Source organism: Paractinoplanes tereljensis (assembly GCF_016862435.1).
In the GTDB taxonomy this organism is placed as follows: Bacteria; Actinomycetota; Actinomycetes; order Mycobacteriales; family Micromonosporaceae; genus Actinoplanes; species Actinoplanes tereljensis.
Map to the genome: position 1 here is coordinate 1 of NZ_BOMY01000005.1, position 42,458 is coordinate 42,458.

Here is a 42,458-nt window from a genome sequence, read left to right on the forward strand (position 1 = left end):
CAGAGCGGGCCGGCGCGGGTTTCGCCGATCTTGTTGAGTTGGTGCGGGCGGTCGCCAGCGGGCCCGTTGTCGTCTCGCGCGGGGCGGCGGGGCTGCTAGCGATCGCGGAGGACGAGGTCTGGGAGTGCGTTCCACCGGTTGCGCTCGACGGCAATCCGACCGGGGCGGGTGACGCCTGCGTTGCGGCGCTGGCCCGCGGGCTGCGCGACCGCACCGCCTGGCCGGAGCTTCTCGCCGACGCCGTCGCCCTCTCGGCCGCGGCCGTCGCGACCCCGGAAGCCGGCGCCTTCAACCACGACGTCTACCGCCAGACGTTCGCCACCGCCACCCCGCTCCCCCACCGCGTCGGCCCGGCCGAAATCTCAGGAGGCTCCCGTGCTCGCACCCACCGGTGAACTCGTTGCTGCCGCGCTGGCCGGCGGGGGTGCGGTTGGCGCCTTCAACGTCATCACCATCGAGCATGCCGAGGCCATCGTGGCGGGGGCCGAAGAGGCTCGGTTGCCGGTGATTCTGCAGATCAGTGAGAACGCGGTGCGTTTTCATCATGGGCGGCTCGCGCCGATCGCGGCCGCCACCCGGGCCATCGCGGCCGCCTCGAGCGTGTCGGTAGCCCTGCATCTGGACCACGTCGAGTCGGACGAGCTCCTCGCGCAGGCGGCCGCCAACGGGTTCGGGTCGGTCATGTACGACGCCTCTCGGCTGGCCTACGCCGAGAACGTGGCCGCCACCTCGGCGGCGGTTCGGAACTGCCGGGCGCAAGGGCTCTGGGTGGAGAGTGAGCTCGGGGAGATCGGCGGGAAAGGCGGTGCGCACGCGAAAGGGGCCCGCACCGACCCGGGTGAGGCCGCCGCGTTCGTCGCCGCTACCGGGGTGGACGCGCTGGCCGTGGCGGTCGGGTCGTCGCACGCCATGGTCACCCGCAGCGCTCGCCTCGACCACGAGCTGATTGCCCGGCTGGCCGCTGTCGTGCCCGTTCCGCTGGTGTTGCACGGCTCCTCGGGGGTGCCCGACGACGAGCTGACCCGGGCCGTGCGCGGGGGGATGGCGAAGATCAACATTGGGACCGCCCTGAATACCGCGTTCACCGGGACGGTTCGGGCTACGCTCGGGGACGAGCCCGATCTCATCGATCCGCGTCGTTATCTGGCGTCCGCGCGAGTGGCGATGGCGGTGACCGTTTCGACCGCGTTACGGGTGCTCAAATCCGGCGTAATACCCGCGTAATCTCAGCATAGATCTACAGCCGCCTCACAGGTTGCTCCTAGAGTCCACGTAGCACCTCCGGCAAAAGTGGCAACCATGACGTTGACCCTCGAACCACCTCCGGCCGTCGAGAGCGCGGAGCCGTCGCCCCGGCGGCGCTCTTGGCTCGGAGATCCCGCCTGGGCCCGGCCCGCGCTGTGGGTTCTGCTCGCCGGCACCGCCGTGCTCTACCTGTGGGACCTGTCCGCCTCCGGCTTCGCGAACGAGTTCTACGCGGCCTCCGCGCAGGCCGGCTCGCAGTCGTGGAAGGCGTGGCTGTTCGCCTCGCTGGACGCCGGCAACGCCATCACCGTCGACAAGCCGCCCGCCGCGATGTGGGTGATGGGCCTGTCGATGCGGATCTTCGGGGTGAACAGCTGGGCGCTGCTGGTGCCGGAAGCGCTGATGGGCGTGGCCAGCGTGGCGCTGCTCTACTCGGCGGTGCGCCGCTGGTTCGGGCCGGTGGCGGGGCTGCTGGCCGGGGCCACCCTCGCGCTCACGCCGGTCGCGGTGCTGATGTTCCGCTTCGACAACCCGGACGCACTGCTGGTGCTGCTGATGGTCGGGGCCGCCTACGCCACCGTCCGGGCGGTCGAGACCGCGTCCTGGAAATGGCTGGCGCTGGTCGGCGTACTCCTCGGCTTCGGTTTTCTCACCAAGATGCTGCAGGCCTTCCTGGTGCTGCCCGGGTTCGCGCTGGTCTACCTGATCGCGGCGCCCACCAGCATCCTCAAGCGACTGCGGGACCTGCTGATCGGCGGTCTCGCGCTGATCGTCTCGGGCGGCTGGTTCGTGCTGCTGGTGTCGCTGTGGCCGGCCGACTCGCGGCCGTACATCGCCGGCTCCACCAACAACACGCTCTGGCAGCTGGCGATCGGCTACAACGGCCTCGGCCGGATCTTCGGCGGGGACGGCAACCGCGGTGGTGGCGGCGGTGGCGGTGGCGGTGGTGGCGGCAGCATGTTCGGCGGCTCGACCGGCATCACCCGGATGTTCGGCGACAGCTTCGGGATGGAGATCTCCTGGTTGCTGCCGGCCGCTTTGGTCGCGCTTGTCGCGCTTCTGATCGGTACGGCGAAAGCACCGCGCACCGACCGCACCCGGGCCGCGGCCGTGCTCTGGGGTGGCTGGACCGTGGTCACCGGGCTGACCTTCAGCTTCATGAGCGGGACCGTGCACCCGTACTACGCGATCGCGCTGGCTCCCGGCATCGCGGCCCTGGTCGCCATCGGTGCCCGGGTGCTGTGGGGATGGAAGGACAACATCCTGGCCCGGGTCGGTCTGGCCGCGATGGTCGTGGTGACCGGGGTCTGGGACTTCGAGCTGCTCGGCCGGGTCTCGTGGGCACCGGCACTGCGGTGGATCGTGCTGGTCGCCGGGATCCTGGCCGGTGCGGCGCTGCTCATCCCGGGCAGGCTGCTGCGCCGGGGTGGGGTCGTGCTGGTGGCGGCCGTCGCGGTCGGCGCCACCGGGGCGGCGAGCGCGGCCTGGGGCGTCGGCACCGCGGGTGCCTCGCACACCGGATCGACGCCGACGTCCGGGCCGTCCGGGGTGTCGTCCGGCGGCGGCTTCGGGCGGGGCGGTGGCGGGTTCGGCGGCGGACGTACCGGCGGCGGATTCCCCGGCGGCGGCGAAATGCCCGGCGGCGGCACGCAGGGTGGCTTCCCCGGCGGCGGATTCCCCGGCGGCGAGCAGGGCGACGGCAACGGCACCGGCCAAGGGAGTGGGAACGGGCCGGGCAACGCGCCGAGCGGTGGCGGCCGGACCGGTGGCGGCTTCGGCGGCGGAGGCAGCGGGCAGGCCAACTCCGAGCTGGTCGCGCTGCTCAAGGCCACCGACAACCGCTGGGCGGCGGCCACCAACGGCTCGATGCAGGCGGCCCCGCTGCAACTGACCAGCGGCAAGCCGGTCATGGCGATCGGCGGCTTCACCGGCAGCGACCCGTCCCCGACACTCGCCGAGTTCCAGGCCTACGTGAAGGCCGGCGACATCCACTACTACATCAGTGGTGGCGGCATGGGCGGTGGCGGCGGCCGGGGTGGCGGCAGCTCGTCGATCAGCCAGTGGGTCGAGGACAACTACACGGCCACGACCGTGGGCGGAAGCACCGTCTACGACCTGACCCAGGCGAAGTAACCCGCGCCGGCCGGATGACCTCCCGTGGTCATCCGGCCAGGCGCTGGACCTGGTCGAGGCGGCAGGTGAGCTTGTCGCCGACGGCGACCTTGGTGGAGGCGGCGGTCTCGCCGGTGGTGACGGTGTAGGTGCCGGACTTGGTGACCGTGGCACCGGCGTCGACGCCCTTGACGGTGGCCACGCCGGTCGCCACCGCGGTGCGGCTCGCGTCGGCCAGCGACCAGTGCAGGTAGTAGGTGACCTTCTCGGTGGCCGGGTTGGCCAGCGTGAAGCTCAGCTTCCAGGCCGTTCCGGCCGGGTGGCCGTAGGAACTGGCCTGCGCGCAGGAGAACGCCCGGGCCTCGCCGAACACCGTGACCGGGGCCTGGGTGCCGGCCGTCGCGGCGGGCTCGGTCGACCACGGGTGCGTGGTGACGACCACCGCCACGGCCGCGGCGGCACCCGAGATCGCGTACCTCTTGAGGTTGTTGGTCTTCCGGGCATGCCGGGGTTTGAAGCCCGGCGGGCGCGGCAGCGCGAGGTACGTCACGCACGTCCATCGGCAGCGCCCCGCCGCACTTCAGGATTAGGACACGACGGCCAGGCCGTGGTCGGTGTTGTTGAGGCGGTGGCCGCCGGCCGTGGTCACCGTGACGATGTCCTCGATCCGGACGCCGAAGCGGCCGGGCAGGTAGATGCCCGGTTCGATGGAGAAGCACATGCCCGGGACCAGGGGCTGCTTCTCCCCCGCCACCATGTACGGCGGCTCGTGGGTGGTGACGCCGATGCCGTGGCCGGTGCGGTGGATGAAGTACTCCCCGTAGCCGGCGTCCCGGATCACCTGCCGGGCCACCCAGTCGATCTCCTCGCACGGCACGCCCGGTTTGACCGCCGCGAACGCGGCCTGCTGGGCCCGCCGGACGATCGCGTGCACCTCGCGGACCTCGTCGTCCGGTTCGCCCACGGTGACCGTGCGGGTGGTGTCCGAGCCGTAGCCGTCGAGCAGGCCGCCGAAGTCGAGCACCACCGCGTCGCCGGGCCGGATCTCCCGGTCGCCCGCCTCGTGGTGCGGGTTCGCGCCGTTCGGGCCGGAGCCGACCACGGTGAAGTCGACCTGTTCGTGACCGAACTTGCGCAGCAGGGCGGCCAGGTCGGCGGCCACCTCGGTCTCCCGGCGGCCGGCGAAGCGTACGCCCAGGATCTCGCCGTAGGCCGCATCGGCGGCCGCGCCCGCCGCGGTCAGCCGGGCCAGTTCGTGCTGGTCCTTGATCGCCCGCAGCATCGGCTGGCACACCGACAGCGCGTGGTAGCTGGTTCCGGGCAGCGCCTCCTGCAGGCCGATCAGGTGCATCGCCCAGGTGGAGTCGGAGATGCCGTAGCGGCCGCCGGGGCGCAGCAGCGGCGCGACCACGTGATAGGGGTCGGCGGCGTCGTACCAGTCGAGCAACTCCAGGGCCGGCGCGCCGGGCGCGGCGGCCGCGTCGGGTCGTTCCAGGGCCGGCACCACCAGGGTCGGCGGCCGGTCGGGGGTGAGCAGCAGCAGGGTGAGCCGCTCGGTCACCGCGGTCGGCTTGTAACCGGTGAGCCAGGCCAGGTCGGGCCCGATGCCGACCAGCACCCCGGCCAGCCCGGCGGTGGTCGCGGACTCGACCGCCCGCTGCATGCGATGGGCGTAGTCGTCGGCGGTGAACTGCGCAGTCATACATACAGAATCCGGGCCGGTGGCGCCTCGCGCATCCCCCTCGGGGGATGAGGCACCACCGGCCCGGATTATCGAAAAGGTCAGGCGATAAGCGAGCGGACCAGCACGATCGCGAAGAACACGATGATGAAGGCCAGGTCGATCGACATGCCGCCGACCCGCAGCGGCGGGATGATCCGGCGGACCGGGGCGAGAATCGGTTCGGTGACCGCGGTCACGCCGGAGGTCAAACGGTGCCGGAACGAGCCGGCCGTGGTCGGGCCGGCCAGCACGACGGACCAGTCGAGCACCGCGCGAACCACCAGGAGCAGTTGCAGCAACAGCAGTACCAGGCTGACGAGGGCGAGCATCTTTCCTCCAGTTACCGAACGGGGTAGCTGCTATTACTGTGCGTCGGTTTTCTGTGAGGTGGCTGAGCAGCCCCTGTGCCGGGGTAACTACTTACAGCGCCATAGCACCGCCTGGATGACATCCTTCGCGTCGTCCGACTGACCCCCGATGGTCCGGCCGTCGTCGCTGATGCTGTTCGGGATGTTGGTGAGGTTGCCCGGCTTGTGGTCGGCCAGCATGGGCAGCTTCATGGTGGGACCGTCGACGGCCAGGATCGCGTACCCCGACTTGTTGATGCCGACCATCCAGCCCTGCGCGTTGACCGCGTCCGGCCGCATGTCGAACTGATCGACGACCTCGACCTCGCCGGTGCGCACGTTCCACCGGGTCGCCCACATGACCCCGGACACCCCGAGCCGCTCCTCCTCCGATTTCTCGTCGGCCACGCCGATCGCGATCCCGTTGCGAATCGAGAACACCCGGGCGCTCGCCGCCTTCTTGCCCTGGTAGGACGGGAGCGGCAGGTCGTGGTGGGTGCCGTCGGGGAACCAGACGTACGGCGTCTTCAGGTCGAGGTCGCCGACCGTGGTGCCGTCCTCGTCGATGTCGGAGGCGGTGGACGACTTCGTCCCGGCCGGGACCGGGAGCTTGAACGGTTTCGCCGTGGCCGACGACCAGACCAGGGCACTCGACGCGGTGTCACCGGCCGGTGAGCCGGCGTCGACACCGACGATCGCGCCGGCGTCGTTGATCGCGGCCGCGTTGCCGGCTTTCACGCCGGGCAGTTGCACGACCTTGCCGTTCACGTACGCGAACGGCACCTGCTTGTCGTTGAGGTAGCTCCAGCCGATCGCGTCGCCGGACGAGTTGACGTCGGTCATCGACTCCTCCGAGTCGCCGGGGAGCATCACCTTCTTGACCGAGCCGTCGTGCCAGATGACGGCCTGGTAGCCGCCGCCCTTGGGATAGGTGCGGCCGACGTAGTAGGACCCGGTGGGGTCGCCGCCGCCGATCAGCGCCATCGGCTCGTGGTCGGGCGTCGGCAACTTCTCGATCGTGCAGCTCGTCGGGGCGGCCGCGACCGGAGCGGTCCACCCCGCCGTACCGGGAATGGTGTAAGCGGGTTTGGGTTTGGCGCTTGCCGTTGGCTTCTTCGTCGCCACGACGTTCGGCGTCGGCGTGGTGCGGGCGTTGACGACCGCGACGCCGGCGACCGCGACCACGGTGAGCGCCGCGACCCCGGCGTAACCCACGGCCCGGCGCCGGTTGCGGCGGCGCCCGACCGTGATGGCCTGATCGATGTCGACGGTGGACGGGGCGGGCGGTTCGTCGGTGAGGGACCGCAGCAGATCGATTTCGCTAGGCAATTGTCGGCTCCTCTTTCAGGGCGGCCTCGGGCGCACCGAGCAGCCGCCGCAGGGTGGCCAGTCCGCGGGCGGTCTGGCTCTTGACCGTGCCGGCGGAGCAGCCGAGCGCGCCGGCCACCTCCTCAACCGGTAGGTCGTAGAAGAACCGCAGCACCAGCACGGCCCGCTGCCGCCGGGGAACCTGCCCCAGCGCGGCGCGGACAACCTCTCGATCCTCGGCTCCGCCCTCCTCATAAGGGGGCGGTTCGGGCGTATCCCGGAACAGCCTTACCCGCGCCCACGCTCGGCGTTTCTCGTCCAGGAACGTGCGCACCAGCATGGTTCGCACGTACGCGTCGAGGTTGTCGGCGGTCTGCGCCCGCCGCCATTTCACGAACAGCGTGGTGATGGTCTGCTGAACCAGGTCGTCGGCACGATGGGGGTCGCCGGCCAGGACGTACGCGAGCCGCCGCAGCGCAGGAATCTTCGCCTTGACGTAATCCACGTAATCCTCGTCCGCACCAACCCGCATCGCCCCAGCCCTCCGTAGCTCCGTCACCTCTTGGACGGGGACGGCCTCCCGGCCGGTTGTCAGCCGGGCCGAACTATTTCAGAGCATCGATGAGGTCGGCCACCGGCGCCGACCGGGCCGCGGCGAAACCGGCGCCGGCCCAGAGGTTGAGCGCACTCGCGTCGCCGCGAGCGGCCGCCGCGGCGCGGATCGGCGCGGTCAGGTGGTGGATCGCCGGGTAGCCGATCGGGGCGGCGGCCGAATAGGCGTCGGTGAAGCGGTTGCGCAGGGCGCGGGCGGGCTGGCCGGTGAACGCCCGGGTCACCACGGTCTCGCGGTGCTCGCCATCCGCGCCGGCAAGCATGGCGGCGCGCTGGGCCGGGCGGGTGCCGGCCTCGTCGGCCAGCAGGAACGCGGTGCCGCACTGCACCGCGGCGGCCCCCACGCCGAGCAGGGCGTGCACGTCGGCGGCGGTCGCGGTGCCGCCGGCCGCGACGACCGGGACGTCGCTGACCGCCCGCACGGCGGCCAGGACCTCAACGGCGGTGGTGGTGCCGCGGTAGCGGTCCGGGCTGGTGGTGGCGGCGTGCCCGCCGGCCGAGCCGGCCTGGGCGATCAACGCCTGCGGCCGCGCGGCGAGGGCTGAGCGGGCCTCCTCGGCCGAGGTCACCGTGATGAGTACGGCGGTGCCGGCGTCGCGCAGCGCGGTCACCACGGCCCGATCCGGTACGCCGAAGGTGAAGCTGACCAGCGGCACCCGGTAGGTGACCGCAAGCTCGATCTTGGCCGCGTAATGGTCGTCGTCGGTCAGCCGCAGCGTGGGTAGCTCAACCTCGTAGCGGTCGGCCTCGACCCGCAGCAACTGCCGGTAACCCTCAAGGGGTGCGGGGTCGGCCGGAGCTGGGACCGGCACGAAGATGTTGAGACCGTGCGGCTGGCCGGCCACCGCCCGCAGCTCGGCCTCGACCGCCTCGGGCGTCTTGTAACCGGCCGCGAGAAACCCGGTCGCCCCGGCCCGGGCAGCGGCGAGCACCAGAGCCGCGGTCGTCGGCCCGCCGGCCATCGGCGCGACCACCAGCGGAGTCAGCATCAGCCGACCCTATCCCCGCCGAACCAGGCCATCGCCTGCCGCGTGAAACCATCCACGACGGGTGAGGAAAAGGCCGGTCGCCGTGTGTGACCGTGGCTCATGCCACGGATGAAGGAGAAGGACTACCAGCACGAACTGCGCCGCCTGCACGGCGAGCTGGTGGCCATGCAGGAATGGGTGAAGTCCACCGGCGCGAAGGTCTGCGTGGTCTTCGAGGGTCGCGACACCGCGGGCAAGGGCGGCACCATCAAGGCCGTCACCGAGCGGGTCAGCCCCCGCGTCTTCCGGGTGATCGCGCTGCCCGCCCCGAGCGAGCGGGAAAAGTCCCAGATGTATATGCAGCGCTACCTTCCGCACCTGCCGGCGGGCGGCGAGGTCGTCATCTTCGACCGCAGTTGGTACAACCGGGCCGGGGTGGAACCGGTGCTCGGGTTCTGCACGCCGGAGCAGTCGAAACAGTTCCTGCAGGCGGTCCCCGAGGCGGAGCGGGCGATCGTGGACTCCGGGGTGATCCTGCTCAAGTACTGGCTGGAGGTCAGCCCCGAGGAGCAGACCCGCCGGCTGCAGAACCGCATCGAGGACCCGCGCAAGGTCTGGAAGCTCTCGGCGCTGGATCTGAAGTCGTACTCGCGCTGGTATGACTACTCGCGGGCCCGGGACGAAATGTTCCGTTCGACGGACACGGCCTGGGCGCCGTGGTTCATCGCCCGGACCGACGACAAGAAGCGCGGCCGGCTGAACGTGCTCACCCACTTGCTGGCGAACGTCCCCTATCGACCGCTTTCGCCGGAGAAGGTGGTCCTGCCGAAGCGGCAGAAGCCGAACGGTTACCACGAACCGGTGCTGACGACCCGGCACATTCCCGAGCCATTTGGCGGATCGGACAACGGCCACCGGAAGCCTACGAAACCGGACAGTTCGGCGTCTTAACTATTCAGCGAGGCATTAAATGTCTTGTTGCAAGTGGCTTCGTGCGGCAATCGTCAGTGGGTCGAGCCGGCCACCGGGCCTACTCACTGTTGTGGCGGTTGAAAAACGGGGGATCGTCCCAGCCGTGGGCATGTGCGGCGGCGGCTCGGCTTTTTTGCTGCTCAGATCACCGAGCTAAGCTCCGGGCAGAACGATAAGCCCCGGGAGCCGACGTGCTGCGCATCATCTTCACGCCGGAGGACATCGGGCGAGTCCGGATCGCCAATGAGCCGGACCCGATGTGGGAGACGGTGTTCAGTGTCTTCCGCCTCCAGCGACCCGGCCCGGCCCCGATCTTCGGGCCGTGGCGCGAGCACGCGGTGCGCGCGGCCCGGCGGCCCGACCTCGACATCCTGATCCCGCTGATCCGGGGCCGCTACTACCCCGACTTCCTCACCCCGGCCGAGGGCCGGCAGGGCATGGCCGACGGCATCGAGGCGCTGCTGTCCACCCCGAAGACCCGGCTCATGCAGGACATGGTCGAGCTCAGCCGGCTGGGCGAGCCGACACCGTCGTGGATGCGCAAGCTCGCCGAGGGCGACCGGCCGGTGCTGCAACGCCTGGCCGCCGCGATGAAATCGCAGTATCAGGCGGTGGTGGCACCGTTCTGGGCCGAGGCGCAGGCGCACATCGAGGCCGACCGGTCCCGGCGCGCCCGGGCTCTGCTCGACGACGGTTACGAGGGGCTGCTCGACAGCTTCCGGCCGATCATGCGGTGGGACTCGCCGGTGCTCGAGGTGGAGACGCCGTTCGAGCAGACCGTGGAACTCGACGGGCGCGGGCTGTGGCTGGTCCCGTCGTACTTCTCCTGGGGCCAGCCCGACGTGCTGCGTGACCCGGCGCTGCCACCGGTGCTGGTCTACCCGGTGCCTCGGGACCCGGCGCTGATCGCCGGCCGGCCGACGTCCGGTGCCGCGGTGTCCGCGCTGATCGGGCAGACCCGCACCTCGGTGCTGGAGTCGATCGGGGACGGCAGCACCACCTCCGAACTGGCCCGCCGGGTCGGGGTGAGTGCGGCCTCGGTCAGCCAGCACACGGCGGTGCTGCGCGAGGCCCGGCTGATTCACACCAGCCGGGTCGGCAAGGCGGTGCTGCACACGATCACCCCGCTCGGCGCGGCGCTGCTCGGCGATCACCCCGGGCGGCTCTCCTAAGCTTCGCGGGCGGCCGGGTCGGCCACCGCGCCCGCCTTTCGCTCGACCAGCGCGGCCACCCGTTCCAGGGTCTCGTCGCCGGGGGCGGCCGCCACGTGGAAGTGCGACACCTTCGGCGGGGTCAGGTCGCCGCCCCAGATCACGGTGCCCTCCAGGTCGGCCAGGATGTCACGGACGATCGCCTCCTGGTGCGGCCACAGCTGCTCGCTGCCACCGAGCGGGTAGGCGTGCGGGTGCAGTGCGATGCCCGTACCGGAAAGGTAGGTTGTCTCGAATTTGGCGCCGACCGCCTGGTCGGTGCTGAAGGCGGCGATGCCGCCGCCCTCGCCGGTGTCCAGCGGGGCGATCTCGTAATGCCAGCGGCGGGCCACATGCAGGAGTACGGCGGCGGCCGCGCCCGTGTGCAGCTCCACCACCGCGCGTGACCCCTCGATCCGGTGCGCGGCGACCTGGGAAGGGTCGATCCGCCAGCCGTTCTGCGAGGTGGCGGCGGCCTGGGCCGTCCCGGGAGTCATAGCTATGACACCGGCGCCGGCGGTGGCGCCGATCAGTGCCCGGCGGGTGACCATCAGGCCTCCTGGATCTGGTCGAGAATGGACACACCGGGGTCGCTGCCGTCGCGCCACACGTCGTGGTCGAGGCTCCAGCCGGTCTGGAAGGCGTACTCCCGGATCTGGTTCAGCGACCAGTTCTCCGGCATCCGCACGCCCAGGTTGCCGGAGTAACCCCAGGACATCGCGGCGACCATCGACCAGGTCGCGCCGACCTCGCGGGAGATGCGGGTGCAGACGTTGCGGGAGCCGTAGACGCCGAACGTGTAACGGCTGCCGGCCGCGGCCAGGGCCGCCTTCACGCCCTCGAAGTACGGCTTGATGCTGGTGTCGACGTCGGCGTCCAGGGCGTCGTAGTCGACCGCGAAGTAGATGCACGTCCCGGCCGGCAGCCGGTGCTCGACCGACTTGGCGTGCGCGATGGTGCCCTGGTCGTAGCCCTTGTCGTAGGTGAAGTTGGCGAGGACCGTGCCGTTGTACTGGAAGAGCGGGAACAGCCGCAGCCCGGCGTCCAGGATCGCCTGCGGTTCGCCGGGCTTGAGCGCCTTGCCCAGGTAATAGGGGTCGGTGGGCGGCAGATGCTCGTCGAGATAGCGGCCGACGAGGCGGTAACCGGCCCCGAACAGCGCCTGGCCGCGGGCCGGGGTGATCTCGGTGATGCCGTCGGTCGCGGTGGCCGGCCGGGCCGAGTCACCGCTGGCGACCAGGAGTTCGGCCCAGGTGGTGAAGTCGTTGGTGGCCGTCACCGGGATCTGGGTGAACTGCTGGAACGCCCGCAGCCAGGCCAGATGGGTGTCGGTCTGGGCGTCGGTGTCGAGGTCGGAGCCCAGGTAGGCGACGTCCGGCGGGACCGGGGAGTTGACGTAGCAGGCGGCCCGGAACAGGTAGCGCAGGTCGGCCGGGAGCGGCACGACCGAGCCCTTGGTCTTCAGGCCGGCCTGGGTGCCCGCCCCGAAATAGCCGTTGATCGACGCCAGCGGGATGCCCACCTCGTACTGCATGGCCATCAGCAGGCCGTTCTGCAGGTCGCGGGAGGTGCGGCCGTCGCACGGCACCAGGGTCATCGCCGGGATGGCGAGGCCCACCACGTACCGGTTGTTGAGCCGCTGCTGGACCCGCTGCACGGTGAGGTCGCCGCCGGAGACCAGGCGGTACTGGTCCATCCGCAGCAGGCCCTTGCAGATGTGCGGCCAGCCCGGGTTGCCGTAGTCGACGCCGGCGTCGCGGAAGAGCCGCTCCAGAGAGTTCTGCGACTCGGCGGTCCAGGTGCCCTCGGTGCCGGCCGGGTAGCCCTTGCACCAGAGGCCCGCGTTGACGATCCGGACCAGGTTGGGGTTGAGCTCGGCGGCCGGCAGGGTGTTGCGGTTCTTGACCGCCGCGAAGGTGCCCGGCCCGAAATTTTGCACGGTCGGCGTGATGCCCAGCTCGAACTGCAGGCCCTGGGTCAGCGACAGCACGGTCTGCCAGCCGGTGCGGCCGTCCTCCAGGCAGCGCAGGTAACCCGGCGCGCTCGCGTAGGTGGCGTTGACCCAGCGCTGCGCGGCGAAGACGTTGAGGTCGGCCGGCCCGCTCCAGGGCGCGGCCGGGTCGATCGTCGAGCCCGGCTGGGCGTACACCAGGAGGTTGCCCGGGCAGTCGGTGGTGACCCCGAAGGAATGCGGCAGGATCCGGGTGCCGGTCTTGCGTGGAGCCTCGTCGCGCAGGTGCTGGACCAGGTCGCGCAGCGATCGCAGCATCAGCTCACTGGCGGCGTGGTTGGCCCGCATCAGCCCGGCGATCGAGTAGAAGCCGCCGTTGCGGTCGATCGTGTCGACCGCGCCGTCGCCGTTGGCCTCGCCGCGTTCGTAGCCGCGGCCCTGGTAGATCAGGCCGTGCCGGCAGACCAGGAAGTTGAACGAGATGTCCCCGCACGGCCCGGTGACGTCCTCGGCGTAGATCGCCGCGATGTCACGCAGGCAGTCGGTCTCCGACGCGTAGTTGGTGGCGGCCGCGTCGGCCGCCCCGCGATGGTGCAGAAACACGCCGCCGACCGGATCCCAGGGGCTCGCGCTCGGCCGGGGCGGCGCGGACGCGTGCCGCCGCTGCGGATGCGGCACGTACGCGGCCCAGTTCGAGCGCGGCCGGATGTCGACTGTCATCGTTCCCCCATGGCATCGATGTATATCAGCTACTGCCCTCGCACGGGGTAGCTAAGCTCAGGACGCCATGAAGATCAAACGGGTGGCCGTCGCGGCTGTCGCCGCGGTCCTTGCCGTCAGCTCACCCTGGGCGTGGACGTCACTGTCCGCACAAGGCCATGTGTACGCGGTGAGCAAGGCACCCGCCGCGGATGTCGCGATCGTCCTGGGCACCGAAGTGGTGAACGGCGAACCGTCGCCCCGGCTGCGCGGTCGCCTGGAAGCCGCCGCCGACCTGGTGAGCAGTGGGAAGGCCCGGGTGCTCCTGGTCTCCGGCGACGGCAACGGCGGGTCCGGCGACGAGCCGGCCGCGATGACCGCGTACCTGGTGTCACTGGGCGTGCCGGTTGACCGGATCGTCGGCGACCCGCACGGCCTGGACACCTACGACACGTGCATCCGGGCCCGCGATGTCTACGGGGTGAAGCGCGCGCTGGTGGTCACCCAGTCGTACCACGTCGACCGGGCCGTGACGCTCTGCCGCCACCTCGACATCGACGCCGACGGCGTGGTGGCCCCGTGCCACTGCTCGTGGACGCTGCGCACCAACAAGTCCATTCGCGACTACCTGGCCAGCGGAAAGGCAGCGTGGGACGCGGTGCGCAACCGCCCGCCGGCAGTCACCTCCCCACCCGACCCGGCGATCGAGAACGCGCTGCGGTCCTAGTCGCCGGTGCGGGTTTGGAAGAGGGTGCGGCCGTTCAGGGCGATGACCATGTTGCCGTCGGCGCGCAGGATCAGGACCGCGCCGGGGTTGTTCTCGGTGTGGCTGCTGAAGACGCCGGCGTTTGCCGCGTCGTAGAGGACCAGGTGGCCGTCGTTCTGCATGACCAGCTTTACGCCGGTGGTGGTGCCGGTCTGCCAGACCGTGCGGCCCTGGTCGGTCAGCACCAGGTTGCCGCCGGCGGTGACGGTGAGCGACAGCCGGTTGGTGGACCAGCTCTGGCCGGTGGTCAGGGTGCTGGTGCTGGCGATGACCTTCTCCTCCCAGACCGGGGGCGCCGCCTTGGACTTTGCGGCGGGCGACGGCGGCTGGGCAGTGCGCACCACTACCGGCGGGAATGAGGGGGACGGTGCGGGTGACGGAAGCAGGGAGACCGGGGCCGAGGGGTAGTCGCCCGGCACGGCCACCGACAGCGTGGGCAGGGTGACCGGGGTCGCCGGGGAGTCGTCGTCGGTGCGGAAGACGGCGAACACCAGCGCGCCGAGCCCGAGGATGATGGCCGCGCCCAGGGCGATGCCGATCCAGTTGATCGCGGGGGAATCGTCGTCCCGGCTGTGCCGGGGGCGCCAGAGGTACCGCATGGACATTTCGCCGACCCAGCCGGACCACGCCCGGCGATCTCTCACAGCCATGGGGTCCTTCCGCCTCTGGGCCGATCAAGAGGGTACGACGATCAACTTCCCACGGGCTCAACCGAACGGGCGTTAACGGTCGGCCGGGAGAACGTCGGCCAGCAGCGTCAGGGACGGCTGGCGGCCGCTCGCCACGTGCGCGAAGGCCAGCGAGGCGGCCAGGTCGACGTTGCCTGCTGCTGAACCGGGCCCGAGCCGAGGGAGTGGGCACCGTCATCGACCTTTCGGCCTGACCACGTCCGTCCATTGTCGACGTGACATTGATCGGCCGGCACGGAAAGATACGCTGCGATTGCCGAACACCGAGGAGGCCGTGTTGTCGAGAACCGAATTCCCGTTCGACACGACCGTTGCGCATCCGGCTCGGGTCTACAACTACTGGCTCGGGGGCAAGGACAACTTCGAGGCCGACCGGGTGGCCGGGGAGCGGGCGCTGGCCGGTGGGGCGAAGATCCTGCCCGGGGTGCGGGCCAACCGGGCGTTCCTGCGGCGGGCCGTGCGCTTCCTGGCGGCCGAGGCCGGTGTTCGGCAGTTCCTCGACATCGGCACCGGGCTGCCCAGCGCCGGCAACACCCACGAGATCGCGCAGGAGGTGGCGGCCGACAGCCGGGTCGTCTACGTCGACAACGATCCGATCGTGCTGGCTCACGCCCGGGCCCTGCTGACCAGCCAGACCGGCACGACCGCCTACATCGACGCGGACGCCCGCGACACCGGCCGCATCCTGCGCGAGGCGGCCGGGACGCTCGACTTCGGGCAGCCGGTGGCGGTCCTGTTCCTGATGATCCTGCAGTACATTCCGGACGAGGATCACCCCGGCCGGATCGTCCGGGAGATCCTCGACGCGCTGCCGGCCGGCAGTTACCTCGCCCACTCGGACACCGCCCTGGACATCAGCGCGGACGCCAACGTCGCCACCTCCGCGGCCGGCCTCAACAAGAGAATGCCGACCAACCAACATCTGCGTACGCCGGAGCAGCTGGCCACCTATTACACCGGTCTGGAACTGGTCGAGCCGGGCCAGGTCCAGCTGCCGAAATGGCGACCGGCGCCGGACGACCCGGACCCGAGCCTGATCCTCTCCGCTTACTGCGGGGTCGCCCGCAAGCCCTAACCGGTGATCTCTCGCGGGTCACGTTCGGCGACCACGTTGGGCAACGCGGTCCGTACCAGCTCGCCACCCGGGGTGACCGGCGCCCCGAACTGGGTCAACTGGGGCCGGCCCGGCGGCAGGACCGGGGCCAGCAGCTCGAACAGCCGGTTCGCCTGTTCCGGGCCGTACTCGTCCCAGGTGTCGGTGGCCACCAGCCAGGTGCCGCCGGCGGCCAGCGGTTCCACCTCCACGAACGCGCCGCTGGACCGGAGCCGGTGCAGGCCGCCGACCCGCTCGGTCATCTCGTCGCTCAGCACGGTCAGCCAGCCGTAGTTCCGCAGCCACGAACCGGCCTCAGCCCGGCCCTGGAAGCGGTTCAGGGCCCGTTCGAGCGGGGTCTCGATGCGCTTGAAGTTCGTCGCGACGGCCACCGCGACCGGGTTGGCGACCTCGGCCACCTCGCGGACCGCGGCCAGCACGCGTCGCTGGCCGGCCGGGTCGTTGGCCAGGGCGTCGTCGATGGTGCTGCCCAGTTCGACGAAGCCGTAGTCGATCCCCATGTCGACGGTGTACGAGGGTGGACCGTGCCAGCCACGAGCGCTCCACGTCGACGCCCCGAAGGCCGCCACCGACGGCAACTCACCGAGCTTGCGCAGCAACTCCTGCCAGGACGCCGCCGAGTACGGCGCGTCCCATTCGAGGGGCTCGCCCTCGTAGTCACCGGGCGGTTGGATCGTCGTCCCGACCGTGGCCCAGATGTCACCCGGACTCAACTGGGACAGGTGGATCCGGTCCGGCGGGGGCGGGTTGTCCCGCACCGTGGCGGCGAACTCGCCCCCCAGCCGGTCGGGACACCGCTCGAACCAGAGCCGGGCCGCCCGGACCGCACGCTCCCGGCCCGGCTCGGCCGGGAGCGTCAGCATCACACCAGAACGTTCGTGTGTCACTCGGTCTTCTTTCCGCTTCGCACCGACATCAGCCGCCGACACCCGCGCCGACGAGCTCGGGCACCGAAGCACCCGCGCCGGCTTCGGCAGCCGCTCCGCCGCCCGCACCAGTACCGGTAACTACAGTCGAAGTCGTGCCGCCGAAGCCGAGCCAGCCGGCCACGGTGGAACAGGCCCAGGTGCACAGCGCCCAGCCGCCGGCCGCGGTCGCCACCCCGATGCCGCCGGCAATCGCCCAGCCGCTGACCGGATCGTCCTTGACGCCGACCGTATCGGCGGCCTTGGTCACGTGCCGCTTGGTGTCCAGTTCTGCCTGGGTGTTGGCCATGACCGCCGCCTCCTTCTGCTGGTGGTAATGATGCCCGGCCGGCACCATCTCGTCGAAGTCGTCAGTCCGGTAGTACTCGATGCCGGTGGGATTCGAGACGGTCGCGTCCGGGTCGGAGTAGACCGTGACTATCTGGTTGTACTTCCCCTGGCTGACGGAGGCGCTCGGGGTGGGGAACGGTTGCCCCGGCCGGACCGGAAGAGCCGAGCCCTTGGCGAACACGTTGTAGAGAGTGTGACCGTACGCCCAGGTCATGCCCTTGTTCAGGCTGTCCAGGGCCTTGTCCTTCTGCTTTTCTGCCTTGATCTCCCAGACCCAGACCTCCGCCGGGCCGCCGGCCTTGGTGGAGCAGTTCCAGCACACCAGGTCGGCGCCGCCCTTCTGCCCCAGATTCACCGTGATCCAGGCGCCCTTGTAAAGACGCTGGAGGTCGAGCACGCGCAGCCCGATGGCGGTGTCGTGAGCCGCGGTGCTGCCGTCCGCCGGGGTGCTCGGGCCGAGTTCCCGGATCAGGTCCGACTGGGAGGTCGAGCTGCCGCCGACCGGCGGCCGGCCGGCCGGTGGGGCCGGGACGCCACAGTTGCCGCCGGGACCGGGGGTGCAACCGGGCTCGTCGGGGTCCATCCGGGTGCCGGTGGGGTCGCCGAAGGTGACCGGGCTGCTGTTGGAGTACGAGTAACCGTTCCACTGCTGCGGATCGGTCATGTCCCAGATCGGGTCGACTGAGATGAATCGGCCCAGAGCCGGGTCGTACTCCCGGGCGCCCAGGTGGGTCAGGCCGGTCGGGTCGGCATCGCCACCCACGAATCCCTTGTTGTTGGGCCAGGTGACGGCCGTGCCGCGGGGCGTACCGAACGGCGTCGTCCGCCGCACCTGAGCCACCTGGGTGTTCGGGTCGACCGCGACCTGGGCGGTGCCGCGGGCATCCGCGGTCAGCCAGGTGAAGCCGGTGGCAACCCGGGACGCGATGGTGTTGCCGCCGAAGGTGTAGAACCGGGTTCCGGTCCGCGCCGACGTGGCCGCGGTGAAGCGGATCTCCATGCCCGGCAGGTACAGCGTCTTGCCCTTGGCGTCCCGGCTGATCAGCCGGGTGCCGTCGGCGTTGTAGAGGTAGGTCGTCGTGCCGGAGGTGTCAGTGACGCTGGTGAGACGGCCTTCGCTGTCCCAGTCCATCGTCTGGGTGCCGTTGGCGCCCGGCCGCGACGTCATGTCACCGGTCGTGTTGTAGGCGTAGGCAGCCGTCGTGGCGGCGCCGGTGCCGACCGTGGTCGACGTCGATTGCAGGGCGTGCGGCTGACTGGCCTTGGCGGCCGGGTACTTGTAGTCGGTGGTGCGAGTCGTGGCGGTCGACCGGTCGGTCTCCTTGGTCCGGTTACCGACGCTGTCGAACTCCCAGGACAGCCAGTACTTCGCCGGCCCGCCGAGGCCGGCCGTGGTCGGAGCCGCGGCACAGTCGTTGGCGGCCGGGGTCCACGCCTGCGTCATCCGGCGCAGGTAGTCGTAGTTGTAGCACTGGGTGTCGGTGCCGCCCGACGCAGCCACGTCCTGTGCCTGGGTGACGTCACCGACCGCGTTGTAGGAGTACTTGACGTCGGAGACGGTGTACGGCGAGATCAGCTCCCGGTCGGTGCGGATCTCGGTGAGCCGGCCCGTCTCCAGTTCCCGGCTGTAGTTCTGGAACACGTGGCTGCCGGTCTTCGAGTACAAGCCGGTGTAGAGGTCGTACTGCTCGACCTCGGCGAGTGCGTTGTAGTCGGTGTCGGCGACGTAGCTGTACTCGCTGGTGCCGTAGACGGTCGTCATCCGGTTGCCGAGGCCGAGCGCCTCGTCGTACTTGTAGGTGACCGTCTCGGCGGACAGCCCACCCTTCTCCGGGAAGCTGGTCGACAGCAGGCTGCCATCGATGCCGTACGCCATGTCGAAGTGGTAGGTGTCGTTCAGCCCGGTCTCGGTCGCCGGGATGGTGATGTCCCGGCCGGTCGGCTGGTAGTTGTCGTTGTAGCCGGTGATCTTCTCGGTGTACGCGGCCGTCCCGACGTACCGGATGCTCTGGGTCAGCTGACCCTTCGCGACGGTGTCGTAGGTCCAGCGGGCGCGAGCGGTCGCGGACACCTTGTCGTCGAACTCGGCGATCTTCCGGCCGACCGCGTCGTACTGGAAGACGACCACCTTTCCGCGCTGGTCGGTGGTGCTGATCAGGTGGCCCGCGTTGTCGTACGCCTGGGTGGACGTGCCACGGTCCGGGTCACTCTTGGTCACCTCTCGCCCGAGCAGGTCGAACGTGGACCGCCACTCGTTCCCGGAGTAGTCGGTGATCAGGTCCTTCTGGTTCTTGGCGTTGTAGTGGATGGCGACCTGGTCGTACGCCCCGCCGATAGTGCCGCCCTTGTACTCCCGGACAATCCGGTCCCGGCCCTGGGCGTCGGTGATTGTCGAGTTGGGCGTGCCGCCGGCCGGCGGGAGAACGTCGGTGCGGTCACCGCCGTAGGTGACGGTGGTGCGCCAGCGCTCCTTGTCGTACGGCTGGAAGATGGTCGCAATCCCCCGCCCTGCGCCGTCGTAGACCAGGCGGGTCTGTTTCGGCACGAAGGTGCGATCGGTCGCGGTGACCAGGTCGGTGCCGGGTGAGGCGCTGTTGTAGTAGCGGTCGTACTCCTTCACCTTGCGGCCGGCGGTGTCGTAGAAGGTGTCGGTCAGCAACCGCCCACCGGACGGCGACGGCGCCTGGGTCTGCCGTGGGCGCATGAGTCCGTCGTACAGCGCATAGGTGGTGACGTAGTCGCCGTTGACGTTGAGCGTGGCGGTCGACACCACGGTCGCGGCGTCGTTGCGCATCTGGTAGGCGTACACGATCGACGGTGTCTTGGTCGCCTTGTCCCGGCCCGGCTGCCAGACCTTGACGGTCCGGCCCAGCCCGTCGTACTCGGACTCGGTCTTCTTGTCGTTCGGGTCGGTGATCGTCAGCGGCTTGCCCCAGGCCGGGTCGATGTCCGTCTTGACGGTCTGGCTCAACGGGTTGGTGACCACGGTGCCGGTGATCGGGCCGTCGGTGACCGGGGTGTAATCGGTGGTGGTCAGCTTGTCGAGCGCATCCCAGGAATGCCGGGGCCGGCCGTGCTCGTCGAAGTCCGCCCGTCCGGTCGTGAGGTAGGTCGGCGATCCACTGTTCCAGGCCGACATCGCTTCGGTCTTGGTGACCGCGCCGTAGGTGGGCGCCACCCCGTAGTCGTGCCCGTCGAAGCTGGACCGCACGTCCGAGATCACTTGGGCCTCGGTGAGGGTGGCCGGGTTGGTCGCCTGCGCGCACGGCACCGCGAAGTTCCGCGACCGGTGCACCTGGGCGAGCAGCCAGGCGTCGAGGTTGCGCGGCTCGTAGGTGTTCTGCGTGCAGGATTCGTCGCCGGTGACGCCGAGATCTCCGGCGTTGTCGATGGTGATCGCCATGCCGCGCGAGTCGAACGTGGATCGTGAACCGCTCACCCGGACCCCGCGCCCGCCGTCCAGGACCACCCGGTTGTAGGTCGCCTGGGTGTTCACATAGCGGGCGACCACGGTGTCCCCGTTGATGGTCCGGGTCGCTGTGGCAGCCGACTGCCACGGCTCCGACACGGTGCGGGAGACCTCGGCGCCGCCGGGGCCGTTGTTGACGATCGACTCGCGCACCATGCCGGCGTACGCGTCCTCGTCGTTGATCGTCGGCACCCCGGCCCCGGTGACGGTGACGGTGCGGGTGCCCGACGGCAGCTTGTCACCGTGCATGCCGAGGAAGTACCGGCTGGTCGTCGAGGTCTGCTCGCCCGGGTCACCGGCGGTGACGGTGACCGTGCGGTAGCCACGCCAGTCCGACCAGGTCTTGTCCTTGGCGTCGATCATCCCGTCGTCGTCGGTGTAGTGCCAGGCCGGGTCCTCGTACGTGTAGTTGTGCACGACCCGCGGGCTGCCGTTCGGCGGCACTCCACCGGTGTTGTCCTGCTCGTAGATGGTCTTCACGACGTACTTGTGGAAGTAGTCGGTGACCGGGTCCTTAAGGCCTTCCGGGGTCCAGCGCACCGGATAGCACCGCAGGGTGTTCGCCGAGGGCTCGGTCGGCACCTTGGTGCCGGCCACACACTCCGGATCGGAGTAGGTGACGTTGATGGTGCCGCCGGACTCGGTACGGATCTTGGTGAGGCGCATCCAGTTCATCGCCGGCGAGTGGTCGATGGTGTCCACCCGGTTGCTCAGCTGAACCCAGGTGAGCTCCACGTCGGGCAGCGTGCTGACGACACCGGCGGCCGACCAGCCCTGGTGTGCGATCTTGTCGAGCCACATGCCGGCCCGGGTGCCGTCGCCCGGGTCCGGGAACGAGTGGGTCAGCGTCCAGCGCTCGACGTCGCGGTAACCGCCGCCGGTCTTGCGGACCTGGGTGGTGACGGTGGCGAGCCGCTTGGTGCTCCAGAAGGTGGGCGAGTAATGGGTGCAGGGTGACTTCGTGCACTCCTGATCCCACGGTACGTCCGACCAGTGCGCGGCGTCATGGGTGGAGCACGAGGACAGGCACCGGTCGGCGACACCCAGGGTGATCTGCATCGGGGCGTCGGCGGTGAAGAGGTTGTCCTTGCCGCTGATCTGCCGGGTGCCGTACGCGACCCGGTTCAGGTAGCCGCCGCGCACGTACTCGGTGGCGTCGGCGTCGGTGATGTTCCGGGCGTACTGGTTGGTCTCCTTGGTGTACCAGTACGAGGCGGTGTTGCCGCGCAGGTCGACGATGTAGTCGAGGTTCCAGCGCCAGCCCTGCTGACACCAGGAGTCCTTGAACGCGTCGGCGTGGCACTTCTCGTCCGGGTGGTTGCCGTAGACCGGCTCGGTCCACGTCGACTGGGTGCGTTCGGTACCGGCGCCGGGCAGCTTGTTCAGGCCGAACCAGTACTGCATGCCGTCCGACGTGGTGACGACCCAGTACTCGCCGTCGTTGTCACCGTTGTCCGCGCCGGTCCGCCGCTCGACCTTGGTGCCGTCGTCGCTGCGCAGGTGCCAGTACTTGTCGGTGGCGTTGTAGAGCAGCTCACCGGAGTGCCCAGCCAGGTTCAGCGTGGCGTTGTCGGTGACCCAGCACTGGTCACCGGTCTCCTTGTCGTTGTTGTTGTCGTCGTCCATGTCCTCCGAGCAGGTGCGATAACGCCGCTCGATGAAGCCGGGCCAGGACTCGAAACCCTCACCGATCCAGGACGGCTGGTTGTTGCTGGCCGCGTGCCGCCCGTCCACCGACTGCGAGGAGTAGGACAGGCCCATGGCCGGGGCCGGGCCGCCCAGCGAGGGCACCACGTGCATCGGGTACGACCAGGAGAAGTTGCCCGCGTTGCCACCGGCCGACCAGGCCGACGACGCCTGCAGCGAGGTGGCCGAGAAACTGCCGGACGCACCCGACGCGGCCGCGTCCAGCGCGACCAGGGTGGTGGCCGCGCTCGCCTTCACGGTGGCGCTCACGGTGCCGGCCTGGGAGTCGTTCTTGCTGGCCAGCGGGGTGCCGGTGCAGCCGGCCGCACCCGGGGTGGTCAGCGCGCAGGCGGGCAGGCTGACCAGCCGGAGGCGGTTGGCCCAGTCCGCGCCGTAGGCGGTGCGGAACGACTGGTAGCCGACGCTCACGTCGACGTTACCGGCGGCAGTGACCCCGTCGGTGCGGTGCACGTCGAGCAGAACACCCCGGACGCCGGCCTTCTGGGTGGCGGCCCGGTCGTAGACCGAGACGCGGACCTTGCCGGCCCCCTTACCGGTCGATCGCACCTGGACCGGGAGGGTGTCCGCCTTCTTGGCGAGCGACGCGGTCCCGCTCAGGTCGAAGTCGGCGGCACCGGCGGCCGGCCACTTGGGCGCGGGCTGGTCGGACGCCGGCTTGCCGCCCTTGGGCGCGACGGCGGCGGCCGCCTTCGCCGCGGTCACCGGGACGCTGGCGATCGGCTTCGCCTTCGGCGGCTTCGGCTTCGCGGCGGGCGACGCCGAAGCCGGTTGCTGCGACATGGTCAGGACGAGGGTGGTGGCCAGGACCGCCGCGAGCGCGGCCCGCAGCCGGCCTGGTCGGCGCTTTTCGTACAGGTGTTCGAAGACCTCGTGGTCGTTCACCGGGATCTACCTCAGCTTCCGGGATCAGGCGGTGGGGGCGGTGAAGCGCAGGCCGAGGCCGGAGCGCAGGACGGGGGCGCGGTACGCGTACTGGATGGCGGTCGTGCCGTCCTCGTTCTCGATGCCGATGGTGGCGCCGCCACCCAGCTCGAGGAACGTGCCGTCGATGTCGGCGTAGGCGAATCGGTAGCCGCCCGCCTCGTCGATGATCAGCTGGAACGAGACCCGGGTATTCGGGTCCTCGTAGGACGCCACGTTCCGCCATTCGACGACGAACTGCCGGTTCGGGGCCGTGCCGCGGGTCGCGGTGCGGACGCTCGCCGAGGAGTCGACGACCCAGTCGTGCCAGAACGGGTAGACCGCGTTGTTCGGCTCCTCCGGGTTGCGCGGCGACGGGATCGGCCACGCGTCGGACGACGGCGTCTCCGGGTCCGTGTAGGCGACCAGGCCGTTGGTGTCCACCCACATCGACGTGTACGACTTGCCGTAGTGGGTGACCGGGAACGGCAGGGTCACCTTGGTGAGTGCCTCGTCGCCGGTCAGCGCCAGCACCGTGGTGTCGGCCGGGGTCCAGGTGACGGCTTCCTCGGTGACGGTGTAACCGCTGAAGGCCGGCGTGGCCGCGAGCCCGAAATCGGCCACCTGCTCGGTGTTGGTGCCGACCGTGGCCCGGCCGACCGACGAGCCCGCACAGGTGCCGGTCTGCGTCGCGATCACCGCGTAGTCACCGGCGGGCACGCTGTCCAGCCGGTAGGTGCCGTCGGCCCCGGTGGTGCCGGTGATGCCGCCCGCGCTCACCGAGACTCCGGTGGCCGGGTTGCCCTCGCAGGTCACCGTGCCCTTGATCGCACCGACGCCGGGCTGGCTCGGCACGAACGTCACGCCCTGGCCGGTGGCGAGCAACGCCTCCTTGTAGAGGTACTGGAAGCCGATGGTGCCGGCCCCGTTCTCGATACCGACCGTGGCACTGGAACCCTTGGCCAGCGCACTCGTGGCCGGGATCGACCCGTACGCGAAGCTGATCGTGCCGTTCTCCCCCATGATCGCCTCGAAGCTGGTGCGCAGGCTGGTGTCGGCGAAGTTGTAGACGTTGCGCCACTCCACCACCCACTTGCGGTTGGGGGCGGTGCCGGTCGTGGTGGTGGCGATGCTGGAGGCGGTGTCCAGACCCCAGTCGTCCCACAGCGGGTAGACCGAGGCGTCCGGCTGGCCCTCCGCGCCCGGCGTGGGCAGCTCGTTGTTGACCGAGCCGATCCAGCCGAAGTACATCGGGTCCTTGAACGCGAGCACACCGTTGGAGTTGATCCAGGCCGAGGTGTACGCCTCGCCGTACAGCTTGATCGGGAACGGCGGGTTCTTCTGCCAGGTGGTCTCGTCGCCGGTCCAGTCCTCGGTGGTGGTGCCCGGGATGAACGTCGTCGTGCCGGAGGTGCACTTGTAGCCGAACTCGTCGCCGTCGGTCATCACCGACAGGTCCACGTCGGTGGTGCCGCCGGGGGTGTCGACGATGCTACGGGCGTACCGTCCGGCGCACCGGCTGTCACCGGTCGCCACCTGCACGGTGTACTCGCCGACCGGCACCCCGCTGAACGAGTAGTTGCCGCTCGCGTCGGTGACCGTGGTGCGGCCGCCCGGGTTGAGGCTGACCGTCAGGCCCGCCGCCGGACCGCCGGTGACCGCCACCGTAGCGGTGCCGCTGACCGTGCCGGCCGCGTTCGGCGCGAAGGTGATCGTGCCGCCCGAGTTGATCCGCGCCTCCTGGTAGGAGAAGAGCGTGGCAACCGTGCCGGAGGCGTTCTCGATGCCGATCGTGGCCGCCGCGCCCTGCTGCAGCGAGGTGGTCAGGGTGCCGTAGTTGAACGCGATCTCGCCGGTGGTCTCGCTGAACACCGCCTCGAAGGTGATCCGGTCGGGGCCGCTCGGACGGAAGATCGCGTTACGCCATTCGATCACGAACTTGCGGTTGGGTGCGGTGCCGATGGTGTCGGTCCGCACGCTGGCCGAGGCGTCGATCTCCAGGTCGTCCCAGAACGGGGCGACCACGGCGTTCGGCGCGGCCAGCGTCGGCATCGTCGGGTTCGCGTAGGTGTTGGTGCCGAGCGCGGAGCCGAAGGTGAGGAAGCCGTTGGTGCTGACCGTGGCCGAGGTGTAGGTCTGGCCGTGGAACGGGAAGCTGAACGGGAAGGTGATCCCGGTCGTGGCCTCGTCGCCGGTCAGCGCGGTCACCACGTTGGCGGCCGCGGTGAAGGTGCCGGTGACCTGGGCGCATGCGTAACCCATGCCGCCGTAGTCGAGTGCCCGCTGCAGGTCCTTCACGGTGTTCGCGGTCAGGTCGACGATCGCCTGGGCGACCTGCGGGCACTTGGAGTTCTGCGCCGAGTAGACGGTGTAGGTGTCGGCGGTCAGTCCGTCGAACTTGTAGCTGCCGTCGGTCGCGGTGGTGGCGGTCAGCCCGACCGGGTCGAGCGTGACCTTGGCGCCGGAGACCGCGGTCCCGGTCATGCTCAGGACCTTGCCGGTCAGCGAGTAGGTGGCCGGGATGTCCATCTCGGCCGGCGTCGCGAAGGTCACCGTCTTGCCGGTGGCCAGCGCGACCTCGCTCGCCGCGTAGGTCAGGCCGTCCGCGCCGTCCGGTGCCTCGATGCCGACCACGGCCTTGGCGCCGCGCTCGTTGTCGGTGTCCAGCCCGGTGTAGTTGAACGTCACCTTGCCGTCCGGGGTGAGCACGGCCTCGAAGGACAACCGCTCGGTGGTGGTGCCCTTGCGCAGCACGTTGCGCCACTCGACGACGAACGTGGACGTCGTGCTGGTGGTGTTGACGCTGGACGAGGAGTCGACCACCAGGTCGTCCCAGAACGGCGCGATCAGGCCGTCCGGCGTGGTGGTGCCGGGCAGCGACTTGCCGTCGCCGGGGTGCGAGCCGCTCGGGTCGGCGAACGAGACCAGGCCGTTGGTGTCGACCCAGGCCGACCGGTAGCTCTGGCCGTAGAACGGGAAGGTGAACGGCAGCGCGACCGTGGTCACCGCGTCGTCACCGGTCAGCGTCAGGGCACTGGCCGCGGTGACGAACGTGCCGGTGGACTCGTCGCAGGTGTAGCCGAGGTCGTCGGTCGGGTCGGAGACAACCAGGTCCTGCCAGAAGTCACCGTCCAGCGGGACCGTGACGGTGAACCGCTTGCCGCAGCGCCCGCCGACCGTCGCCGTGATGGTGACCGACCCGTTCGGCACGTCGGTGAAGGTGTAGGTGCCGTCGTCGGCGGTCGTGGTGGTGCGCCCGCTCGGCGTGATCGTGACGGTCGCGCCCACCACCGGCAGGAAGTCGACGTCGTCGAGCACCATGCCGCTGAGCGTTCCGCCGCCGGTCACCTGCATCTCCGCGGTGCCGATCAGGCTGAGTGCGCCGTTCGCGCCGACCGACCGGGCGTACACCGTGGTGGTGCCGGCCGTGGTCGGGGTGACCGAACCGTCGGCGGTCGCGCCGGCCGTGGTCGGCGTGGCGGTCTTGTCGAGGATGGCCGACGGCGAGCTGTACTTGTACGACGTGACGTTGGTGTCGCCACCCGCGTTCAGTCGCACCGTGGCCGCCTTACCCAGGGCCGGCGGCGTGGTGTCCGGGAAGGTCACCGCCGGCGGCAGCGGTGCGGTCAGCAGCGCGAGGTCGGCGGCCGGCACCACGAACGAGTACACGGCCAGGTCGTCGAGCTGGCCGGTGAAGTACCCGTCGGCGGCCGCGTTGAGCTTGCGGCGGCCGATCGTGACGTCGGTGGCGGCGTTGAATCCGCCGGTCAGCGTCGCGGTGGTGGTCTGCGCGACACCGTTGACGAAGAGCGTCAGCTTCTTGGTGGACACGTCGAAGGTGCCGGCGATGTGCGTCCACTTACCGGCGGTCGGTGCGGCGTTGGACAGCGCCTGATACTGCGTGGCGCTGGCGACGTCCGAGCCGGCCATGGCGAAACGCCACTTGTTGTCCGTACCGGAATAGCCGAGTGAGTAGGCCGACTGCTGGGCGCCGTTCGCGGCGATCACCGTCCGCTGGACGGTGCCGCCGGTGGCAGCCAGCTTGACCCAGGCGGCCACGGTGAAGCTGGAGTTGGTGGCGACGTTGGTGGAGACGTCGGTGTCCGGGTGCGGGAAGTGCACGGCACCGGTCTGCGACGCGTACGCCGTGGTGCCGTTCAGCGACAGCGCCTGGCCCACCCCGGAGCGCCCGGCGATCCGGGTCGCGCTGCCGGCCAGGGTCTGCGTGTTGCCATGATCGGTGCCGTCGACGGCGTTGCCGCTGGCCTCGTCGAAGTCCCAGGACGCGGCCGGCCCGTTCCCGCTCTTCACCTTGAACTTGTAGGTGAACGGGGTGGCCGAGAAGCGACCGGACTTCTCCTTGCTCCACACCTGCAGCGTGTTGACGCCGTCCTTCTTCGGGATCAGGTTGGGGATCTCACCACTGAAGTCGGCCTTGGCCGCGACCAGCGGTGCCGCGCTGGCCTGCACGCCGGTGTCCAGGGTGTACGCGTACGCCACGATGTCGGACGGCCGGCTGGCCGGCGCCCCGATGGTGAACTTGCCGCCCAGCCCGACCCCACCGGAGCCGGGCACCGTCGGCGCGTCGACCGGATAGCTGGTCGAGGCGACCGAGGTCGGCGCGGCCGGTGCGGTCAGGTCGGCGGTGAACTCGCAGGTGCCGGACCAGTCGCTGTAGTCGGTGCCGTCCCAGGTGCGGGTCTTCCAGATGTAGGTGGTGTTGTCGGCGAGCTTGCCGGTCGGGATCGCCTTGGAGACGGCCGACGGGTTACCGGACGCCTGCGAGACCTTGTTGGTCTCGTTGGCGCTGCCGCCCGACGCCCACCAGTAGAAGTAGGTGGTCAGGTTCTGCTGACTGGTGTCGGTATCGGTCTGCTTGGCGGCCAGGATCGGCGTGCTGGTCAGCGCGTACGGCCGGGAAGCGCCGGTGGCGCAGGCCTTGCCGTCGGACTTGCGCTCACCGGGCGCGTTGGGCTTGGTGTTGTACGTGATCGCGAGCTTCGGCGACGAGTGGTTGAACCGCTTCCACTGGTTCTTGGTGCCCTCGTCGATCGCCTTGAGGCCGACCGTCATGGTGGTCGACGCGTTCGAGTGCGCCACCATCGAGGTCACCGGGAACTCGTCGGCCCCCGGCCCGGCGCAGCCGTGCACCGCGCCGACCTTGCGGTTGGCCGCGGTGGTCGCGGTGTACGCGCTGTACCAGGTCGGCTGGTTGTTCCAGGTGGTCTTGTCGCTGATCGCACCGGTCAGCCAGAGCTTCGCGTTGGACTTGGGGCTGCACGTCCAGGCGTGCCGCTGCTCGATGCGGAACTTCGCGTCGAGGATGTGCTTGCCCTTGACCGCCGAGATGTCCATCCGGAAGAACGACCGGACGATGTGGTCGCTGCACCCGGAGCAGTCCTCGGTGCGGCCCACACCGGCCGAGCCGAAGTTCTTGCCGTCGGTCAGCGCGGTCGAGTTCTTCCAGAACGAGCTGGTCTTGTACTTGCTCCAGACCGAGGTCCAGCTGCTGCCGGAGACGCTGCCGGTCCAGGCCGGGTCGATGTGGATCGGCAGGGTGGCGTCCGGGTCGGTCAGCAGCTGCTGGTCCGGGACGATGGTCATCGCGTTCTTGGCCAGCGAGACCTTCATCGGCGCGCGCCGCGCCCGCTCCTTGGCCGTCTTCTTGTCCGGCCCGTCCTTCTTCGGTACGAGCTTCGCGCCACCCTTCAGCTGCGGCGCCTCGGGAGCGGAGGCCGCGGCCTCGCCCTCGACCGAGGAGTCCCACATGAACGGGGCCGGCGAGGTGAACACATCCGCGCCCTTGGCGTCGACCGCGCTGAGTGCGCCGGCGGCATCCGCCGCCACCTTCAGACCCTTGGTCGCGAGGCCGAATTTCAGGGCGGCGAGCTTCGGGTTGCGGGTGGCTTCCCGGGTACGGACGACAAGCTCTTCGGTGAAGCCGACGGCCTCCGCGGTCACCTTGAGGTCGACGCCCGGGTACACGTCCCGGTAGGTCGCGGTGTCGCCGGTCAGCACCGGCTTCGGCAGCGTGCCCGGGAACGAGACGGCGAGTTCTTTCGCGCCGTCCTGCAGGGTCGCCAGCGGCCCGGCGCCGCCGCCCGAGAAGGTGAGCGGCAGCGCCGAGGCGCGCGGTGCGATCCCGGCCGAGGTGGCCTTGAGGTTGGTGTCGACCGGCACCCAGCCGGTGCCCTTGCGCACCCGGACCGGCTCGATGCCGACCTCGAGGGTCTGCGAGCCGTCGGCGTTCGCCCAGGTCTGCGAGACCTCGGTGCGGTCGGTCAGGATCTCCACCGGCTTACCGCAGAGGGCGGCCACGCGCTGCGCGGCCGCCTCGTCGGCGGCCTCGGCGGTGCAGGCTGGTTTCGGGGCCGCGACCGCGGCGTCCGGAGTAGGAACGAAGGTCCCGCCCACTACTACCAACCCGGTAGCTAGGGCAAATCGACCTAAAAATGGCAGCACAAAATGGCTGGATCGCCGCATGATGTTTCCCCCGTTATGCAACAAAACCTGAGAGGAACCTTAGGGTTGTCACATTCGGGTGATCAATCTATGTGAGATTATCGATTTACCTTGGCGAAACAGTGTCCGGTGTGGAATCCTGTAAAATCACCATTTGCTGGGTCGCCCGGGTCATGGCGACATAGCGGTCCACCGCGCCCCAGCCGGCCGGGTTGATCAGGACCACCAGGTCGAACTCCAGGCCCTTGGCCAGCTCCGGGGTCAGCCTGCGGATACGGTCCGTCTCCTCGATGACGGCGTCCCCGATGACGCAGGCGACACCCTCCCCCGGCCAACCGGCCAGGATCGCGCCCAGCTCGGCGACCGCGCCGTGCCGGACCGGGATGCCGCTGCTGCGGATCGAGGTGGGCACGTTGGCGTCCGGCAGCACCGCCCGGATGACCGGCTCGGCCTCGGTCATGATCTCGACCGGCGTCCGGTAGTTGATGGTCAGCGCGGACAGTTCGACCCGGCCCAGCCCGACCCGCTCGAGCCGTTCCCGCCACGACTCGGTGAACCCGTGCCGGGCCTGCGCACGGTCCCCCACGATGGTGAAACTGCGGGACGGGCAGCGCAGCAGCAGCATCTGCCACTCCGCGTCGGTGAGCTCCTGCGCCTCGTCCACCACGACGTGCGCGAACGGCCCGGCGAGCCGGTCGGCGTCGGCGCGCGGCAGCACGGCCTCGTCGACCAGGACGTCCCGCAGGTCCTGCTGCACCAGCATCTTCATCAGGCCCTCGCCGTCGTCGTGCACCGCCGAGGCGAGCAGGTCGTCGAGGACCAGGGCCATGCCCTGGCGTTGAACGGCGGTGGCGGCGTCCCGGCGGCGCTGGAGCCGGGCTGCCTCCGGGTCGCCGAGGCGCTGCCGGGCCGCGTCCAGCAGCGGCAGGTCGGACAGCGTCCACGCCTGGCCGTCCGGGCGCTGCAACTGGCGCACCTCCTCGATGCTGAGCCAGGGTGCGCATTTACGCAGGTAGGCGGGCACCGTCCACAGGTCGGCGACCAGGTCGGCCGCTTCCAGCAGGGGCCAGGCGCGGTTGACGGCCGTACGCAAGTCTTGGTCTGGATCTCCGATCGCGGCCAGCTCTTCCCAGACCTGCTCGCGGGCCTCGTTGTGCGGCACGCCCAGCCCGGCCGAGTCGAACGCCTCGGCCCAGTCCGCGGCACTCACCCCGGCGGTCGCCTTGGCCGGCGGTTCCTCGTAGAACTTCACGGCCGCCTCGATCACCTTGACCATTGCGGCCGACGACTTCAGCCGGGCCACCTCAGGGTCCTTCTCCGGCCCGGCCGCCGCGCCCTCCGGGACGAGGTCGCGCAGCGTGCAGGTCTGCACGTCCTGTTCGCCGAGGCTGGGCAGCACGTCGGCGATGTAGTTCAGGTAGGGCTGATGCGGGCCGACCACCAGCACGCCGCCGTGCCGCTGGCCGAGGCGCGGGTCGGAGTAGAGCAGGTAGGCGGTGCGGTGCAGGGCGACGACGGTCTTGCCGGTGCCCGGACCACCGTCGACCACCAGCGCGCCGTTCGAACTCGCCCGGATGATGGCGTCCTGGTCGGCCTGAATCGTGCCGAGCACGTCGCGCATCCGGGCCGAGCGATTGCTGCCCAGGCTGGCGATGAACGCGGACTGGTCGTCGAGCGCGGCGTGGCCCTCCAGCCCCTCCGGGGTGAACACCTCGTCCCAGTAGTCGGTGATCCGCCCCTGACTCCACCGGTAACGGCGACGGCTGATCAGCCCCATCGGATTGGCGTGGGTGGCGCCGAAGAACGGTTCGGCGGCCGGTGACCGCCAGTCCACAAGCAGCCGGCGCCCGGCGTCATCGGTGAGCCCGAGCCGTCCGATGTAGACGGGCTCATCCCCGTCGGCCCCGGCCATCCGGCCGAGACAAAGATCAAGACTGAAACGCCGAAGCGTACGCAGGCGGCCTTCCAGCCGGCGTACCTCCTGATCGCGGTCCACCGCCTGGCGGCCCTTGCCGGCCGGCGCCTTGCGGGCGACCTCGAGCCGCTCGCCGAGCTCGGCCATCGTCCGGTCCAGGCCGGCCGCCATCGCCGCGAAGTGCCGCTCGTCCACGGCGACCAGCGCCGGGTCCGCCTTGGCCGGATGTGCCCGAAGATCAAAAACACTGGCAGTAACCGGACTCACGTCATCAGCTCCCGTTTTGGGCAGATTTCAGGCATGACCCGACGATTCTCCGTCACCACCCGGGTCTTGCCGCAAGCCCCCCAGTGCGATATACGTTAAGAGTGGCGGGGGATGTTTCCTTCTCCCCTTCGGGTGTTGCCGTCCAGCAGGTAAGAAATGCGACACCCCTCGCGACCGGCCGTGCCGCATGCTGAACCGAGCGGTGTCGGGCCTGCCGGGGAGGTGGCGGCATGACAATCCCGGTGGAACTTTCGTCGACCGACCGCATCGTCGGGCGCGAGATGGTGCTCGGCCATTTCGACACCTTCCTGGAATCGGCACGGGCCGGCCACGGCGGCGGTGTCGTCCTGTTCGGCGAGTCCGGGATCGGCAAGACCACGGTGCTGCGGTCCGTGGCCGGCCGGGCCGACGGCATGATCGTGCTCGCCGCCACCGGCCTCAAGTCCGAGGCCACCCTCGCCTTCGCGACGCTCGGCGACCTGCTGCGGCCGCTGCTGCCCCATCTCGACGAGCTGCCCGCGCCACAGGCCGCCGCGCTGCGCACCGCGCTCGCCCTGGACGACGGCACCGCGTCGCTCGGCCGGTACGCGGTCTGCCTCGGCGTCCTGACGCTGCTGAGCGCGGCCGCCGAGACCCGGCCCGTGCTGGTCGTCGTGGACGACGCGCAGTGGATGGACACCGAGTCGGCGGCCGCCCTGATGTTCGCGGCCCGGCGGCTGGAGAACGACGCCGTCCTGGTGATCCTCGCGCACCGCGACGAACCGGGCCGGGACTTCGATCCGGCCGGCCTCACCGCGTTCCACCTCGCCGGCCTCGACCCGGCGGCGAGCGGCACCCTGCTCGCGTCGCTCAGCACCGAGCCGGTCGCGCCGGTCGTGGCCGACCGGCTGCATGCGGTCACCGGCGGGAATCCCCTGGCCCTGCGGGAGATCGGCCGCCGGCTGAGCGCCGCCGAACTCGCCGCCCGGCTCGCCATGCCGGACCCACTACCGATCGGGGCCGAGGTGCGCCGGATGTTCGCCGCCCGTCTCGATTCGCTGCCCGCCCCGACCCGGCTGGCCCTGCTCGTGCTGGCGCTCAGCTCCTCGGCCGCCGCCGACCGGCTGACCGGGCCGTTGCACGCCCTCGGGCTGGACAGCTCCACTCTGGAACCGGCCCGGACGGCCGGGCTGGTCACCGCCGACAGCACCCAGGTCTGCTTCGCGCATCCGCTGATCCGGTCGGTGGTCCAGGCCGACGCGACCGCGATCGCCCGGCACGACGCGTACGCCGCGCTGGCCTCGGCCACGACCGGCGACGAGGCCCTGCTCTACCGGGCGGCCGGAGCGACCGGGCCGGACGACACGCTCGCCGCCGAACTGGAGGCCGCCGCCGACCGCACCCACGACCGGCTCGGGTTCGCCGGTGCCACCCGCATGCTGCACCGCGCGGCCACCCTCACCACCGGCCCCGATCACCGGGCCCGCCGGCTGCTGGCCGGGGCCACCTCGGCCCTCATCGCGGGCCGCGCCGACGAGGCGGCCGGCTGGCTGGAGACCGCCCGGGAACTGACCGGCGACCCGGCGATGATCGCCCAGGTCGAGCTGACCCGGGGCCGGGCGCTCACCATGCGCGGCACCCCGGCGATCGCACGGGAGGTGCTGGTCGGCGCGGCCGACGCGGTGGCCGGCCACGATCCCCGCGGGGCCGCCCGGCTGCTCTCCGAGGCCGTGCTGCCGGCGTTCACCGAGGGCCGCATCGACGACGCGGTGGCCCTCTGCGACCGCGCGGTGGTCCTCGCCGATCGGGTGGGTGCGGCCGCCGAACAGGGGCAGAGCCGGCTGGTGCTCGCGCAGGCGCACACGCTGAGCGGGCAGACCCGGCCGGCCCGGCGGGAGATCGACGGGCTGCGCCCCTACCTGGATCGGCTCGACCCGGTCGCCGACGGCATGGTGCTGAGCATGCTGGGTGCCGCGCAGAGTTGGCTGGAACGGCCGGCCGACGCCCGCCAGACACTCGACCGGGTGGTGAACGCGTGCCGGCGGGCCGGTGCCCTGGGCCCGCTCGCGATCGCCCTCAGCCACCGCTGCGAGACCGCGCGGCAGGCCGGCGAGTGGGCGCAGGCCCGGGCCGACGGCGAGGAGTCGCTGCGCCTGGCCGGCGAGACCTGGCAGCCGTTGACGCTCGGGTTCGTGCAGGTGCTGCTGGCTCGGCTGGACGCGGCGCAGGGCCGAGCCGAGATGGCCGAGTGGCGGCTGGCCGAGGCCCGGCAGATGTCCGGCCCGCTCGGCATCAGCGGCCTGGTGTTCTGGGAGCGGGGCGTGCTGGGCCTGCTGCACCTGGCGGCCGGCCGGCCGGAGGAGGCGATCGGCTGCCTGGAACCGGTGCGCGAGTTCGCCGGGCGGCACGGCCTGCACAACCCCGGAGTGGTTCCCTGGGCGCCGGATCTCGTCGAGGCGTACTGGCGGGCCGGGCGGCCGGACCGGGCGGCCGAACGGCTTGAGTCGTTCGAGCGGCGGGCCACCGCGACCGGCCTGTCCGCCGCCGAAGCGGCGGTCCACCGCTGCCGCGGGCTGCTCGCCGCCGACGCCACGACGGCCGAACGGCATTTCCGGACCGCGATGGCCCTGCACGAGCGGTGTCATCGCCCGTTCGAGCAGGCCCGCACCGCGCTGTGTCACGGCGAGGTGATGCGCCGGCACCGCCGGATCGCCGGCTCGCGGGAACCGCTGGCCGAGGCTCTGCACACGTTCCGGCGGCTGGGCGCCGAACCGTTCGCCGAACGGGCCGCCACCGAACTGGCCGCCGCCGGCGGGGCGACCCGGCCGGCCGGGGACGCGGAACTGGTCCAGCAACTGTCGCCGCAGGAGTTGCAGGTGGCGATGGCCGCCGCCCGGGGACACAGCAATCCGGCGATCGCCGGACTGCTGTTCCTGTCGCGCAAGACGGTCGAGGCGCACCTGTCGCGGGTGTACCGCAAGCTGGAGATCAGTTCGCGGAACCAGCTCCGGGCAAGTCTGGCGACTGTTGATGTGACCGAGTCACCGGAGCCGGATCCGGCAGATGACGGGCGAGTGCCGGGATCGCGTACGCCTTGAGCACCGCTTCCCGGACCGCGGCGGCATAGCCGGGGTCGGCGGCGAGCCGCGCCCGTAGCGCGGCGGCGACCCCGCCCGGCCACGCCTCGTCGGACACAGCCGGGCGGATCAGCGTCAGCAGGCCGTCCAGCACCCGGCGGCCGTCGTGACCCGGGTCCGGGTCCGAGGGCCGGAGAGCGCGGGCGACGAGCACGGCGGCTACCTGGACGAGGAAGGCCGGATCGGTCATGGCCCACTGAAGTGCGTGGTAAGCGGCAACATGACGGGACGATAGGGCGGTCGCCGTCACGGTCACGCCACCGGCTGCATCGGCTGCACCGCCTCCATCGGACGGAACAGGTCGGTCAGCTGCTCGGTCGGCGCGACCCCGAGGTGCTCCCGGAACAGCACCCGGACCAGGCCGAGGTGCCGGCGGGCGGCGGCCAGGTTCCCGTCCGCCAGCAGAGCCCGGATGACCAGCCGATGTGCGCTCTCCCGCAGCGGATCGGCGGCCGCCGCGGCCAGCGCCCGGTCGAGCGCGACGGCCGGTTGCCCGGAGTCGAGCGCCGTGGTCGCGGACGCCTCGAGCATCCGCAGATAGCGGTGGCGCAGGCGTTCGCGTTCCATCAGCACCCAGTCGTCGTACCAGCCGGGCAGCAGGTTGGGCCAGGCCGGCCCGGCGAACTCGGCCAGCCGGGTCACGTCGATCCGGGCCCCGGGACTCAACTCGAGGGTGCCCGGGGTGCGGACGAGCAGGCCCGGTGCGAGCCGGCGCAGCCGCCACACGGCGGTGCGCAGGCTGGCCATCGACCGTTCGTCGCAGGTGCCGGGCCACAGGGTCCCGGCGAGCGCGGTGCGCGGTGTGGGACCCCGCAGCGCCAGGAATGCCAGGAGCCTCTGCAGGGACTCCGCCACTGTCGTCTGCCCGCTCGGCAGCACCAGGGTGAACCCACCGATCAACCGGATCTCGGCACACGTCGTCATGGTTTTCGACGGTAGGCGCCGGGCCGGCCGGGCCGCTTCGGGAAGCTCCCTACAGTCGTCACCGGACCGTCAACGTGGCACCCGCGGCGGTTGACGAATCGTTGACGCCGGCCGCTCTAGCGTCCGTCCCGGATGCGATGCGCGGAGGGGCGGAGCGATGCGGGACTGGGTAAGAGCGATGTTGGGGGACCGGCTCGATGCCGGGACGGTCGTGGTGCACCTGCTGGGTGGCCCGTTCGTGTCGATCGACGCGCGGCGGATCGACGTTCCCGAGGGCAGCAAGCGGCTGCTCGCGTTCGTCGCGCTCAACGACGGGCAGGTGTCCCGGCGGCACGCGGCCGGCACGCTGTGGCCGGAGGTGGTGGACCTGCGGGCCGCCGGCAACCTCCGCTCGTCGCTGTGGCGACTCAACCGCACCTGCGCCGAACTGATCGACGCCGACAAAGCCACCCTGACCCTGCGCGACGGCGTTCTGGTTGACGCCGATCTGGTGAGCGCCTGGGCCGACCGCCTGGAGGCCGGCACCGCGACCGCGGCCGACCTGGCCGTGCACCCGAGCGGGACGGCCGCGCTCGACCTGCTCCCCGGCTGGTACGACGACTGGGTGCTGGGCGAGCGGGACCGGCTGCGACAGCGCCTGCTGCACGCGCTGGAGCTGATGAGCGGCCGGCTCGCCGAGTACAGCCCCGGCGAGGCCGTGAGCGCCGCGCTGGTCGCGGTGGCGGCCGAACCGCTGCGGGAGAGCGCCCAGCGCGCGCTGATCGAGGCGCACATCGCGCACGGGAACTGGGGCGAGGCGGCCCACCAGTTCGCGGCGTACCGGCGGCTATTGGCCGACGAGCTCGGCGTCGAGCCGCACCCGGCCCTGACCGGCCTGCTGCGGCCGGTCCTGGGTGGCCGCCGCAGCGCCTGACCGGCGTCACGGCTTCTCCGCGATCAGCCGGATCGCCGGGCGGGACAGGCCGGCAATCCGCACTCCCGGCAACCGGTCCGCGGTCGCGGCCACACCCCCGAACCCGGACAGCACCTGGGCCGCGCGCCGGCTGGCCAGCGGCAGGTCGTCCTCGTCGGGCACGGCGACGATCATCGTCATCCGGTTGGCCCCGGCCAGCTTCGCGGCGACCTGGTGGTACGCGTCGAGGCCGGGCACTGCCGAACCGTCGAGGGTGGCGACGAGCTGATCCGCCGGCGCCGCGTTCACCTTCGCGTCGGCAATCGTGCTGGCGTAGTCGGCCGGCTTGGGGGTGACCGCGAACAGGTCGATCTCGTCCGGTTCCGGGGCGGGCACCGGTTCCGGTTCTACCTGCTCGCGCCGGACGAACACGGCCCACGAGGTGCTCGGGAGGATCGTCACCGAACCGTCCGCGGCCGGCGTCGACCAAGAGCCCGGCACCAGCACGTCGACGGTCCGGGGTTCGGCGGTGTTGCGCAACGAGATCCGGTCGAGGTGCCGGGCCCCCTCGACCCGCGCCCGGGCGGTCGCCTCGTCACAGGCGAACACCCGGATCGCCGGGCCGCCACCGAACGGTGCCCGTAACGCCGACGGACGCAGCGGGCCGCCCAGCAGCGGCAGGAAACCGGCCGGCGGCAGCTCCTGGAAACCGATCGAGGTCAGCGTCACCGCGTCCGTCTCGGACAGGAACAGCTCGTCGCCGGCCGCCAGCTGCTCGGCCAGCTGCGCCTGGAACTGCCGCAGGCCGGCGTCGGCGACCGATGCCGGGCGCAGGCCTGCCGACCATTGCCGCCGCTGCTCCGGCAACGGCTCGGTGCGATCCCGCCGGACCGACCAGACGTCGATCAGCCAGCCCCCGCCGGTCCGCAACAGCAGGGCCAGCGGTACGCCGTCCGAGGTGGACGGAGGCGGCGGCGGACTCCACGAGCCGGGCAGACCCGGAGCCGGGTGCTCGGCGGCGAACCGGGCAGCCGCGACCTCCGACCGCAGATTGCCCGGTAGGACACCCGGTGGCACGGTCGCCGCGGTCACCCGTACCCCCAATCTTTCGATCTTGGTGGAACTGCGGCGTCCGCCGTCCGACGAGGCCGAACCGGGCAGCCGGGTGTAGGTCAACTCGTCCGGCTCGCCCTCGACCTCGACCGAGATCGCCTCGATCAGCCAGGCCGCGCTGCCCGAGGCGGGCGCCGTCGGCAGATCCGCCGGGACCGGCTGGGTGGACACCAGCAGGCGGCCCGCACCGGTGACGGCGAAGCCCGGTGCGATTGCGAGTTTCGGTCCGTCCAGCGTGACGTTCAGGCCGTACACCGGGCCCCGGCCACCGGCCCGGGTGCTGTCCGCGGACAGCGTCCGGACGTAATCCTGGAGCAGATCGAGATGGCGGGCCCGGAAGAACAGGCCGTCGAACGGGTGCAGGCGCACGATGGTGTCGGTCATCGCTGGGGTCCCCTCATCTGCCAGACCGCGTCGCGGCCGTCGTCACCGGTGGCGGCCGGGCCGTCGTCGACCCCGGCCAGCGGGCGGCCGCCGGCGCCGAGCACGGGAGTGGAGCCGGTGCCGCGCACCCGCCAGCGGACCAGGTCGTAACGAGGCGGATGCGGCAGCTGGACGGTGATCGTCCGGTCCGCGTACCGCACATCGCTCACCTCGCCGACCACCCAGTGCCCCTCGTCGGACACCGACGACACCGCGACCGCCGTCCGGGTCAGCGAGCCGGGCCGCAGATCGGCGGTGACCTCGACGGACATCGTCCGGTCGGCCAGCCACTCGGCGGAGCCGCGGATCACCCGAGGCCCGCCGGTATCGGCCGGATCCCCGGACGTCCGGCCCGGAAAAGCCGGGCCGACCCCACAGAGCAATTCCTGGAGTACGCCGGTGGGCAGCAGACTGCGCCGGACGCTCAGATCCGGCGAGCCGAGCAGCGGCGTACCGCCGGTTCCCGAGGTCACCACCACCCGGGCCAGCACCAGACCGGCGTTCTCGGCCACCGGGAACGCGTCCGCGTCGGTCCAGTCCTCGGCCGGCCCGAGCGCGGCGACGGCCCGACCGGCGAAGTCCCGGAACGCGGCCAGCAAAGCCTGCGGCCGCTCCCCCGGGGCCAGCTTCGCGATGCGCCGCGCCTGCCCGGCCGCCTCCGCGTCACCCACGTCACCCGGCCGGGGCCAGGCCAGTCCGAGCAGGACGTACAGCTGACGGAACGGATCCGGGGCCGGCTTCGGCGCCTCGACCAGGTCGATGGTCACCGTCTCGGCGTACCGCGAGGCCGACGACGCGGCCGGGTCGAGCGGGTCGAGCACCGCTCCCCCGGGCTGCGGCACCGGGTCGGTGAACAGGTAACCGGCGGTCGCGACCACGTTCAGCCTCAGCTTCGAGTTCCAGCGCAGCTTCCGGTTGCCCCGGGCCAGCCAGTCGGCCACGTCGACGCACTGCGTGGTGCGCAACGGCAGCTCCCGGCCCATCCCGTCGAGCGCCAGCCCCGGCCGCACCCGCACCTCGTGCTCGGCGGTCGTCACCTCGTACCCCCGGATCACCCCCGGGCCGTGCAGCCAGGCCTGATGCATCAGGTGCTTGGCCCGGGGATGGCCGAGCATGGTACGGAAGTCGTCGACACCCAGCAGCATCCCGAACGTGATGCGCGGCAGGCTGAACGGTGTCGACGGCAGGGACTCGATCGTCATCGGCGTACCCCTTCGGGACTTGTCGCCGGATCCCCCGGATAGGGGCGGACGGCCTTGGTGTATTCGCGGCGCATCGCGCCGGTCAGATGCCGCAGCGCGATCGACGTGCCCGCGCCGGCCGCGAGGAACGCCGCGCCGATCGCCGCGTTGCGGATCCACGCCCCCGGCACCGGGTAGATCGCGGCCAGCGCGGCCAGGTCGACGTCGTCGTCAAGCGGAGCGGTCGGCGGCAGGTGCAGCCGCCACAGCTCACGGCGCTCGGCGATCCCCGGCAGCCCGAACTCGACCACGTGGTCCATCCGGCGGATGAAGGCGGCGTCGATGTTCTGCCGGACGTTCGTGGCCAGCACCACAAGCCCGCCGAACCGGTCCAGCCGCTGCAGCAGGTAGGCGGTCTCCAGGTTGGCGTACCGGTCGTGCGCGTCGCTGACCTCGGTGCGCGCGCCGAACAGTGCGTCCGCCTCGTCCAGCAGCAGCACCGCCCGGGTGCGCTCGGCCACGTCGAACACCACCGCCAGGTTCTTCTCGGTCTCGCCGATCCACTTCGACACCACCGCGGAGACATCCACCACGATCAGGTCGGTCTCGGCCTCGGCCGCGATCACCTCGGCGGCGAGCGACTTGCCGGTGCCGGGCGGGCCACTGAACAGCAGCCGTACGCCCCGGTCGGCACCGGCGCCGGCCCGGAACCCCCAGTCCTCGATCACCGTGGACTGCAGCCGCAGCCGGTCGATCGCCGCGGTCAACTGGTCGGCGGACCCGGCCGGCAGGACCAGCCGGGACCGGTCGCGGATCGGGGTGGTGAGGCGGACCCCGGCCGGCAGTTCGGCGCCCGCCCGCACCCGGATCGCGGTCGAGATGCCGGCCGCGCCGGACCTTTGCGCGGCCCGGACATCCGCCGCGACCTCGGCGACGATCGCCGGATCGAGCGGATGCCGGGCGGCCAGCTCCGCCGCCTGGTCGTGCAGGTCGGGCAACGCCGCCCGCCAGGCCCGCCGCCGGTCCTCGGCGAGGACCGGGCCGACCGGCACCGCCAGCACCGGACCCGGCCCGACCGGGCGAACCCCGTGCCCGGCCGTCACCACGAGCACCGGGCCGGGCACCCCGATCGGCGCGAGCTCACCGCCACTCGACAGCACCAGCACCGGAAGGGCGGCACGGACGGCCGCGTGCAGGGCCACCAGCGTGGCCGCGGCCCGGTCGCCGGCTTCCACCGCGCCGGCCACCGGCGAGCACCCGATCGCGTCGGCGAGCGCGGCGGCCCGGCTCAGACCGACCCGCTCGTCCTCGCAGGTGATCAGCACCCGCAGGTCGGCGCGGCCGGCCAGCGCGCGGCGAGCCGCCCGCACGGCCGGCAACTCGAGCCAGCCACGCAGGCCGGGGAGCGCGGCAGCATCCGCCGCCACCCGGCCGATGTGTGCCGGCCAGGCGTCGACGCCGTGCACCGCGTCCCACAGCGCCGGCGCCAGCCGCAGCGAACGCTCGAACAGCGGGCCCTCGCCGGCCAGTCGCAACAGTCCACTTCGGACGGCAGCGCCCTCGGTCAGCTCGCGGCGCACCGGGCCGCGGTCGCGGTCGCGGGGATACCCCAGCTGGGCGGCGAGACCCGCGGTCGGCCACGGGTCGCCCAGCGGGTGCAGGCCGCGGAAGGTGGCGGCCATCCCCTCGTGCTCGTCGGGCAGGCCGGCAAGGAGCACCAGGTTCCGCTCGGTGCCGGTCAGCTCCAGCCGGGCGGCGAGAGCGTCAAGCCGGGCCGCGTCCACCGGCGGGGTGCCGGGCGCGGTCAGGGTGGCCGCGAACGAACGCAGGAAACCATCGGGTACGCCGTTGTGCGCAACGAGATCGGCGAGCGCCCGGACCAGGGTGGCGAGCCGGTCGCCGAGTGGCTCGGGCCGGTGACCGTTGAGCGCGGGGAGCACGAGGGGGTCAGCCATCGTCGCCCCCGCGGTAGACGAACCGGACCACGGTCCGGAGCCAGGGCACCCAGCCGGGGTCGAGGTCGAGCCCGGCCCGGCGAACGTCGAGCCGCACGTCGGCGAGAGGTAGGTGAATCCCGATCCAGCCGGGGTCGGCCACCACGACGCCGGGGCGGCGGGCCAGCTCGACAACCATCGCGGCCGGGTCGCTCGGGGCGCTCGCCAGTAGGTCGGCGGTCGCGGTGATCCAGCGGCGGGCGATTCGGGCGAGGGCTCGGCGTTCTCGTGCGGTTGGTGGCTCCCCGATGGCCGATGGTGGCTGGTCCTGGGGGGTCAGGCCGCACAGCGCCAGCACGGCCGGGTCGGCCGGGTCGGCCGGCACCATCCGGGTGGCCAGGGCGTGCAGCACCCAGCGGACACTGCGGCCGGTGAGGGTTGGGCGGATCGCCGCTCCGGGGAGACCGGCTGAGGCTGCGGTGTTGAGCAGGAACGGGAGTCCGGCCCAGGCGGTGGGAACCCCGAGTCGGCCGTCCGGCAGCACCAGGACGGTGCGCTCCGGTTCGCCGGAGCCGACTCCGGCTCGACCTGGCCTGCTGCGGGCCGAGATGAGTGGGGCCGGCTCCGGGGCCGCGGGCTCGGGGTCAGTCGGTTCGAGGGCGATGGGCTCAGGACCGGTCGGCGCAGCGCTTGTCGCGTCGGGTCCGGTCGGGTCCGGGCTGGTCGGCTCGCGGGCGATTCGGTCGCCGGGGCCGGGGGCTGCCGGTGCCTCGTTCGCTTGTTCGGGCGCCGTGCGGCCGGATGGGGCCGCCGCCGGCCAATCGGGCCCGGCTTCGGCGGCGGGTGGTTTCGCTGGTGAGGTTCTGGCCTGATCACCCGCAGCCGGGTGGCTGGCCGGTTCCGGCCCTTCGAAGAGCACGGAGGCGATTGCGGCCACGAGCCCGTCGCGCTCGGGGCGGCGGAACACCACCGGGTCCGCCTCCAGCGCCACGATCGCTGCCCAGGCCGCTGCGGTCCGCGAATCGGGCCGGACTTGGGACGCCGTAACGGCGACCGCGAACCGCGACCGGCGCAACAGATCGGCCGCCCGCCGCGCAAACTCCGCATAGAACCGTTCGTCGCCCAAACGTTCGTCGCCCAAACGTTCGTCGCCCAAACGTTCGTCGCCCAAACGTTCGTCGCCCAAACGTTCGTCGCCCAAAC

At 71.2% G+C, this 42,458-nt stretch carries 27 protein-coding genes; 9 read left to right on the plus strand and 18 right to left on the minus strand.

Translation table 11 applies throughout. From position 1 onward, the window contains the following. The 3 genes from Ate02nite_RS04420 to Ate02nite_RS04430 form a co-directional block, all read left to right on the plus strand. Positions 1-395: PfkB family carbohydrate kinase (locus tag Ate02nite_RS04420; RefSeq protein WP_239147119.1), on the plus strand; the 395-nt coding region annotated here is incomplete at its 5' end. After that, the gene (locus Ate02nite_RS04425; RefSeq protein ID WP_203799035.1) at positions 376-1,224 is read left to right on the plus strand and encodes a class II fructose-bisphosphate aldolase; all 849 of its coding nucleotides are present in this window, start codon (positions 376-378) and stop codon (positions 1,222-1,224) included. The genes Ate02nite_RS04420 and Ate02nite_RS04425, both read left to right, overlap by 20 nt. A gap of 75 nt (positions 1,225-1,299) precedes the next feature. Beyond that, positions 1,300-3,378: an ArnT family glycosyltransferase gene (locus Ate02nite_RS04430; protein ID WP_203799037.1), complete on the plus strand. Its 2,079-nt coding sequence runs from the start codon at positions 1,300-1,302 to the stop codon at positions 3,376-3,378. A gap of 28 nt (positions 3,379-3,406) precedes the next feature. Here Ate02nite_RS04430 and Ate02nite_RS04435 read toward each other — a convergent pair whose 3' ends face one another. The 6 genes from Ate02nite_RS04435 to Ate02nite_RS04460 form a co-directional block, all read right to left on the minus strand. Next, positions 3,407-3,907: a hypothetical protein gene (locus Ate02nite_RS04435; protein WP_203799039.1), complete on the minus strand. Its 501-nt coding sequence runs from the start codon at positions 3,905-3,907 to the stop codon at positions 3,407-3,409. 36 nt (positions 3,908-3,943) lie between these two features. Continuing rightward, entirely contained in the window at positions 3,944-5,059 is a 1,116-nt protein-coding gene (locus Ate02nite_RS04440) for an aminopeptidase P family protein (protein WP_203799041.1), read from the minus strand. An 80-nt stretch (positions 5,060-5,139) separates the two neighbouring features. Next, the gene (locus Ate02nite_RS04445) at positions 5,140-5,409 is read right to left on the minus strand and encodes a YggT family protein (protein WP_203799043.1); all 270 of its coding nucleotides are present in this window, start codon (positions 5,407-5,409) and stop codon (positions 5,140-5,142) included. An 87-nt stretch (positions 5,410-5,496) separates the two neighbouring features. Further along, positions 5,497-6,756 carry a hypothetical protein gene (locus tag Ate02nite_RS04450; RefSeq protein WP_203799045.1) on the minus strand — a complete coding sequence of 420 codons (1,260 nt, stop codon included), beginning with the start codon at positions 6,754-6,756 and terminating at the stop codon, positions 5,497-5,499. Further along, positions 6,749-7,267 (minus strand): SigE family RNA polymerase sigma factor, encoded by a 519-nt coding sequence (locus tag Ate02nite_RS04455; protein ID WP_203799047.1) that lies wholly within the window; start codon positions 7,265-7,267, stop codon positions 6,749-6,751. Before Ate02nite_RS04455 ends, Ate02nite_RS04450 begins: the two co-directional genes overlap by 8 nt. A 73-nt stretch (positions 7,268-7,340) precedes the next feature. Further along, a complete protein-coding gene (locus Ate02nite_RS04460; RefSeq protein ID WP_203799056.1) occupies positions 7,341-8,336 on the minus strand; it encodes a nitronate monooxygenase in 996 nt (331 codons plus the stop codon). 108 nt (positions 8,337-8,444) lie between these two features. Here Ate02nite_RS04460 and ppk2 point away from each other — a divergent pair, with 108 nt between their 5' ends. Together ppk2 and Ate02nite_RS04470 are read left to right on the plus strand one after the other, a co-directional pair. Beyond that, complete coding sequence (ppk2, locus tag Ate02nite_RS04465; RefSeq protein ID WP_239147120.1) at positions 8,445-9,266, plus strand: polyphosphate kinase 2; 822 nt, start codon at positions 8,445-8,447, stop codon at positions 9,264-9,266. Between the two features lie 212 nt (positions 9,267-9,478). Continuing rightward, the gene (locus Ate02nite_RS04470) at positions 9,479-10,459 is read left to right on the plus strand and encodes an ArsR/SmtB family transcription factor (RefSeq protein WP_203799060.1); all 981 of its coding nucleotides are present in this window, start codon (positions 9,479-9,481) and stop codon (positions 10,457-10,459) included. Here the strand turns inward: Ate02nite_RS04470 and Ate02nite_RS04475 are convergent. Next, positions 10,456-11,028 (minus strand): hypothetical protein, encoded by a 573-nt coding sequence (locus Ate02nite_RS04475; protein WP_203799062.1) that lies wholly within the window; start codon positions 11,026-11,028, stop codon positions 10,456-10,458. The two genes, Ate02nite_RS04470 and Ate02nite_RS04475, sit on opposite strands and share 4 nt — an antisense overlap. After that, entirely contained in the window at positions 11,028-13,148 is a 2,121-nt protein-coding gene (locus tag Ate02nite_RS04480; RefSeq protein WP_239147121.1) for a glycoside hydrolase domain-containing protein, read from the minus strand. Before Ate02nite_RS04480 ends, Ate02nite_RS04475 begins: the two co-directional genes overlap by 1 nt. A 67-nt stretch (positions 13,149-13,215) precedes the next feature. On the opposite strand from Ate02nite_RS04480, the gene Ate02nite_RS04485 reads away from it, so the two are divergent. After that, a complete protein-coding gene (locus tag Ate02nite_RS04485) occupies positions 13,216-13,854 on the plus strand; it encodes a SanA/YdcF family protein (RefSeq protein ID WP_203799070.1) in 639 nt (212 codons plus the stop codon). On the opposite strand, the gene Ate02nite_RS04490 is transcribed toward Ate02nite_RS04485, so the two are convergent. Next, entirely contained in the window at positions 13,851-14,543 is a 693-nt protein-coding gene (locus Ate02nite_RS04490) for a hypothetical protein (protein ID WP_203799072.1), read from the minus strand. The genes Ate02nite_RS04485 and Ate02nite_RS04490 overlap by 4 nt on opposite strands. Before the next feature lie 313 nt (positions 14,544-14,856). Here Ate02nite_RS04490 and Ate02nite_RS04495 point away from each other — a divergent pair, with 313 nt between their 5' ends. After that, a complete protein-coding gene (locus Ate02nite_RS04495; protein WP_307873272.1) occupies positions 14,857-15,657 on the plus strand; it encodes an SAM-dependent methyltransferase in 801 nt (266 codons plus the stop codon). Here the strand turns inward: Ate02nite_RS04495 and Ate02nite_RS04500 are convergent. From Ate02nite_RS04500 to helR, 4 genes are all read right to left on the minus strand, one after another. Then, on the minus strand, positions 15,654-16,562 hold the full coding sequence (locus Ate02nite_RS04500) for a hypothetical protein (RefSeq protein WP_203799080.1): 909 nt from the start codon (positions 16,560-16,562) through the stop codon (positions 15,654-15,656). The genes Ate02nite_RS04495 and Ate02nite_RS04500 overlap by 4 nt on opposite strands. A 49-nt stretch (positions 16,563-16,611) precedes the next feature. Then, positions 16,612-23,010 (minus strand): RHS repeat domain-containing protein, encoded by a 6,399-nt coding sequence (locus Ate02nite_RS04505; protein WP_203799084.1) that lies wholly within the window; start codon positions 23,008-23,010, stop codon positions 16,612-16,614. Between the two features lie 24 nt (positions 23,011-23,034). Then, entirely contained in the window at positions 23,035-29,442 is a 6,408-nt protein-coding gene (locus Ate02nite_RS04510) for an NIDO-like domain-containing protein (protein WP_239147122.1), read from the minus strand. 154 nt (positions 29,443-29,596) lie between these two features. Then, the gene (gene helR / locus Ate02nite_RS04515) at positions 29,597-31,696 is read right to left on the minus strand and encodes an RNA polymerase recycling motor ATPase HelR (protein WP_203799108.1); all 2,100 of its coding nucleotides are present in this window, start codon (positions 31,694-31,696) and stop codon (positions 29,597-29,599) included. A gap of 206 nt (positions 31,697-31,902) precedes the next feature. Here helR and Ate02nite_RS04520 point away from each other — a divergent pair, with 206 nt between their 5' ends. After that, positions 31,903-34,749 (plus strand): helix-turn-helix transcriptional regulator, encoded by a 2,847-nt coding sequence (locus Ate02nite_RS04520; RefSeq protein ID WP_203799085.1) that lies wholly within the window; start codon positions 31,903-31,905, stop codon positions 34,747-34,749. 291 nt (positions 34,750-35,040) lie between these two features. Here Ate02nite_RS04520 and Ate02nite_RS04525 read toward each other — a convergent pair whose 3' ends face one another. After that, positions 35,041-35,712: an AfsR/SARP family transcriptional regulator gene (locus Ate02nite_RS04525; RefSeq protein ID WP_203799086.1), complete on the minus strand. Its 672-nt coding sequence runs from the start codon at positions 35,710-35,712 to the stop codon at positions 35,041-35,043. 178 nt (positions 35,713-35,890) lie between these two features. On the opposite strand from Ate02nite_RS04525, the gene Ate02nite_RS04530 reads away from it, so the two are divergent. Continuing rightward, entirely contained in the window at positions 35,891-36,625 is a 735-nt protein-coding gene (locus Ate02nite_RS04530) for an AfsR/SARP family transcriptional regulator (protein WP_203799088.1), read from the plus strand. A gap of 6 nt (positions 36,626-36,631) precedes the next feature. Here Ate02nite_RS04530 and Ate02nite_RS04535 read toward each other — a convergent pair whose 3' ends face one another. From Ate02nite_RS04535 to Ate02nite_RS04550, 4 genes are all read right to left on the minus strand, one after another. After that, a complete protein-coding gene (locus Ate02nite_RS04535) occupies positions 36,632-38,101 on the minus strand; it encodes a hypothetical protein (protein ID WP_203799090.1) in 1,470 nt (489 codons plus the stop codon). After that, positions 38,098-39,342, minus strand: coding sequence for a hypothetical protein (locus tag Ate02nite_RS04540; RefSeq protein ID WP_203799091.1), 1,245 nt, complete (start codon positions 39,340-39,342; stop codon positions 38,098-38,100). Before Ate02nite_RS04540 ends, Ate02nite_RS04535 begins: the two co-directional genes overlap by 4 nt. After that, on the minus strand, positions 39,339-41,276 hold the full coding sequence (locus tag Ate02nite_RS04545; RefSeq protein WP_203799093.1) for an AAA family ATPase: 1,938 nt from the start codon (positions 41,274-41,276) through the stop codon (positions 39,339-39,341). Before Ate02nite_RS04545 ends, Ate02nite_RS04540 begins: the two co-directional genes overlap by 4 nt. Next, a partial coding sequence (locus Ate02nite_RS04550; RefSeq protein WP_203799095.1) for a hypothetical protein occupies positions 41,269-42,458 on the minus strand: 1,190 nt, incomplete at its 5' end. The genes Ate02nite_RS04545 and Ate02nite_RS04550, both read right to left, overlap by 8 nt.

Excerpts from the sequence above, each read along its gene's own strand:
- Ate02nite_RS04430 (WP_203799037.1), top strand. The coding sequence starts at position 1,300 with ATGACGTTGACCCTCGAACCACCTCCGGCCGTCGAGAGCGCGGAGCCG.
- Ate02nite_RS04440 (WP_203799041.1), bottom strand. The coding sequence starts at position 5,059 with ATGACTGCGCAGTTCACCGCCGACGACTACGCCCATCGCATGCAGCGG.
- Ate02nite_RS04445 (WP_203799043.1), bottom strand. The coding sequence starts at position 5,409 with ATGCTCGCCCTCGTCAGCCTGGTACTGCTGTTGCTGCAACTGCTCCTG.
- Ate02nite_RS04455 (WP_203799047.1), bottom strand. The coding sequence starts at position 7,267 with ATGCGGGTTGGTGCGGACGAGGATTACGTGGATTACGTCAAGGCGAAG.
- Ate02nite_RS04460 (WP_203799056.1), bottom strand. The coding sequence starts at position 8,336 with ATGCTGACTCCGCTGGTGGTCGCGCCGATGGCCGGCGGGCCGACGACC.
- ppk2 (WP_239147120.1), top strand. The coding sequence starts at position 8,445 with ATGAAGGAGAAGGACTACCAGCACGAACTGCGCCGCCTGCACGGCGAG.
- Ate02nite_RS04475 (WP_203799062.1), bottom strand. The coding sequence starts at position 11,028 with ATGGTCACCCGCCGGGCACTGATCGGCGCCACCGCCGGCGCCGGTGTC.
- Ate02nite_RS04480 (WP_239147121.1), bottom strand. The coding sequence starts at position 13,148 with ATGACAGTCGACATCCGGCCGCGCTCGAACTGGGCCGCGTACGTGCCG.
- Ate02nite_RS04485 (WP_203799070.1), top strand. The coding sequence starts at position 13,216 with ATGAAGATCAAACGGGTGGCCGTCGCGGCTGTCGCCGCGGTCCTTGCC.
- Ate02nite_RS04490 (WP_203799072.1), bottom strand. The coding sequence starts at position 14,543 with ATGGCTGTGAGAGATCGCCGGGCGTGGTCCGGCTGGGTCGGCGAAATG.
- Ate02nite_RS04520 (WP_203799085.1), top strand. The coding sequence starts at position 31,903 with ATGACAATCCCGGTGGAACTTTCGTCGACCGACCGCATCGTCGGGCGC.
- Ate02nite_RS04525 (WP_203799086.1), bottom strand. The coding sequence starts at position 35,712 with ATGACGACGTGTGCCGAGATCCGGTTGATCGGTGGGTTCACCCTGGTG.
- Ate02nite_RS04530 (WP_203799088.1), top strand. The coding sequence starts at position 35,891 with ATGTTGGGGGACCGGCTCGATGCCGGGACGGTCGTGGTGCACCTGCTG.
- Ate02nite_RS04535 (WP_203799090.1), bottom strand. The coding sequence starts at position 38,101 with ATGACCGACACCATCGTGCGCCTGCACCCGTTCGACGGCCTGTTCTTC.
- Ate02nite_RS04540 (WP_203799091.1), bottom strand. The coding sequence starts at position 39,342 with ATGACGATCGAGTCCCTGCCGTCGACACCGTTCAGCCTGCCGCGCATC.
- Ate02nite_RS04545 (WP_203799093.1), bottom strand. The coding sequence starts at position 41,276 with ATGGCTGACCCCCTCGTGCTCCCCGCGCTCAACGGTCACCGGCCCGAG.